Genomic DNA, 43,271 nt, shown 5'->3' on the forward strand with positions numbered 1-43,271 from the left:
ATTTTAAGCCGCATGGGGATCACCCATTTAAACCAGCAGATCTCTACCTTATCCGGAGGACAGAAAAAGCGTCTGGCGCTCGCTAAATTACTTATAGAGGATCCTGAAATCTATGTATTGGACGAGCCCACCAACCACCTGGATATTGACACTATTGAATGGTTGGAGAAACTCCTGACATCAGGCAATAAAACTTTATTGTTGGTTACACACGACAGGTATTTCCTGGATAATGTTTGCAACAACATCGTAGAGCTTGACCGAGGCAAAATTTACAATTATAATGGCAACTACGCCTACTTCCTTGAGAAGAAATCCGAAAGGGAAGCTGCTGATGAAAGCACTTTCCAGAAGAATAAAAACTTACTGAAAAAGGAATTGGAATGGATGCGCAGGATGCCAGCAGCTCGTACAACCAAATCTCAGTCTAGAATTGATGCTTTTTACGATTTAGACGCCAAAACAAAACAAAGATCTGATAATCAGAAGGTTACATTAAATGTAAAAATGTCCAGGCAAGGTAACAAGATTTTGCAACTGGAAAATATTGGACAATCTTTTGATGGGAAAAACATTATAGAAGATTTCAGTTATACTTTTAAACGCGCGGATCGCATAGGCCTCGCCGGAAAAAACGGAACTGGAAAATCTACTTTGTTAAATATCATCACCGGTTATTTAAATCCGGAAAAAGGAAAAGTAAGCACGGGTGAGACTACAGTTTATGGATATTACAAACAAGGTGGTTTAGCTTTCAACGAAAAAGAACGTGTAATTGATATTGTTAAATCTGATGCGGAGTACATCAAGATGGCAGATGGACAGACCATTTCTGCTTCTCAACTGTTGACCTTATTTTTATTCCCGCCGAAAAAACAACATGGCATGGTTGAAAAATTAAGCGGTGGTGAAAAGAAACGTTTGCACCTGATGAAAGTTTTGATGCAAAATCCAAATTTCCTGATTTTGGATGAGCCCACAAACGATCTGGATATTGACACACTAAATGTGCTGGAAGAATTTCTGGAAAACTTTCCTGGTATCTTAATTTTGGTTTCCCACGATCGTTACCTCCTTGATAAAATGAGTGAACAATTATTCATTTTAGAAGGCAACGGTAAAGTTAATATTTACAACGGCAATTATTCTGAATATCGTTTAAGTCTGGAAAATCCAAAAGAAAAATCAGAGCCTAAAATTAAAGCTAGCGAACCCAGCCCTACTCCGGTTGTATCTGCTAAAAAATTAAGTTATAAAGAACAGCGTGAACTGGAAACACTTGAATCCAGAATATCGGAGGTTGAAACATCAATTGCTAAATTGACGAATGAACTGACGGCACTTGACAGTTCGGATTATCTGGCGCTTCAAAATACCACAAAAAGTATTGAAACGTTAAATATCGAATTGGAGGAGATTACCGAACGCTGGCTGTTACTTTCTGAAAAATAAATGCAAATCGGACGGATTAGGCTAGTTAGAAATAGTCATTTTAAGATTAAAATTATTATAACATATCCTTCCAAAAATAAGACTTCAAACGAAGCCTTTTAAGACAACAATAAGAAAAAAGAGTCAACGTTCCACGTGAAACAGAACGGTTGTCTTAAAATAAAGCTAAATGCGTTTCACGTGAAACATAGATTTTAATATAGAGAAATGTTTAAAGAATATGATGTAATTGTAGTCGGCGCAGGTCACGCAGGATGTGAAGCCGCTGCTGCTGCCGCTAACCTTGGATCCTCGGTGCTACTGATCACCATGAACATGGAAACCATTGCGCAAATGAGTTGCAATCCAGCAATGGGCGGTGTAGCTAAGGGCCAGATTGTTCGTGAGATTGATGCGATGGGTGGTTATTCCGGCATCATTAGCGATAAAACGACTCTCCAATTCCGAATGCTTAACCTATCTAAGGGCCCTGCAATGTGGAGCCCGAGAGCTCAAAATGATAGAAAACGTTTTGCAGAAGAATGGCGATTGGCTCTGGAACGTACGCCAAATGTAGACTTCTGGCAAGACATGGTGAGCAGCTTAATCATCAAAGATAACACTGTGACCGGTGTCAAAACTTCTATAGGGGTTGAGATCAAAGGGAAGTCTGTAGTATTGACGAATGGGACCTTCTTAAACGGTCTGATTCATATCGGGGAGAAAAAATTTGGTGGCGGTAGAACCGGAGAAAAAGCGGCAACAGGCTTAACCGAACAGTTGACAACACTTGGCTTTGAAGCCGGACGTATGAAGACAGGTACCCCACCCCGCGTAGACGGCAGGTCGCTGAACTATTCCTTGATGGAAGAACAATGGGGTGATGAAAATCCTGGACGCTTCTCATTCACAAATGTGGCAAGGCCTACGGAACAAAGATGTTGTTGGATTACATATACCAATACTAATGTTCACGAGACATTAAAAGAAGGTTTTGAAAAATCTCCTATGTTTACAGGAAGAATCAAAGGCCTTGGTCCGAGGTACTGTCCGTCAATCGAAGATAAAATAAATCGTTTCGCAGAACGCGAAAGACACCAGATTTTTGTAGAACCAGAAGGTTGGAACACCTGTGAAATTTACGTAAATGGCTTTTCAACTTCACTACCAGAAGATGTACAATTTCGGGCACTTACCCAGATTCCAGGATTTGAAAATGCCAAGATGTTCAGGCCTGGATATGCCATTGAATACGACTATTTTCCACCTACCCAGCTCACCCTAACATTAGAAACCAAATTGATTAGCAATTTGTTCTTTGCAGGTCAAATTAATGGCACAACTGGATACGAAGAGGCTGCTAGTCAGGGTTTTATAGCTGGAATTAACGCAAGTCAAAAGGTAGCTGATAAACATGAATTGATCATGAAAAGATCCGAATCTTATATCGGTGTTTTGATAGACGATCTGGTAACGAAAGGTACAGAAGAACCTTATAGAATGTTTACATCAAGAGCAGAACACCGTTTGTTGTTGCGTCAGGATAATGCCGATATTCGCCTCTCTCCTATTGGACATGAACTTGGATTGATCAACGACGAACGTCTGGAAATCGTCAAACAAAAGGTGGCAAACTCAGATGCTATTGTTGCATTTTCTAAAAAACAAGGTATAGAAATGTCTGCTGCTAATGCCATGCTTGAAGAAATGGGTACCAGCCCATTGAACCAAAATGTAAAAATTGTTAGTCTGCTCGGTAGACCTCAAATAGAAATTAACGATGTCCGTAAGGTAAGTCCTGTATTTGATGAATATCTAAATCAATTTGATCAGGAAACTGTAGAACAAGCAGAAATCAAAATTAAGTACGAAAGCTATTTTGAGAAAGAGCAGGAGATTGTAAATAAAATGCAAAAAATGGAAGACAAAGATATTAATCCAAATTTTGATTATTCCCAATTGGTATCTTTATCAAAAGAAGCAAGAGAAAAACTTTTACGGATAAAACCGAGAACTTTAGGTCAGGCATCCAGAATATCGGGCGTTTCACCGTCAGATATCTCTGTTTTAATGGTGCATATTAGTAAATAATGTATAAGATGCTGAAAAACAGTATTTTAAATAAAAAATAAACGAAATAAAAAATGACCTCATTACAAGCGATATGAGGCATTTTTATTTTTTTTTAATCATATTATATAAAACTGCGTACAAATTCAATATAAAGCATATAAATGGCTAAAAATCGAAGCATAGCGAGTTTAATAAACTTTTTGGCAATATTTTCAATCAGTGTACTGTTTTATGCCTGTGCAAGCATACAACAACCTCAAGGTGGACCTAAGGATACGGACCCCCCTAAGATTCTGAAGATGAGTCCAAAAAATTTAATGACAAATTTTACGGCAAAAAAAGTAACCATAGAATTTGATGAGTTTTTTAAAATTCAAAATGAATTTAAAGAGTTCTCCGTATCACCAGATGTAGAGCGTCCCCTAACGTTAAAACCAAAGGGGAAAAAACTGGAAATTACCTTTCCGGACAGTCTGGAAAAAAATACGACCTACACTTTGAATTTTGGTAAAGCAATTGTAGACGTAAACGAAGGAAACGTTTTAAAAAACTTCACCTATGTGTTTTCAACTGGTCCGCGCCTGGACTCTTTGAGTATTAAAGGAAAAGTTACCAATTCCATTACGGGTCTACCTGAATTGGATGCTGTGGTCTTCGTTCTTCCGCTCAACAGAGATACCATATTTGGGAAGAAAAAACCCTCAATATTTACCACGACTGATAGCAGTGGCAATTATGCGCTGAATAATTTAAGAGAAGATACCTATAAAATCTACGCATTAAAAGAGAAAAACGGGGATAAAATCTATCAGCAGGCGAGTGATGAAATCGGTTTTTTAAAGGATTCCATTGTACTGAGAAAGCCGATAGAAAATATAGATCTGAAGATATTTAAAGAGAATGCTACAGTTTTCAGAATACTGGAAAAGAAGTTAAATACAGATGGAAGCATTAATATGGTTTTTAATCAAAAGTTAAAAAAACCAGAAATTCAGGTAACCGATCCCCCTGGGTTGGACGCCGCAAAACTGTTCAAATTCAATAAAACCAACGATACATTGAAGGTTTGGTTGAAAGATTTAAGCTTCGATTCTACAAAAATAGCTGTAAAAAATGAGGGTAAACTGCTCCAGACCGTCAACTTCACCAGGGGTAAAAAAGAAACTTACACAAGGGTAATTAGCGCAACAGACAACATAGAAGGTAAACTTTTAAACCCAAATAAGAGCCTTAAATTGAGTTTTAATTTCCCGATAGACAGCCTCAATTTAAAGAAAATCAGTCTGCTGGAAGACTCTGTTGAACGCAGTGGATTTACCATTTCAAAAGATTCCATAGACCTCCTATCCTATTATGTAAAGTATCCATGGAAGCCCAAAAAGAACTACGAACTGAAGTTTGAAGCAGGTGCTGTAACCGGCATATTCAACACTAAAAACAAGGAATTTATCAAGACATTTGATCTGGCTAACAAGGACGATTATGGAACATTAATTGTAAAAATTGTAACTCCTGAGCCTAATAAAAGTTACATATTAGAAGTAGTTGATGCCAACAAATACGTAGCAAATACTTTAGTGGTAACGCGGGACACGACCGTTACTTTCGCCAATTATAAAGCTGGAAAATACTGGTTGAGGATTACTTATGATACAAACAAAAATGGAGTCTGGGACAGTGGGAATGTAAGTAGTAAACTGCAACCGGAAAGAATATGGAATGAACCCAAAGAACTCTCTATCAGAGCCCTTTGGGAAAGAAACGAGACGGTAACCATCCCAAAAGAATAGTTATTTAAACCAATCGGCGTACATGATGTAATTATCTGGAAGCCTATTTAATAAAGCCCTTTGCTCTTCAGTAATGGGCTTTATTTTTTTAGCAGGAGTTCCGGCATACAAAAATCCACTCTCGCAGCGGGTATTTTCCAATACCACTGAACCGGCAGCAATGATGCAATACTCCTCAATCAACGCATGATCCATCACAATAGCTCCCATTCCGATCAGATTATGATCTTTGACAATGCAGCCGTGAACGATGGCATTGTGCCCGATTGAGACCCGACTGCCGATGATTGTGGCCGCTTTCATATAAGTAGCATGGATAACCGCACCATCCTGTATATTGGTATCATTGCCGATTGTAATCTGATTTACATCCCCCCTGATTACGGCATTGAACCAAACAGAACAGTTTTTTCCCATCACCACATCACCAACAATGGTAGCATTTGGTGCAATAAAACAATCGTCGCCCCACTTGGGCATCTTATCTAAAACAGGTAATATTACAGGCATAATTCTAGTAAATGGTATCTTTTAAAACTTCCGAATGGTTTGGATAATCTGTTGTATAATGCAAACCGCGACTTTCTTTGCGGGCCATTGCCGATTTAATAATGATAAAAGCCACCTGAATTACATTGCGTAATTCGCAAAGTTTTACTGAAACTTTATTGGCTTTATAGAATTCTTCTGTCTCTTCATGGAGCAAAAAAAGGCGTCGCATGGCACGGTCTAAACGAAAATCCGACCGTACAATTCCAACATAATCACTCATTAATTTCTGTGTTTCGCGAAGGTTATGCGTCACTAAAATATCTTCATTTGATTGGGTTACACCATGTGCATTCCAATCGGGAATGTGCTCTGGAATGACAATATTTTTGAATATTTTGATGGCATCCTCATAAATTCTGTGCGCAAAGACAGGAGCTTCGAGCAAGGAATTTGAGGCCAATCTATTTGCTCCATGCAGCCCTGTAGAAGAACACTCGCCACATGCATAAAGATTTTTGATAGAAGATCTGCCATGTTCATCTACTAAAATTCCCCCGCACATGTAGTGTGCAGCTGGGGTAACAGGAATCAAGTCCTTGGTCATATCTATGCCAATAGACAAACATTTCGCATAAATATTTGGAAAATGACTTAGAATATCCGACTTTTTTCGGTTCCTGATATCCAGGTAAACAAAGTCCTCACCAGATTTTTTCATCTCCGCATCTATTGCTCTGGCCACGATATCACGAGGTGCTAAAGACCCTCTTTTATCGTATTCGTACATAAACTCATCACCATTTTTACGCCTTAAAACTCCGCCGAAACCACGAACTGCTTCGGAAATCAGGAAGGCAGGATACTCTCCAGGGTTATATAACGCTGTTGGATGGAACTGGATAAACTCCATATTTCTAACTTTTCCTTTTGCCCTGTAAACCATCGCCATACCGTCACCTGTAGCAATCACAGGATTTGTAGTGCTCGAATACACGTGGCCGGCACCACCAGAGGCAAGGATAGTCACATTAGCTAAGATCTTTTCCACATCGTTACGCTCTGTGTTAAAAGCATATATACCGTAGCAGTGGATATCTTCAGAACTCTTATCCACATGAATACCTAAATGGTGCTGTGTAATCAATTCCAAACAGAAGTAATGTGTTAATATCTCTATGTTCTCATTTTGATGAATTTGCTTCAATAAGACACTTTCAATTTCATATCCGGTGACATCTTTATAATGTAAAACCCTATGCTCGGAATGTCCTCCCTCCTTGGCCAGGTCGTAAACTCCCGAACGGTCTTTGTCGAAATTAATCCCATAATCGATAATTTCCTGAATCCGTTGAGGTCCCTCCTTCACTACAATTTCGACTATCTCTTTGTCGCACAAGCCATCACCAGCAATTAAAGTATCCTCAATGTGCTTTTCAAAAGAATCTCCTTTATCAATAACCACCGCAACCCCACCTTGTGCATATTTGGTATTGGATTCATCCTCGTTTGATTTGGTGACAATTAAAACCTTTCCATGTCTGGCGGCTTTCAAAGCCAGGCTTAAACCGGCAATTCCGGACCCAATAACTAAAAAATCTACTTTCCTCATTAGTATTTTATTGTTTTTCAATTTGTTATGAAGCCTAATAGGCATTCATGTAGTTTTTCGCCAAAAAAATGCACTCAGATCTCGCTGAATCAGTGCAAATTAACATAATTGTTAACAACGTTGAAATTAGTGTTAATTACATGTCTAAATAAATAGAACAAATTTTGTTGAATGTTTAAAGCTAAGGTAAAAAGGGAATTTGCCACAATATTTTGAGTTATTTTTAAGCAGGTTCCAGGAGTTTATCCACTTTTTACACATCAACTAACAATAAACATATTTCTATTGATAAAATTTTGTCCAAAAAAATATCTCATTGTAAATCAGTAGATATTTTAAATAAAAATGTAATCTAAATGTTAGTAAATTATTAATAACTCATATAATCGAAGAAAAAAAACATATTTACAAACGTTATCCACAGACTAATAAACAATAGAAATACATTTATATTAAATTAATTATAATTTATTGAACTGTTGAAACTACGTACCTTTACAAAAGTTAGAAAAAATCAAACGTCAGATTTTTCACAAAACGATAGAAAAAATAAATACTCATGAAGATGGATACCTTAGAAGAGGAATTAAGCAGAAAAGGATTTATAGAAGAAAGTATTGATCCAAGTCTTGATCTTTTTGAAGAAATTGAAAAGCTAAAAAAAGAAAAGAATGCAATTGTATTGGCGCACTACTATCAGGAACCTGATATTCAAGATATTGCAGATTACATTGGAGATAGTTTGGGTTTATCACAGGAAGCTGCTAAAACAGAAGCGGATGTGATTGTATTTGCTGGTGTCCATTTTATGGCCGAAACAGCCAAAATACTTTCGCCTGAGAAAACCGTTTTACTGCCGGATTTGAAAGCGGGATGTTCCCTCGCCGATAGCTGTCCGCCCCATTTGTTTAAAAAATTTAAGGAAAAATATCCGGATCATCTGGTGATTACCTATGTGAATTGTACCGCAGAATTGAAGGCTATGAGCGATATTGTTTGTACCTCCACTAATGCTGTACAAATTGTACAAAGCCTTCCGAAAGAACAAAAGATCATTTTTGGTCCCGACAAAAATTTAGGAGCATGGGTAGCCAAAAAAACGGGTAGGCATCTGGTTTTATGGAATGGAGCATGTATGGTACATGAGATTTTTTCTAGAGAGAAAATTACGAAGCTAAAAGAGCGTCATCCGGATGCAAAATTTATTGCTCATCCAGAATGTGAAGAATCAGTTCTGCAAATGGCCGATTACATTGGATCTACAACAGGCTTGTTAAATTACAGCATCAAAAATGAGGCAAAAACCTTCATTGTAGCTACTGAGAGTGGTATTATTCATCAAATGCAAAAAGCAAATCCGGGAAAAACTTTCATTCCGGCACCGCCAAATAACAATTGCGCATGCAATGATTGCCCTTACATGAAGCGGAATACGCTGGAGAAATTGTATTTATGCCTCAAAAACGGCCTCCCAGAAGTGACTGTAGCAAAAAATATTATTGCTGACGCCCGTAAACCTATTGAGCGCATGCTTGAAATTTCAGCCAGTTTAGGGCTTTAATCGACTTTTATGGCTTGTGGATAACCTGTTAATTTGCTTTTTTACAAGGGATTATCTGGCTTAAATATGGGAGTTTTACCTTCGGTTATTGAAAAAAGAGATGAAATCACTGAAATTGTGGTTATTTGGGAATAAAATGATGTGAATAACTATGTTAATTCACTAAAATAAAAGGTATTATGTTTGAAAATAGTGAACGTACGGATATAGCAGAATTGGGTGAATTTGGGTTGATTAAACACCTCACAGACAATTTTAAAATTAAACACGAGAGCAGCATTAAAGGTGTTGGCGATGACGCAGCAGTATTGAATTTTGAAAATAAGGAAGTTTTAATTTCTACAGACCTGCTACTGGAAGGCATCCATTTCGATCTGGCTTACGTACCGCTGATGCATTTGGGCTATAAAGCCATACAAGTGAATCTAAGCGATATTTACGCCATGAATGGTATTGCAACTCAAGTCACCTTTTCGATCGGCTTATCGAGTAAATTTCCGCTTGAAGCCGTAGAAGAGATTTACAAAGGTGTGCAGTTGGCTTGCGATAAGTTCAACATTGATTTGATCGGTGGTGATACCTCGGCGAGTAAGCAAGGATTGGTGATCAGTGTAACCAGTATTGGTTATGCGGAGAAAAAAGATGTCGTGTACAGAAATGGTGCTCAGGAAGGTGATCTTTTGTGTGTATCTGGAGATTTGGGTGGAGCTTATGTTGGCCTGCAAATTCTGGAAAGGGAAAAGCAGATTTTTTTGGAAAACCCAAATATTCAACCTGACCTGGAGGGTAAAGACTACATTATCGAGAGACAATTGAAACCAGAAGGACGCAGGGATATTGTTGACCTGCTTGGACAGATGAAAATCGTGCCGACTTCAATGATTGATGTTTCTGATGGACTGGCTTCTGAAATATTGCACATTTGCCAGCAATCGGAAAAAGGTTGTACCCTTTATGAAGAGAAACTGCCGATTGATCCAATGACCTACGAGACTGCCAGGGAACTTGGTCTGGATCCTACGGTCTGTGCCCTGAATGGCGGTGAAGATTATGAATTGCTTTTTACGATTAAACAGGCAGATTATGAAAAATTAAAACATGATGTGGACATCAGTATCATCGGCCACATCACGGATAAAAATTCAGGTTGCAAAATGGTTTCGAAGTCTAATGTTGTTCATGAATTGAAAGCACAAGGCTGGAACGCATTTAAACTATAAATCGATTTCATCCGGTAAAACCGGGTCTAAAAATTTGGTGTCAATTTGCTTGGTCGCTTTGGCACCTAATTTTTTGATCTTTTCAGAAGTGTTGGATAGGTTCCCCGCTCCTGTTGAGAGTTTGTTCAAAGCTTTTTCATAGGCATCCTGGCTCAGCTTGATGTTCCGTCCGATGGCTTCCATGTCGGCCAGGAAACCAACAAATTTATCATACATGCTGCCACTTAACCGGGCAATTTCCAAAACGTTTCTATTTTGCCTTTCCTGTTTCCATATACTGGCAATGGTGCGCAAAGTTGCCAGTAAGGTGGATGGACTGACGATGACCACTTTTCTATCCCAGGCATAATTGAACAATTCAGCATCTTGTTGCACTGCGATGCCGAAAGAGGATTCAATAGGAATGAACAGCAGTACAAAGTCTGGCGAGTTGATCTGGTGCAATTCCTGGTAATTTTTTCCAGAAAGACCCTGGATGTGGTTTTTAATGGAAATTAAATGTTGCTTTAACTGAATTTCCCGTTCTTCATCTGTATCTGCAGTAACCAATCGCTCGTAAGCCACCAAAGAGACCTTAGAATCGACGATAATATGTTTATCATCTGGAAGGTCAATTATGACATCCGGCTGCATTCTGGAGCCTTCAAATGAGTTCAGGCTCGTTTGAATCCGGTACTCTCTGTCCTTGATCAGGCCAGAACGTTCCAGAACCCTTTCCAGAATCACTTCACCCCAATTGCCTTGTTTTTTACTGTCCCCTTTGAGTGCCCTTGTCAGGTTGTTTGCATCTTCCTGAATTTGCTTGCTTTGATCCATGAGCTGGGAGATGACTCCTTTGAGAATATTGCGTTCATCAGATTCGGCTTTATACACCTTGTCAACCTTTACCTCAAAAGCTTTGATGTTTTCTTTCAACGGATTTAGAATGGCATCCATGTTGTCTTTGTTGTGTAGTGTAAACTTTTCCGTTTTGGCATCGAGGATTTTGTTTGCGATATTTTCAAATTCCATTTTAAACCGTTCCTGAAGTTCAGCGATATATTTTTCCTGTTCGGCCTGTTTTTCCCGTTGCGACAACAGCGCTTCTTCTGCTTTAATCAGCTTACTGCGTTCATTCATATAATTTAAACGTAAGTCATTCAGTTCATCTTCTGTTTTTAATTTTTCTTCTTTGAGCCAGTTCAGTGCTTTTTCATGTTCGCGTTCTTTCAGTTCCAGCAGAACCAAATGACTATCGTCAGTTGCTGGTTTTCTAAAGAAAAGCAATATGAGTACTACTAAAATTATGATCAAAAGAGAAGCTAAAATATATTCCATACTAAAAATTTTATCAAAAATGAGAAAAATGATGGACTATAACAAGAGCCCGGTTCAGATATGCGCTGTTTTACCTACAAGGTGATTTGGTAGATTTAAGTTAATGTGAATTTCTATCGGCCTGTAAAAAGTAATCAAGCCTCTTTTTACGGTAAATTGAAAAAACAGATTTTTTCAGGTCAATTTGGGAACGCTTTTTGATTGTCAATCCTTGAAAAACATACTTTAGGAAAATGGGAACTTATTTTTTTTTAATAATTCCAGTTCTGATTATCAGCATGTTTGTGCAGTGGAGATTTAGAAACAGATTTTCAAAATATGCCGAGATGCAGTTGAATTCAGGATTGTCCGGAAAGGAAGTGGCGGAAAAAATGTTGTACGACAATGGAATTTTTGATGTGAAAGTTGTAAGCACAGATAAAGCATTATCTGATCATTACAATCCCGAAGATAAAACCGTTAATTTGAGTACAGATGTGTATTATGGACGAAGCGTTGCAGCAGCAGCAGTAGCTGCTCATGAATGTGGCCATGCTGTACAACAGGCTGTGTCCTATCATTGGTTGGATTTGAGAACGAATATGGTTCCGGTAGTCAGCATCACTTCCAATTTGTTGCAGTGGGTATTGATTATTGGTGTGTTTCTGATCTTTTTTACCTTTAATCCGATTGTATTGGGGATTGGTGTAGTTGGGTTGACCTTAATTACCATTTTTAGCCTGGTCACTTTACCAGTGGAATTTGATGCCAGTAGAAGAGCGCTTGCCTGGCTTAAGAATAACAAAAGTGTACTTTATACTACTGAAGAGCATAATCAAGCCAAAGACGCCTTATGGTGGGCAGCCATGACCTATGTGGTAGCGGCGTTGGGATCCCTGGCCAATCTTTTTTATTATGCTTCAGTCCTTTTTGGAAGGAATAAGTAGTAATTAATTTAACCGATAAGGAACAATCAGTTCAAATTCTGGAATATCTACAGTAAAATCTGTTTGATCTGCTAAGCGGGTCATGAGGTAATTGCCTTTCATACTGCCCATGTCTGTAGTCAGATGGCAGGCAGACACATAGGTATGTGCGTCACCCGGTTCGATCACAGGTTGCTCTCCTACCACACCTTCGCCTTCTACTTCCCTTTGTAATCCGCTGGAATCAAATATAAACCATTGTCTCCTTTTCAGCTGAATGGTATAATCCGATAAATTTTCAATAACGATGCGATAAGCAAACATAAAATGTTCAGCTTCAGGATTTGAATCCTGATCCTGATACATGGTTTGTACCGAAATTTTAATACCGTTTGTGATCGCTGTAACCATTGTTTTAACCTATTTTATATTAGTCTGTGATTCAAAAATTAAGCCATTTCACCTTGGGAGTGGATATGCTGATATTTATCTGCCACTTCGTCTAAGATTTGATGGATTGTGTCGATATTTTCTTCTTTAACCAACTGCATTCTGTAGGGCTTAAAATCAGGTAAGCCTTTGAAATAATTGGCATAATGCCGTCTCATTTCAAATATGCCTACCCTTGGACCTTTCCAGGCAATTGATTTTTCAAAATGGGTACGGCAGACCGATACGCGTTCAGCAACGGTTGGTCCGGCTAAGCGTTCTCCAGTTTTGAAAAAATGTCTGATTTCCCTGAATATCCATGGATATCCGATGGCAGCGCGGCCAATCATGATACCATCTACTTCATATTCCAAGCGCCAGTTGGCTGCTTTTTCAATACTGTCTACATCACCGTTACCAAATATTGGAATTTTAATTCTCGGATTGCGTTTGATTTCCCGGATCAGTGTCCAGTCAGCCTCTCCTTTGTACATTTGAGCTCTCGTTCTGCCGTGAATGGTTAAAGCCTGTATCCCAATATCCTGCAGTCTTTCTGCAACTTCTTCTACATTTTTTGTGTTATCGTCCCAACCGAGTCTTGTTTTTACAGTAACAGGCAAGTGGGTAGATTTCACTACTGCTTCTGTCATTTTCACCATTTTGTCAATATCCTGGAGCAAAGCAGAGCCGGCTCCTTTACAAGCTACCTGTTTAACCGGGCAGCCGTAATTGATGTCCATCAGATCTGGTCCGGCAAGGGTAGCAATTTCTGTAGCCTCGCGCATGTGGTCTATTTCACTGCCAAATATCTGGATGCCAATAGGCCTTTCATACTCAAAAATATCAAGCTTTGCCCTACTTTTAGCGGCATCCCTGATCAGTCCTTCGGATGAAATGAACTCCGTATACATCATGTCTACGCCACTTTGTTTACAAACGTAACGGAAGGGAGGATCACTTACATCTTCCATTGGTGCAAGCAATAATGGGAACTCTCCCAAATCTATATTTCCTATCTTTACGGACATTTCTCTATCTTCAAACCAAAAATTAAAGTACAAAGGTACAAATAATACAAATAATGAATTTAAGAACCGAAGATCATCAGGAACATAGTCCTTATTTACAACTGCTAACGCTGGGTTTTTATGCTGTGTTGGGCTTATTTGTGGCCATGATCATTGGATTTTTCCTGGTTTTTTTACAATACGGAGAGAAAGCAGTCATAGACTTGAGCTGGATGGCGGGAACAGATCCGGTTTATTTAAATGCACAAAGGATTATGATATCTGCCCAGCAAATTGGATTATTTTTAGTTCCGGCAGGTTTATTGGCCATTACTCAGGGTAGGCAAGCCCGTTTTTTTTATGGTTTTAAAAAGCCTCAGGGGAATTTGGTTTTGCTGGTATTGCTGTTGATGGTCTGTTCAATGCCATTATTGGAATGGGTTGGACGCTTAAATCAGGAGATGAACTTACCGCCATTTTTAAAACAAATGGAATTGTGGATGAAAGATGCCGAAGATCGCGCTGCAGAAACCACAGAAGCTTTGTTAAAAATGAACAATGCCGGTACTTTTATAATCAATCTATTGATGATCGGGATGCTGCCTGCTGTTGCTGAAGAAATGATGTTCAGAGGGGCTCTACAGCGTACATTTTCCCGAATTTTTAGAAATCCGCATGTAGCCATCTGGTTTTCTGCCTTCATTTTTAGTGCCATACACCTTCAGTTCTATGGATTTTTACCCCGCTTATTTCTGGGGGCTGCCTTTGGATATTTGTATTTCTGGAGCGGGAGCATCTGGTATGCAATGTTTGCACATTTTATTAATAACGGATATGCTGTGTGTGCAGCATGGTATATGCAAAAAAACAACATACCTTTGTCGCAAGCCGATCAAACCATAAACATCGCCTGGTATGGTTATATGATTAGTTTAGTGTTAACCCTATTGTTGTTTGGTTATTTTAAAAGACAAGCGGCAATTACCCATAAAGAACAAACAGGTGAAGAGACAATTAGATAACAAATGAAGACAAGGGCAATAACGGCTTTCTTTTTTACCATTGTGATGTTGGGATCCATCTTTTTAGGTGGTTATACCTTTACTTTTTTTTACTTGCTTTTGAGTTTACTTGCCTTGTTTGAGTTTTTTAAACTGGTACAGACCTCGGGTCTCAAACCGCATAAAAGTATCGCATTAATGGCGGGTACATTGATTTTTTTATTGGTGGCCAGTAAGCAATACGCGCTGTTTAATACAGCGTTACTACTGCTGCTGATCCCTTTAATTACGGCGGTTTTTATAGCTGAACTTTACAGTAAGGAAAAAAATCCCTTCCTCAACATTGCAGTTACTTTTACAGGTTTGATATTCGTTACCATGCCTTTTTGTTTTTTTTACGCACTTGGTTTTTTAAACGCAGCAGGTATTGCTGATCCTTATAATTTTCACTTGCCCTTAAGCTTTTTGTTGTTGCTTTGGGCTAGCGATACGGGGCAATACCTGTTTGGTGTTAAACTTGGTAAAACGCCTTTATTTGAACGTCATTCCCCTAAAAAATCCTGGGAAGGTTTTTTTGGCGGGGTCTTTACCAGCGTGCTGGTCTCTTATTTATTATCGCTCTGGTTTGTGGAACTAAATCCACTGGTGTTGGCCGGAATGGCCGTTATTATTGTTGGTTTTGGAACACTTGGCGACTTGGTAGAATCGATGCTTAAACGAAGTTTAAATGTGAAAGATTCTGGGAACATCTTACCCGGTCACGGTGGTTTTTTAGATCGTTTTGATGGCTTATTGATTGCTGCTCCGCTTGTATATGCTTATTTATATCTGATTCTTTATAGTTTTTAAGCTGTCTATTTCCCTTTCTTCAGAGGAGCCAGGAGGTATTCCAGTCCGTTTAATTTGATTTCGTAAAGTGTTGCAATCATTTGACCCAATTTTCCTGGCGGATATCCTTCCTGATGAAACCAAACCAGGTACGATTCAGGTAAATCGCAAATGATTCGCCCTTTGTATTTCCCAAAGGGCATTTGCATGGTAACCAGGTCATTTAACAGTTGTGGATTCATTTTTTATGGGATTATTTAACTACCATCTCTAACATTTCTACCGCTTCATCAACAGTATTTAAGTTATCAAAAGCAATGCGTAAAGAGTCTTTAACCTCTTTTAAGTTGCAGAGACGCGGATGTATTTGGGCAAAATGCAATATTTTATTGAACATTGTCGAATCAAAAAATGAAGATTGTTTGTCGGCGATGAAGTAACCGCGTAAAGTACCTTTTTTGAAGCTGAGTTTTTCAAAAGCGAGTTTTTTAGCTACCCACTGTAACCTCAATACGTTCAGCATTGTTTTAACAGGTTTTGGAACTGGTCCGAAACGATCTTTGAGAGATAACTCAAAAGCTCTGAGCTGGTTTTCATCTTCAATTTTGGAGAGTTCTGTATAGAGGTTATATCTTTCCGTAATGTTCGTGACATAATCGTCCGGGATGTACAATTCCAAATCGGTATCTACTTGCGTAAAGGAAACAAATGGACGTGTGGGCTCATCCTTAAACAGGTCTTTAAATTCATCTGTTTTAAGTTCCTGGATGGCTTCATCTAATATTTTGTGGTACATTTCAAAGCCTATTTCGGCAATGAAGCCACTTTGCTCGGCACCTAAGAGGTTTCCGCTACCCCGGATGTCTAAATCCCTCATTGCGATGTTAAAACCGCTACCAAGGTCTGAAAACTCTTCAATTGCGCTGAGGCGTTTTCGGGCTTCGGAAGTTAAAGTAGATAATGGCGGACTCAACAGATAGCAAAAAGCTTTTTTATTGGAGCGGCCTACCCTTCCACGCATCTGGTGCAAATCGCTTAAGCCAAACATGTGGGCATGGTTGATGATGATGGTATTGGCATTTGGAATGTCCAGGCCGGCCTCAATAATGGTTGTAGCTACGAGTACATCTTTTTCGCCGTTGATAAAATCAAGCATCACATCTTCCAGCTGGTCACCATCCAGTTGCCCATGTGCAATACCTATTCTTGCTTTGGGTACCAATGTTTTGATTAAACCACCTAATTGTGGCAGGTCATTTACCCGATTGTGAATGAAAAAGACCTGTCCGCCTCTATCCAGTTCAAATTGAACGGCTTCCTGAATCAATTTGTCATTAAAGACATGTAATTCTGTATTTACTGCCTGTCTGTTTGGTGGTGGTGTGCTCATGATCGACAAATCGCGTGCACCCATTAAAGAGAAATGTAGGGTTCTTGGAATTGGTGTAGCAGTTAATGTCAGCGTATCTACATTGACACGTAAAGCCCTCAATTTTTCTTTGGAGGTTACCCCAAATTTCTGTTCCTCATCAATGATCATGATGCCAAGGTCTTTGAATTTGACATCTTTACTGAGCAAACGATGTGTTCCTATCACAATGTCAACTTTTCCTTCAGCAAGTTTAGCCAGTGTTTCTTTAATCTGTTTATTGGTTTTAAATCGATTAATGTAATCTACAGTACAAGGAAATTCCTTTAATCGGCTGGAGAAAGTTTTAAAGTGTTGTAGTGCTAAAATGGTTGTTGGTACCAGTACGGCAGCTTGTTTACCATTCGCAACCGCTTTAAAAGCAGCGCGGATAGCAATTTCTGTTTTGCCAAAGCCAACATCACCACATACCAGGCGATCCATCGGATGTGGGGCTTCCATATCCTTTTTGACATCTGCTGTTGCTTTTTCCTGATCAGGAGTATCTTCATAGATGAAAGAGGCCTCAAGTTCAGTTTCCATATAGCCATCCGGACTAAAAGCGGTGCCTACCTGTGATTTTCTTAAGGCATATAGCTTGATCAGGTCCCGGGCTATGTCTTTAACTTTTTTTTTAGTGGTCTTTTTTAGCTTGTCCCAAGCCTCGGTACCGAGCTTATTCATTTTTGGTGCCGTACCGTCTTTGCCGCTATACTTGGCAATGCGGTTTAAGGAGTTGATGTTGACATAGAGCAGATCGTTGTCTGCATAAACCAAGCGGATCATTTCCTGTGTTTTGCCATTCACGTCTACTTTCTCCAGTCCGGCGTATTTTCCAATACCATGGTCGATATGGGTTACAAAATCACCGGGTTTAAGATCTCTGAGCTCTTTGAGTGTAATGGCCTGGCTGCGTTGATAGCCTCTTTTAAGTTTATACTTGTAAAAACGGTCAAATATCTGATGATCGGTATAAAAAGCCATTTTCTGTTGTCCGTCTACAAAGCCTTCTCTAAGTGGGATGTGGACCGGTGTAAATTTTGCGCTTTTGTCTATATCATCCAGGATGGCGTACAAACGTTCAGTTTGTTTGGTTGACGAACTAAAAATGAAATTATGGATAACTTGTTTTTCATTTTCTTTCAGGTTATGAATCAGGAGGCTAAAGTCTTTATTGAAAGATGGCTGAGGCTTCGTTTCAAATTGGAATACATGTTCAGTTTGATAAAAGAACTGTTTTCCAAACTCTACCAGTGCAAAATCCTGGAACATGTCCCCCATCATTTTTTCATCAGTAAACGCAAATTTGGGATCAATCCAATCGGGGTTCTCTTGTTTTTCCTTTGCGGGAAGCGCTTTCCAAAGCTCAACCGCTTTTTTATAACCGCTTTTGACTACATCCAGCGTAAACGCTACGTCTTTAAACCAGAGTTGAGTGTCTTTTTCAATATAATCTAAAATGCTGATGTTGTTTTCTGTCAGGTATTTAGATTGTACATTGGGAATGATGGTGAGTGTTTTAACATCTTCCACGGAAAGCTGACTCTCAATTTCGAAAGTACGGATGCTTTCAACAATATCGCCGAAAAATTCGATACGGTACGGTAAATCGTGAGAAAAGGAGAAGATGTCTACGATGCCGCCACGAATGGAGAACTGACCGGGTTCGTAAACGAAATCGGTACGGTTAAAATCGTAATCAATTAAAAATTCATTGATGAAATCTATACCCAATTTGGCATTGATACTAATTTCGAGAGTGTTTTTTTCCAGTACAGCGCGGTCGATTACCTTCTCTGCAAGTGCCTCCGGATAGGAAACGACAATTTTACCATATTCAGAATTGTGGTTCAATTCGTTCAAGACTTCGGCTCTTGCCAGGACATTTGCGGTATCTACCTGCGTAAAATCGAAGGCTTTCCGAAAGGAAGAAGGAAAAAACAGCACTTCTTTATCCAGGATACTTTCGAGATCGGAAAGAAAATAGGATGCTTCTTCCCTATCCGGGAAAATAAATAATTGAGGCTTGTGTAACAGGAAATAAGTAGCTATTGCAATTGTTGCATCGGCGGAACCAACCAACCCTTTTAGTTGAAGTTTGTTACCTTTACCCTTGTTAAGAGCTTTTGCCAATGCTACAATACGCTCATCTGTTTTGTATTTATTGATCAGGTCGCGAATGTTCACCTGACAAATATATGAATTTATGAGGGGCTTTGGATGTAACAAAATATCGTTTAAATGATCTATACTAAAAATGGGTACGTATAAAACCAACGAGGAAGTGAATGATGCGTAAACTGCTGAGATATCTACCGCTTGAGCTGCTTTTTTGGCTTACGGCATTGATCTTGCTGGCTTTTGCAGATCCACATGTAAAGGGGGATCATCAGCATTTTACCCTTTGCCCGCTGGCAAATCTGGGTTTTAGTGGGTGTCCGGGTTGTGGTATAGGAAGGTCCATTACCCAATTGATGCACGGTAACCTGGCCGAAAGTTTTAAACAGCACTGGTTTGGTTTACCGGCTCTGCTGATTATCAGCTGGAGGATCATCGTTTTGATCCGTTTGAATTTTTTTAAAAATAAAGTAGTAAACTTAAGTATAGGGAGGAATAATCATGTTTAATTCACCATTTATGTCGTTACCTGGCATTACACCCCAGGAGTTTTCTTATTTACAGGCGGCAACCACAGGCTTTAATGAGCAGCAGTTACATGGGTTTTTAATGATTTATGGCGGAAGGAGAAGAAATCCGGATGACATGCTGTTGTATTGTATTCTCGGTTTTTTTGTGCCCGGATTACCCCGCTTTTTATTGAATCAGGTGGGTATGGGCGTATTGTATTTTTTTACGTACGGACTTTGCGGAATTGGAACTATTATTGACCTGGTAAACCACAAAAGTCTGGCGGCAGAGTATAACCAGCGTATGGTTTTTGAAAGCCTGCAAATGGTAAAAATGGGAAGCATTCAACAGTAAAAACTGAAAATCTGTTGTATATTTACTGCATATGAGGTTATCTGTTTTATTGAAACATCTGGAAGCGTTTGCACCTTTAAATTATCAAGAGGATTATGACAACTCTGGTTTGATTGTGGGCCAGCCTGATCAGGAAATAACTGGGGCACTGGTTGCTTTGGATTGTTTGGAAAGCGTTGTTGACGAAGCGATTGCACTGAACTACAATCTGGTCATTACCCATCATCCGATAGTATTTAAAGGCTTAAAAAAGATTACCGGAAAGAATTATGTAGAACGAGTGGTGCTCAAAGCCATTCGGCACAATATCGCTTTGTATGCGATACACACAAATCTTGATCATGTACAGCATGGTGTAAACGGTGTGATTGCTAGTCGACTGGGGTTACAGCACACCAAAATATTAAGTCCTAAGGCTGGAGTTTTAAAAAAACTGGTTACTTTTTGTCCGACTTTACAGGCTGATCGTGTGCGTAATGCGCTGTTTGAGGCTGGAGCCGGTGATATTGCCAACTATAGCGACTGCAGTTTCAATGCAAACGGTTTTGGAACGTTTAAAGCTGGGGCGGGGGCTGATCCTTTTGTCGGTGAGCATGGCATTCAACACCAGGAGCCGGAACTGCGGATTGAGACTGTTTTTAAAATTCAGGATCAGCGGAAGGTTTTACTGGCGCTGTTTGAGACGCATCCTTATGAAGAAGTTGCGTATGATATTTATCCGTTAGAAAATAAACTGGACAATGTAGGTGCAGGAATGATTGGATGGTTACCAGAAGAAATGGACGGCGGGGATTTTTTAAACCTGGTGAAGGACCGGATGGATGCAGTAGTGATCAGGCATACCAAGTTGCTGCCGAGGCGAATTAAAAAAGTAGCAGTTTGTGGAGGTTCTGGCAGCTTTTTGTTGAAAGATGCCATAGTAGCTGGAGCAGATGCTTTTGTGACAGCAGATTTCAAATATCATGAGTTTTTCGATGCTGATGAAAAAATAGTAATCGCCGATATCGGACACTTTGAGAGTGAACAATTTACCTCAAATTTGTTGATAGATATTATTCAAGAAAAATTTCCTAACTTTGCAATCCGTTTAACGGAGCATAACACAAACCCCATAAATTATTTCATTTAATGGAACAAACTGTAGAGCAAAAGCTAAAAGCTTTATACGAATTACAAACCCTGCATACTAAGATCGATAAAATACGTCAAATTCGTGGTGAATTGCCAATGGAAGTTGCCGATTTAGAAGATGAGGTTGCTGGCCTGGAAACACGTATACAAAAATTCAAAGGCGAATTGGATGATACTGAGGATGCCATTGTAACGCGTAGGAATATGATTAAGGAAGCTCAGAACTTGATCAAAAAATACGAGACTCAATTAAAAGATGTTAAAAATAATCGTGAATACGATGCTTTAACTAAAGAAGTAGAAATACAAACACTTGAGATTCAGGTTTGTGAGAAAAAAATCAGAGAGTTTGGTTTCGATATTACTCAGAAAACTGAGATCTATGACAGAGCACTTGCAGATTTGGAATCGAGAAGAAAAGATCTTGATGTAAAAAGAAGCGAGTTGGAAACCATTACTGCTGAAACCGAAAAAGACGAACTTTTATTGTCTAAGAAAGCGGAGAAAGCCGAAACTCAAATTGAAGAACGTCTTTTAACAGCTTATAACAGGTTAAGAAAAAATGCAAATAATGGTTTAGCAGTGGTAACAATTGATCGTGATTCGTGCTCTGGTTGTTTCAATCAGATCCCGCCTCAGCGCCAGTTGGATATCCGTCAGCGTAAAAAAATCATTGTTTGTGAGCATTGCGGAAGAATTTTAGTTGATGAAGCACTTACTCAGGAAGAAGTTTCTGCATAAACTCATCATTTAAGCGATAAAGAAAGGTCAGAACTATAAATCTGGCCTTTTTTTATGATTAAAATTATTGGTTATTAAAACATAGGATGCTTGCAGACGTTATTTAGCTGAGCATCTTTTGACGATCTTAATTTATGAAATTACAACCTACTTTAAAGTGTAGATATACTTTAATTATCCTATTGTTTTGCCTGCCTGTTTCTGTATTCGCAAAGTTTGATTTCAACACCAATTGCCTGAAAGCATATGGGCTGATTTTTGAACTTAAATTGACCTCGGCCAGGCATATGGTTGCCAGCGAGAAGAAAGTTAATCCTACGAACGCTATTGTGCCATTATTGGAAAACTACATTGATTTCTTTCAGTTGCTCACTACAGATAACAAGGATTTGTTTAATCAGCTTAAAGGTTACAAAGCAGCTCGTCTGGACATGATTGCTGCCGATGACCAAAACTCACCTTATTATTTATATGCCCAGGCTGAGATCAATATGCAATGGGCACTTATCAGAAGCCGGTTTGGGGAGCAGTTTAATGCAGCAATGGAGATAAAAAAAGCAAATTCTTATTTGCAGGATAATGCTAAGAAATTTCCGGGATTTCAAATGAATGCTAAAGGTTTAGGTGTAATTAACGCGGTCTTAGGTATTTTGCCGAACGGACTAATGAAAAGCACATTGGCAACATTTGGTATAAAGGGGGACTTGCAAAAGGGGATAGGGATGATGCAAAAACTGGTGACTGCACTGCCTTCATCTGCTTTGGCGCACTTTTATGAAGAAGCGGTCTTTTATTATTCTTTTGTACTAACGGATCTGGCGCATAGTCCGATCGCGTATACCGAGTCTAAGAAATATCTGGCCAGGATACCAGACTCCAGTTTGCTTAAATCTTATTTGAAGGCTTATGTCTGTGCAAAAACCGGGCATAATGAAGAGGCGATCGAAGTGTTGTCTGCCCGTCCTACAGGCAATCTGTACACGTCTTTCCCTTATCTGGAGTATTTAACAGGTATGGTGAGGTTGAATAAAATGGATTTAAATTCAGGGCTTTATTTCAATAGATTTTTGGAACAAAATAAAGGTGTAAGTTATGTCAAGGACAGTTATTTACATTTGGGTTGGATTGCACTTTTGAGAGGGGAGGTTAAAGACTATGCTACCTATGTAGAAAAAGTGAAGACACTTGGTTATTCTTTTAATGAGCGGGATAAACAGGCCTTCAATGAAGTTTCTCTGGGCACACCCAATGTAAGCTTACTCAAGGCCAGATTACTTTCAGATGGCGGTTATTACAGCCGTTCTCAGGAAGTATTGGGGGGGCTTGAGGAAAATGAGCTGAAGCTTGTAAAAGACCGGACAGAGTACCACTATAGAATCGCAAGAAATCAGGAGGAATTGGGCAAACTGGACTCTGCTTTGGAGAACTACCAACGGGCCGTTGATTATGGGCGGAATTTGAAAGCGCATTTTGCGGCCAATTCGGCTTTGCTGATGGGTAAGATCTATATGAAGAGAAAGAATTTTACAGCGGCTAAGGCCAGTTTTAATACGGCCATAGGAATGAAAGGACACTTGTATGAGAACAGTATCGAGTCTGCAGCAAAGGATAGCTTAAAACGGCTGAATTAAAACCGATATACAAAGGCGTTGATGTGCATGCCAGCCCCAACGGAGGCGAATAGCGTATAATCTCCCGAATTTACTTCGTAGCCTTTAACCTGATTTTTAAGTACCAGATCTAAAAGGGTAGGTATGGTAGCCACGGAGCTATTTCCGAGCCATGAAATGGTCATTGGCACCAGATTTTCAGGTACGGTATCCAGCTCGTAAAGTTTAAATACCCTTTTCATGATGGCATGATCCATTTTGCCATTTGCCTGATGAATGAAGACGGTTTTAATATCGGTAATATTTATTCCTGCTTTATCTATGGCTTTTTTGATGACCTGTGGTACATTCGTCACCGCGAATTCATACAGTTTTCGCCCGTTCATTTTTAGATAGGCATTTTCGTGACAGGCATCTGGATTGTTACTTCTACCCATAACAAGTAATGAGCCGTAGTTTAAAGCATAGGTTTGGGTTTTATGAGCAATAATTCCCAGCGGTTCTGTAGATTCCCGAGCTTCGAAGATCACAGCGCCGGCACCATCAGAAAAAATCATACTGTCCCTGTCATGTGGATCTGTAATTCTGGATAGTGTTTCGGCTCCGATTACCATAACCCTTTTGGCATCGCCACTTTGGATTAGATAATTGGCCTGAATGGAACCTTGTACCCAGCCAGGACAACCAAAAATAAGGTCATAGGCGACGCAATCCGGATTTTCAATGGCTAAAGCCTGTTTTACTTTGGCTGCAAGCGCCGGAAGGATGTCCATTCGGTTACTGCCCGCTTTAACATCTCCAAAATTATGACAGAATATGATGTGATCCAGGCTTTCTTTGTCAATTCCGGCGGTATCAATTGCCTTTTGAGCAGCAATGATCGCAATATCGCTGTTCACCTGATCCTCATCTACATAGCGACGTTCAATAATTTCGGTGATTTCGGAAAATTTACGAATGATTTCCGAAATGTCTTTGTCCAATTTAAGACCATTGTCGTAAAATGAAGAATCTAAAAAGGCGTCTCCTGAGACTACATTTGTAGGAATGTAGCTGCCTGTACCTATAATAACCGAGTTTATATTTGTTTGAATGCCCATTTTGAACCGTAGACTGTTTTGGTGTACAGTATAAAACTAGGATTTATTTATTAGATTAAGAAAAATCATCGACCAAAAATACGAATAATTCTTTCGGACCATGCGCACCTAGCACCAAAGTTTTTTCAATATCTGCCGTTCTGCTTGGCCCGGTTATCGTACTGATCATAGACGGAATTTGTGTGCCGTACTTTTGTTTAATGAGTTTAAAAGCGTCTTTTAAATCCATAACGAGCTGACCTGTTCTGGCAATGACAATGTGGTGGTGCGGGTAGATACTCAACCTCCTGCCTGCAGCATTTTGATTAGAAACCATTACAGATCCGTTGCGGGCAATTAAGGCTTCGCACATGGTAATGCCTACCTCGGCCATTTCAAAGTCTTTATCGGTCTGGTAAAAGGGAAATTCGTAGGTAGAAAGGAGTTCTTGTAATTCTGGTTCCCAGCAATATATTTTTCTCCATTTAAATTGCTCTGCCAATTGCAGAATATTTTCAATGAAGTCAATTCCATTTTCGCAATAAATGAAGTTTCCTGAAACTGCAGTGAGCTGTTCGGCAAACATGATTTCTGCGAGCTCATCATCTGCTTTGTATAGTGGGGTATCTTCTAAATTGGGATGCGGGTTATCTCTTCTTTCCAGAAGGGCTTTCCTGATCTTTTTTAGCATGAGCTCTTTTGACGAGATATTTTCCTGCATAAAACAATGGATTTGCCGTCATTTCCTATTGGAAATGACGGCTCCATAAAATATTGGATTAAGATTCTGTTTCTTTTGGATCGAATGCAGTTGCAGGCTCTGTTGGTGGTGTAACACCATCATGTAATAAGCCTTCTGCAGCTGGTTTTTGATCACCAGTACCATTTACAAACTCGTCATAAGTAGTGCGGTTGTCAAAAGGACGTTTTCCTAAGATTTCTTCCAGATCGGCCTGGAATAAAATTTCTTTTTCTATTAATTTTTGAGCTAATTTTTCCAAACCGGCTCTTTTTTCGGTAAGCAATTGCTTGGTTCTGTCGTATACTCCTGAAATTAATAGACGAACTTCATGGTCAATCATTTCTGATGTTTTCTCAGAATAAGGTTTGTTGAAGTTGTACTCATTTTGCGGGTCATGGAAGGACACATTGCCAATGGTACTATTCATACCATAAATGGTAACCATGGCATAAGAAAGTTTGGTGATGCGCTCCAAATCATTCTGCGCACCTGTAGATATCTTTCCAAAAACAATGTCTTCTGCAACACGTCCACCCATAGTCATGCACATGCCATCTGTTAATTGTTCTGTAGTATATAAGAACTGTTCTTTCGGCAAGTACTGCGCGTAGCCTAAAGCGGCAACACCACGAGGCACGATAGACACTTTTACCAGTGGATCAGCATGTTCCAGGAACCAACCAGCAATGGCGTGTCCGGCTTCATGGTAAGCAACTATTCTTTTCTCTTCAGGAGAAATGATTTTGTTTTTCTTTTCAAGCCCACCAATTACGCGGTCAATCGCATCCTGAAAATCCTGCATGTCAACCGACTCTTTGTTGCGACGTGCAGCGATGAGTGCCGCTTCGTTACATACGTTTGCAATCTCGGCACCAGCAAAACCCGGGGTTTGTGCGGATAGCTTTTTAGCGTCTACCACGACATCTGTTTTAATTGGTTTTAAATGCACTTTGAAGATTTGTTCACGGCCAACCAAATCTGGCTTGTCAATAGAAATCTGTCTGTCAAAACGTCCAGGTCTCAATAAAGCAGAATCCAGTACATCAGGTCTGTTGGTTGCTGCAAGAATAATAATACCGGAATCCGTTCCAAAACCGTCCATTTCAACTAACAGCTGGTTGAGGGTATTTTCACGCTCATCGTTACCACCCATCATGCTGTTTTTACCACGGGCACGACCGATTGCATCTACCTCATCAATAAAAATGATACAAGGTGCTTTATCCTTTGCTTGCTTAAACAAATCACGGACACGTGAAGCACCCACACCTACAAACATCTCCACAAAATCAGAACCTGATAATGAGAAGAAAGGCACTTGTGCTTCACCGGCTACAGCTTTAGCCAATAAGGTTTTACCTGTACCTGGAGAACCCACCAGGAGGGCTCCTTTTGGGATTTTACCACCCAAATTGGTGTATTTTTTAGGGTTTTTAAGGAAATCTACAATCTCCATAACCTCTTGTTTGGCTTCTTCCAGTCCGGCAACATCGTTAAAAGTAACGTTTACCTGGCTTTCTTTATCGAACAGTGTGGCTTTTGACTTACCAATATTGAAGATTTGTCCGCCAGCACCACCAGCACCACCGCCCATGCGGCGCATGATAAAGATCCAGAATCCAAGTAACAAAAGAATTGGGATGATCGCAGTGAAAAACCAGTTGTTAAACGAGCTTTGTCTGGTATCTGGCGTAGCCAGTATTTGCTGCTCAGACGGAATATTTTTTTGTGAATCTTTCAGTTGCTGCGCAAGGAGGTCCATTGATCCGGCGGTAAAGACTACAACAGGGCCGTTATTACTGCTACCAATGTTACTTTTGCTGATATAATCTTTGTATTTAGCTTCCTTTAGACGGTCTTTTTTAATGTAAACTTCAACTTTTACCAGGTCTTCGTGTTTATAGGCTACTAATTTCTCCACATCTCCAGGGAGTAACATCTGGGTTTCAAAAGTACGATAGGGTATGGTTTTAGTCGTGTCTGCGCTAAATAAAACCTGTAATAAGATTAAGCCTAAAATGATGGCTGCATACACCCAAAAGATGTTGAATTTTGAACCTTTCTGAGGTTTTTTTGGAATGTTTGGTATTCTCTTAATTAATTTAGGCTTTGTACTCGGGTTCTCTTTCATCATTGAATCGAAAAATGGGGTGAATGATTAGGCACTTTTAAAGGATGTAGACTGGGCGTCTCCCCATAGGTCTTCTATTCCGTAAAATTCGCGTTTTTCAGTTTTAAATATATGAACTACTATGTCAAAATAATCGAGGATAATCCAATCGGCATTGTCTGATCCTTCTTTTTGCCACGGATTGGTTTGTGTTTTTTTATAGATCTCATCTTCTACGCTATCTGCAATTGCTTTTACCTGGGTCGTGGAGTCTGCATTGCAGATGATAAAATAATCAGAAACGGAGCTTTTAAGTTCTCTTAAATCCAAACGCACAATATCGTGTCCTTTTTTTTCTTGTATCCCTAGTACAGCTATCTCTGAGAGGTATGTAGAAAGATTTCCAATTTTCTTTTTTATCATTAAAATGTTTTAATTTTGATAAACAAATATACAATCAACACTTGCAAAATAACACTTTTTCAACATTATTTGTTGGTCAAAATTTGATTAGATTATCTGAGGTTGATTCTACTAATAACTTTTTAAAGACAAAAGCGTCAAATTCCGAGCCATTACCGGAGGGTACTGTTATTATGGCAGACAATCAATTTGCCGGACGGGGTCAACAGGGTAACATCTGGCATACGGAACCTGGATTAAATCTAACATTCAGTTTATACTTATGCCCATCATTTTTGCCGATAACCCGTCAGTTCATGTTAAATATGGCTATAAGCATTGGAGTAAGAAATGCTTTGCTGGGTTTGACGGGTTCGGGTCTGAAGGTAAAATGGCCCAATGATTTGTATTACGGGAACCAGAAACTTGGGGGGATGCTGATTGAAAATATCCTGGCAGGGTCAAGTTATAAGGCCAGTATTATCGGAATAGGAATCAATGTCAACCAGGTTTTGTTTAGCCCGGAGGTATTGGGCCGCGCCACATCTTTACATGAAATTTTACAGCAGGATGTTAATCTGATTTGGCTGCTAGCCGAAATATGCCGCCATATTGAGCAACAGTATTTAAAACTGAAACAAGGCAAATACGAAAGTTTGACTGAAGACTACGTGGGTGGTCTTTACCGTTTCGAAGAATTTGCACCTTACAGACAGAATGGCGAGGTTTTCGAGGGGCGAATCGTCAAAGTGACTGATTCCGGGATGTTGGTGATCGTTACCGGAGGACAAGAGGTGGAATTCAATTTTAAAGAAGTAGAATTTTTAACCTGATTTTTGAAGATAATACACTAATTTCACCGGATTGTTAAGCATTTGATTAATCCATGAGTAAAATAAAAAATATAGGAGTATTAACTTCCGGAGGCGATGCGCCCGGGATGAACGCTGCGATTAGGGCAGTAGTTAGGGCTGCAATTTATTATGATTTGCAGGTTACGGGTATTTTAAGAGGGTACGAAGGACTTATCCATGCTGATTTCATCAGTATGGAAAGGAAATCGGTTGCCAATATTATTCAAAGGGGAGGAACAATCCTAAAAACGGCCAGAAGTGATTATTTTAGAACAACGGAAGGCCGGGCTAAGGCATATGATCAATTGACGCAGCACGGAATTGACGGATTAATTGTGATTGGTGGAGATGGTACATTTACCGGGGCAAATCTTTTTTCGAGTGAATATAATTTTCCCATTGTAGGCTTACCGGGTACAATTGATAATGATTTGCAGGGAACTGATTTTACTATCGGATATGATACTGCAATCAATACAGTTGTCAATGCCGTAGATAAGATTAGGGATACTGCTGAATCTCACGACCGGTTGTTTATTGTTGAAGTTATGGGGCGTGATTCCGGGCTGATAGCTTTAAGAAGCGGTATTGGTGTAGGTGCAGAGGCTATTTTAATTCCGGAGGCCAATATGGGCGTTGAAGGTCTGGTGAACAGGCTGGAAATTGGAAGAAAGGATAAGGCTTCTAAAATTATCATTGTTGCTGAAGGTGATGAAGTTGGTGGTGCCTTTAATGTAGGTGAGGTTTTGAAAGAAAGGTTCCCGCATTATGACATCAGGGTGTCTGTGCTTGGCCACATTCAGCGAGGTGGTAAGCCAAGTTGTATGGACCGCGTTTTAGCCAGCCGTTTTGGGGTGGCCGCTGTTGAAGGGCTCATCAATGGCCAATCTGGAGTAATGGTTGGACAGGTTAACCGTGAGTTGGTCTTTACACCTTTTGCTCAGGCGATTAAGCACATAGATGCCCAGGAGGTAAGTCCTGCCTGGTTGCGTTTGGTTGAAATCTTATCATTGTAATGGTATTGTTAAAATAAAAAAACACTGCATCTTGCTAATCAGTAGTATTTTACTTACTTTTGCAGCCCCGCAAGCATACAGCTCCGGGAACTATGTTGAATACATAAATTATAAAAAGAAATGGCAACTAAAATCAGATTGCAAAGATTCGGTAAAAAAGGTAAGCCTTTTTTCCACGTAGTGGTAGCGGATTCCCGTTCACCAAGAGATGGTAAATTTATTGAGCGTTTAGGGTCTTATAACCCGAATACCAATCCTGCTACCATTGAAATTAATTTCGATAAAACTTTAGACTGGGTAAATAAAGGTGCTGAGCCGACTGATACTTGTCGCGCTATCCTTTCTTACAAAGGTGTTTTGTACAAAAAACACTTAGAAGGTGGTGTTAAAAAAGGTGCTTTAACCGCAGAACAGGCTGATGCTAAATTTGCAGAATGGTTAAGTGCAAAAGATAGTAAAATCGAAGGTAAAAAAGATAACCTGACTAAATCGAAAGACGAAGTTAGAAAAGCTGCCTTAGCTGCTGAAGCTAAGAAAAATGCTGACCGTGCTGCTGCATTGGCCATTAAAAATGCGCCAGTTGTAGAAGAGGTAGTTGCAGAAGAAGAAGTTGTTGCTGACGAGGCTGCTCCTGCAGTTGAAGATGCTCCTGCTGCTGAAAGCAACGAAGAACAAGCATAAGACTTTTGTTATTTTAAAGGATAGCGAAGAATTCATTCATGAGTTCTTCGCTATTTTTATTTTGGATATATTTATTTTTAAAAGATCATGACACTGGAAGAAGGTTTTTATATTGGTTACATCACTAAAACCAAGGGGTTAAAAGGGGAGTTGCAATTGTTTTTTGAATACGATGCGCCTGAATTGCTGGATCTTGACGTAGTATTTGCAGAGATTAATGGTAAAATGGTCCCTTTTTTTGTCTCTTCTTATAAACTTCAAAACAACAGTACTGGTAATTTCTTTTTTGACGATGTGGATCATATTGATCTGGCCCAAGCCCTGGTTCGTAAAAAAATCTATCTGCCACTGACTAAGCTGCCTGATCGTGATGACGAAGAATTTCATTACAATGATTTGAAAGGATTTATGGTTTCGGATGAGACACATGGAGACCTTGGTGAAATCCTGGAAGTAAATGAGTATCCCCAGCAATTTGTGGCTACAGTATTATATAAAGAGACAGAAATTATGTTTCCATTGAATGAGGACATGATTGTAGAAATTGATGAGGAGGAAAGGACTTTAACTGTTGATTTACCAGAGGGGCTACTTGATATTTATTTATCTAATTAATTTAATTTTTTCGTGATGCGTTTCGATATCATATCTGTTTTACCGGGCTTGCTGGAAAGCCCTTTTGCCCATTCTATTTTACAGCGTGCCCAAAAAAAGGGCATTGCTGAAATTGTGGTTCATAATTTAAGGGATTATGCTTCCAATAAGCAGAAAAGTGTGGATGACTATCCCTATGGGGGTGGTAGCGGCATGGTCATGTCTATTGAACCCTTTGCGAAGTGTATCGAGGCACTTAAGGCTGAGCGGGATTATGATGAAGTTATTTTTATGAGTCCTGATGGCGTAACCTTAAATCAAACTATTGCAAATGAGCTATCGAGTAAGGGCAATGTTATTATTCTTTGCGGGCATTATAAAGGAATTGATCAGCGGATCCGCGATTTATTTGTGACGCGCGAATTGTCTATTGGCGATTATGTTTTGTCGGGCGGAGAACTTCCTGCTGCTGTATTGGTTGATGCCATTGTGAGGTTGATCCCAGGCGTTTTGAATGATGAGACCTCAGCGCTTTCGGATAGTTTTCAAGGAGAGTTGTTAGATGCGCCAATCTATACCAGACCGGCCGATTGGAAGGGTCATAAAGTTCCTGAGGTATTGTTGAGTGGCCATGAGGCAAAGATTAATGAATGGCGTCATGAACAAGCTTTGATCAGAACGCGTAGCCGTAGACCTGATCTGTTGGAGGATTAAGGAAATAATTTGTTCTGTATAATTGTTTTCGATAAGTTGTCTTGTTATTTTTGTATTGAACTTAAAAAAGTGATAATTTTTTATATTATTTTACATAAAAAAAATTAGTTTTTTTCTTGCTTGTTTGATTTGGAATAGTTTTATTTGTAATTATAAATAGACTTTATCTGATTGTTAGTCAGGTGGAGTAATAATTCAAACCAAAAATAAACCAAATGGAAAAAAATTTTAAAATGAAGTACAAGATTGGGGCGTATTTATTAAGCCTTACGGTTGCTGAGTACAAACTGGCCCTACACATTATTCCAAAAATTTTAGGTATTTCTCTAAATACGCTTCACAATTATCGTAATATAGCTTGGGATGCTAAGCAAGATATTCCTTATACCATCGTTGTCCAGTTTGAGTTGCTCTTTGAGATGGATCCTGGAACTCTTTTTAATGGAGAGATCAAGCAACTTCCGCTGAAGAGTTTACTGAAAAGAGAAGGTTTACCAAAAATGAATAAAAACCTTAGGAACAAATCTAAGTAGATGAATAAATACAGATTTTACAAATATAATATAGAGTTCTGCTTACAGCAGCTGAATGTTATAGCTTATGCTGCTGCAATACGTGCTATTCCAAAAGAGTTGGGTATCTCGGCCAATACCTTCCACAATTACCGTAAGCTACTGCTCACTTCAAAATCAGATATCCCTTACATTACCATTCGAAGGCTGGAAAATATTTTTAAACTGGAAAGAGGGGGCTTAGAAAATTTTGTGCTGGAATTTAAGGATTTAACGGCTTTATTGAAGGAAAGTCAAGCATAACCTGAAGAAACGGACTGCATCATTTTTGTGGAAATATAAAAGAATGTGGAAAAAAATAAAAATCCCTTTTATTTATAAAAAAAAATCCCTAATATTGCAGTCCGATTTTAAACAACAAAAAGTCGGCTTAATAGCTTAAAATCATGGATTTAGTAAAATTTGTTGAAGAGCAGGTAATCGCAAAAAATGAGTTTCCTGCATTCAAATCAGGAGATACAGTGAGTGTTCACTATAAAATTCGCGAAGGTAATAAAGAACGTATTCAAATTTACCAAGGCGTAGTATTACAACGTAATAGCGTAGGTGCTAATGAAACGTTTACTGTTCGTAAAATGTCTAATGGCGTTGGTGTAGAAAGGATATTCCCTATCAACTCTCCAAACATCGCTAAAATCGAGGTTAATAGCCACGGTAAGGTACGTAGATCTAAATTATTCTACTTACGCGAATTGACTGGTAAAGCTGCTCGTATCAAATCTAAAAGAGTTTAATTTCTCTTAAAAGTATAATAACCTCGCTGATCACATCAGTGGGGTTTTTTTGTTGTGATTTTTTTAGACATTATTTGTCAGGCATTTCGAGTATAATAAAAATTATTTATTTCTGATTGATAAGCTTTGGAATCTGTCAAAAATAAAAAGGCCCGAAACTCCGGGCCTTTTTATTTTTGATGAATGATTTTTTTATGCGAGTTCTGCGAGTATGGTGATTCCGCCTTTGACAACCTGATCTAATTGCAGATTCACTTTTGTACCCAAAGGTAAGAAGATATCAACTCTGGAGCCGAATTTGATAAATCCGAACTCTTTGGTTTGCTCAACCTGATCACCTTCTTTAACATACCATACAATTCTTCGCGCCAGGGCGCCTGCAATCTGTCTGAATAATACCGGAGTGCCATTCTTATGCTCTACCACGACTGTGGTGCGTTCGTTCTCTGTAGAGGATTTAGGATTCCATGCTGCCAGGTACTTACCTGGATGGTATTTGAAAAACTTAACGACCCCGGAAATTGGATTTCTGTTGATGTGTACATTCACCGGTGACATGAATATGGATACCTGCAGCCTTTTGTCTTTAAAATACTCCCCCTCTTCGGTCTCTTCAATTACAACAACCTTTCCGTCAGCCGGGCAAATTACCAGGTTTTCTCCGGAAGTAAAGGTGCGGCCCGGATTCCTGAAAAATTGTAATACAATTATAAAAAGAGCAAAAGAAAATAGATAAACCAACCATCTTAACCAGGTTATGTCTGCATATTTATAGTCAATAAAAGCATTCAGAATAAAGATGAACAGTACTGAGAGCGCTATGGTGGTGTAACCTTCTTTGTGGATCGTCATTGATATTGGGATATATGTTTTCGCAAAATTGATAAAAAAATATTACATTTCGGCTAAAGCAGGCAGAACAGTTTTGACACTGTAGATATCAGTGAGGTTTCTGCCAAGTCCATCGTAATCCAGTCCATAGCCTACAACGAATTCGTTAGCAATTTCAAAGCCCACATATTCAAGCGCTTCAATAGGTGTTTTTAAGGCTTCTGGTTTTAACAGTAGAGAACAGACCTTAACAGAGGCCGGCTTTTGTTCCTGGATCGCTTGTAAAAGATAGCTGAGCGTGAATCCGGTATCTACAATGTCTTCCACAACAATAATATCGCGGTTATGCAGATTTTCCGGTAGGCCCAGGGTTTCCTTAATTTTACCGCTGCTATTGGTGCCCTGGTAAGACGACACCTTTACAAAGGCGACTTCACATGGAATGGTTACTTCTTTTAGCAGATCGGCCATAAAAAGAAAACAGCCATTTAGTACGCCAATAAAAATTGGGCAACGCTTTTCATAATCGAGGTTCAGCTGGATTCCGATCAGGCGGGTTCTTTTGGCGATGTTCTCTTTTTGAATCAGAATTTCAAACGTCTGATCGTGTATTTGTATGGTCGTTGTCATGATGATTAAGGCTTATTTTTGGCCTCTTCTTTTTCCTTTCTTCTTTGTTCCCTACGCTCTTGTCTGAGTTCTTTTTTTGTTTTTTGGAGGGTATCAGGTTTATTTTGTAAAGTACCTGTAGTATCCTTTTTACCACGACCGAATAAGCGGTCGAACAGATTTTTGGAGGCATCCTGTGTTTCAATTACAGGAAGAGGATCGTCATTATCAACAGAATTCGTGTCGATTTTGGCAGAGTCAGGCAATAGGTATTGTCTTAATCCATCTCTTAACCGTACATTATAGAAGCCATATCCACTGGTGTCATTTTGTGTTAGACCACGTCTGGCCATGATGTTGCCAATGTATTTAAAATATGGATATAAATAGTCTTTCAGTCCACCCGAACCATTGAATTTGTATAAGGCGATTTTAGGTCTTGGAACAATATTCGCCAGGAAAATCCCTTCTCCTATATTCAGTTCTGCAGGTCTTTTACCAAAGTAATAGCGGGTTGCTTCTCCGATACCATAGATGTTCTGTCCCATTTCTATGATGTTGAAGTAAACCTCGAGCATACGGTTTTTAGTAACCAGGTGGTTGTTTTCAATCAACCAGACGATCAGAATCTCTTCTACCTTTCTCGATAATGTTTTTTGGCGGCTTAGAAATACGTTTTTTACCAGTTGCATGGAAATTGTACTTCCGCCTCTGACAAACCTTTTTTCCTTGAAATTAACGGCGATTGATTTCCGGATAGACTCCTGTACAAAGCCTTTGTGGCTAAAGAATGAGGGGTCTTCGGAGGTCAGAATTGCATTTTTAAAATTGCTGGATACTTGTGAAAGCGGCGTAAAATTGGGATTAGAAGGTCCGATCAGAATATCTCTCATGGGTTTCCCCCGTTCATAAGGTGTATATATAAAATCTGAATTTATTTTTTGCAAATTGGTTTTTCCCCAGCGTAATATTTTAAAATTGATTGGTGTTAAAGAAGAATTAAATTGTACACTATCAGGTAATGCACTGTCCAGGTAGAAGTTTAAGGCGTATCTGATCTTTCCGGAAACCTTCATTCCTTCAAGCGATTCGAATAAACCTTGAGGAAAGGCACTAAGAACTTCTTGAGCATCCTGATCTGGTGCGTTTAGTTTAAGCTCATAGACTTTATTAGGAGAAAGGGTGTATTTAAGGTATGGATGAATCTGTGCCTTTTTCAGGTGGATGGTAGAAGAACTATCAAGTGCAACAAAGTTTTTGCCCACCAGCATATCTGCTTCTATCCTTGCATCAGGGACAACAATATCCTGCGCCGAAATTTTAGGGTGATTAATGCGTAGATTTTTAACTGACCAGGATCCTGATATTTTGAAGTTACTGCCACTGTAGTCGGCATTTTTCATCTCAGTTCTAACCGTATCGAAGCTTAATTTTGCATGTAATTTCCGTTCAAGATAAGGGAGTTCAATTTTTTTGTTGTCGGCAAACAACATGATGTCAAACTGTTTTTTGCCAGGTTTAACCGTACCGTTAAAGTGCCAGGTCGCTTCATTTTTATTGACCAGGATTGTTGATTTCAGCTCTCCGTCATCAATAGTTGCTGTGGTGGTCAGGAAAGTAAGTTTGGCGGTATCATTGTCATTGATTTTCAGCACCAGGTTTTTAACCGACATCTGATCCGGAATTTTATATAAGATTTGATTTAAAAGATTATTTGCCAGCTCAGAAAGGTCAACTTTGTCTTTTTTATCATCGTTCTGTTTTTTCTTTCTTTTGAGAATAAAATCAAGATTGCTTAAAGAGTCTTTAAAAACAACGTTTAAGTTGCCGGTATTGAGTTTGATTTCTGCCAGTTTAACATCTCCAAAAATCAATGGCCATAGTTTTACACCAATGGTGAGATCTGAAATTGTTGTTAGGGTATCACGGTTTTTTGGTACCACGCTGATGTCTTTCATATGGACATTGCTGAACCCACTGAACCCATATTCGCCGATTTTGACGTCTAATCCAAAGTCCTGATCAGCTTTTGCGATAGCCTTGGCCATCATTTTGTTCAATAACGCTTCTCTTTTACTGTATGCGATGGAACCGGCAATGATCAATATGATCATGATCACCCCTATAACCCAAGCGCCAATCTTAATGTATTTTTTAGGGATGTTAATTTTAGGAAGCTGCATGTTATAAAGTAGATTTTATTGCTAACGTTAAACTCAAATGTTTATTTCGTGTTAAAATTACAATAAAAAGGAGCATTTAAAATTAATTGTGGAGGCCTTTTGTTAAATTTGACCAATATGATTAGTCCAGAACAAGTTCTCGCTGCTTTGAGAAATGTGGAAGATCCAGATCTTAAAAAAGATCTGGTTACTTTAAACATGATCAAAGACTTAAAAATACAGGATAAGCAAGTTAATTTCACCTTAGAGCTGACCACACCGGCCTGTCCAATGAAGGATATGTTGAAAAATGCCTGTGTCAATGCCATTAAACATTTTGTAGCGGCAGATGCGGAAATTAATATCAACATTACTTCGAGGGTAACGAAGCCGATGGATACAACACAATTGAAGGCGATCCGCAACATCATCTTGGTTTCATCTGGAAAAGGTGGAGTTGGAAAGTCGACGGTTGCCAGTAACCTGGCTATCGCTTTGGGAGCAGATGGCGCAAAAGTAGGACTTATTGATGCAGATATTTATGGACCTTCGGTACCAACCATGTTTGATCTGGTAGGTGCAAAGCCAAGTGCGAGAGAAACCGAAGACGGAAAAACATTGATATTACCAATAGAAAAATATGGGATAAAATTGCTGTCCCTTGGCTTTTTTGCAGACCCAGATCAACCAGTACCCTGGCGTGGACCAATGGCTTCCAATGCGATCAAACAATTGTTTAATGATGCTGATTGGGGTGAACTGGACTACCTTATTGTAGATCTTCCTCCGGGAACAGGTGACATTCACATCACGATTACTCAGAGTTTTCCAATTGCTGGTGCAGTTATTGTAACCACACCACAGCAGGTTGCACTTGCCGATACCCGTAAAGGGCTTGCTATGTTCAGAATGCCTGGAATTAATATACCGGTATTGGGTGTGATTGAGAATATGGCTTATTTTACACCTGAGGAATTACCGGAGAACAAATATTATATTTTTGGAAAAGATGGGGGTAAAGCATTAGCCGCTTCATTTGATGTGCCTTTCTTAGGTGAAATCCCAATCGTTCAAGGCATTACTGAAGGAGGGGACAGCGGAAGACCTATAGCCCTGGATCTTGACCATAAGATCGCGGTTTCATTTGGGGAAATCGCAGGGCGCGTTGCTCAGCAGATTGCCATAAACAATGCGCAGACTGCTAATTAAGAAAAAAATTACTATTTTTATATTTTAATAATATTACCGATATGAATTTAACAGAACAAGTAGAGCAGGCATTGGAGACTATTCGCCCTTATTTAGTGGCTGATGGTGGCGATGTTGCGATAGAAGAGATTACACCGGAGCATGTAGTTAGATTGAGATTATTAGGTAACTGTGGGTCTTGTAAAATGAGTTTTATGACGATGAAAGCAGGTATTGAACAAGCGATTATGAAAGCTGTTCCCGAAATTACAGCTGTTGAAGCGGTGAATCTGGTAGAGCCAGTTTAATGATTTAACACTATTTAACTAGCTGTTATTCAAATAACAACTATTTTTGAGCCATGAAGTATACGTTAACCTTTTTATTGTTTCTTTTAGTTTCTTCGGGATTTGCGCAGCAGAATACCGGAGTAAAACCATTGATCCAATTTACCGGAATCATTTCCGACGTGGATAGCAATACCCTGGTTCCTTATGTTACCGTCACCAATTTAAGCAATAAAAGCCAGCGGTATGCGGCCAACTACAAGGGGTATTTTTCTTTTATAGCACATCCGGGAGATACGATTTTATATTCTGCCGTTGGATACCGGGATCTATTGATGGCTATCCCTACCGATGTTAAGGATAATAAATACACGGCAATGGTAAGGATGAAAGCGGAGATCGTAAATTTGCCTACAGTTCGTGTATATCCATGGGCTACGGTAGAGGATTTTACGCGGGACTTCATGTCGATGAAGATTGCTGACGATGACTACCTCATTGCACTTAGAAATTTATCTCAGGAGAGTTTATCTGGTCTGATGCGCACTTTACCACGTGATCCGGGGGAGATTCAGGGAATAAATTACCGTTTAAACCATGACCGTGCTTTGAATAAGAATATGGTGCAGACCAATCCACTCCTTAACCCATTTGCATGGGGTAAGTTGATGCAATCAATTTTTAAAGGAGATAAAAGCAGAAGCGAAAGTAACTAATTACCTTCGTCTGCTTTGTTGTGGAAATTTCATTTTATAATCGGCCCTTACATTTCCTTTAGAAATATCATCTAATCGGCCTTTCAATAGTCTTTTGCGCAATTGGCCTAAAGTGTCTGTAAACAATTTACCCTCAATATGATCATATTCATGTTGGATTACACGGGCAGGCATCCCTGTGAAAGCTTCTTCGTGCAGTTCCCAGTTTTCATCATAATAGCGGATCAGGATGTTCGGTTTTCTGAATACATCTTCCCGGATGTCAGGAATGCTCAAACAACCTTCGTTAAACGCCCATGGCTCGCCTGTTTCTTCCAGTATTTCTGCATTGATAAACACACGTTTGAACTTACTTTTGTCATCTTCATCTGCGCCGGTATCTACAATAAACAAGCGAATTGGAAGACCGATCTGTGGAGCAGCCAGGCCTACGCCATGTGCATTGTACATGGTGTCGAACATGTTGCTGATCAGTTGCTTGAGTTCCGGGTAATCTTGCTCAATAGGGCTGCATACCTTTCTCAAAACTGGGTCGCCGTAAGCTACAATTGGTAATTTCATCAGAATAAATTATTGTTTTCACATAAACCCGTATTGAGTTTATGATGCAAAAATACGAATATTAAGCTAAAGGATAAAAAGTTAGGGAACTAAGATTGCTTTCATCTAATATTTCATTCGATATATCGGCCATTTCGCGTGTAGTTACGGCTTGTATCCGGCTGAAAACAGTTTGAAGGTCATCAATCCGATCATAATCCAACAAGCTTTTTGCCATGGAAATAATTAGCCCTATCCTGTTCTCTTCGCCCAGGGCAATTTGGCCTATGAACCTATTCTTTGCTTTTTGCAATTGTACTTCAGTTAAAGGCTGATCTTTTATTTTCTTAAACTCTTTTGAAATGAGGGACCAGGCCTTACTGACTTTTTCTCTATCGGTTCCGAAGTAAACGGTGAAAATCCCCGTATCACTTAGTGGGCTATAACCCGATTCAATTGTATAGGCGATACCATACTTTTCACGGATTTGCAAGTTCAGGATGGAGCTCATTCCGGTGCCGCCGAGCAGGTTATTTAGTAACAATAAGCCGGTTTTGTAGGGGTGATGCAAGGAGTAGGCTTGTCCGCCTAACATGACGTGGGCCTGCTGAATCGGCTTTTGAAAACTTTGTATAACGGCCTGTGTTTTTACTGGGGCTATCCGGCTGGGTTGGTGTAAATTGGCGGGTATATCTCCATAATGCCTGGATCCAATTTTTACCACTTTGTTTAATGTATAATTACCCAGTACTGCAATGATGATTTTATCTGTATGGTAGTTGTCCTGAATAAACTGTAGGATATCTTTTTTACTGATTCCATTGACACTATCTGTATTGCCCAATATGTTTCGACCCAAAGGATTTCCCGTAAAAACGAGGTCTTCAAAATCATCATATATGGCTTCTTCTGGTTGATCCAGATAAGATGCGATTTCATCCAATACGACGCTTTTTTCTTTTTCCATTTCTTCTTCGGGAAATGTAGAATGGAATACGATGTCGTTAAACAGTTCTAAAGTACGATCCAGATATGGATTGAGAAAAGAAGCGTGAATGCAGGTATATTCTTTTGTTGTATAGGCATTCAGGTCAGCGCCAACACTTTCCAACCGGTTTAAGATCTGGTTGGTATTGCGTTTCTCTGTGCGTTTAAAAATCAGGTGCTCTATGAAATGTGCAAGGCCGGATTTATCTGGCTTCTCATCCCTAGAGCCACTGTTGACAATGATGCAGGCATGAGAAATCGCGGAGGCAGAAGGTACATGAAGTAAGCGAATGCCATTAGGCAAGGTGTGCACATTATATTCCATTGGGGGTCAAAGGTACGGAGAAATATATCACGGCATTATAATTTTTCCGTATCCGGATAGCTCAAATTTAACGCAGCTATAATACCGTCCCTGGTTGGCCTGTTTACAATGAGCATCGCTATTGCAATAGCCGGAATAAATAAGAATGCTCCGTTCCCAGATATTAGAAAACCGACTATATTCATTAAAGAAGCGCCTTCAATAAAAGCACAACGCATGATAAACGCGGTTTGGTATCCTGCAATTTTTTCATCTGCAGTAACTTCTTTTGGGACTGCTGACAATTGCCTTTTGAATAGGAATGTACCGATGCCTATGAACACCAGTCCCAGGATTGGAAAAAGCGGAAAAAGTCCACCGTCTTCTGCTGAAACCGAAAAACTGAGAAATGTGCGTTCCTGGTTTAACATCAGTGTGACCAGTGCAAAACTAATTTGTGAGAAACAAAATGCAGCAAGTATGATCTGCATGGTTTTTAATCTAGGAGTATTCATGAAAGCAAAATTTTAAGACAAGGTAGTGTTTGTTGGCAATATTTCTATTGTCACCCGCAGTTTTTCCCAAAATCCGAACTGTCAATTTGACAACAAAAAGTGATTTGGAATGGGCATTGATAGTATAGCTATGTACTTAAAAATGAGTTAAAACATGAGCATAGAAGAAAAAGGAAGTATATCCATTCACACGGAAAACATCTTTCCAATTATTAAGAAATTCCTGTATTCAGATAATGAGATCTTTTTAAGAGAGCTTGTATCTAATGCCGTTGATGCGGTACAAAAGATTAAACGTTTGGCCGCATTGGGTCAATATAATGGCGAGTTGGGCAATCCATTGGTGGAAGTTGCTGTTGATGAAGCAGAGAAAACCATTACGATTAGTGACAATGGGTTGGGCATGACTGCTGAAGAGATTAAAAAATACATTAATCAGGTTGCTTTTTCTGGAGCTAGTGAGTTTGTAGAGAAGTTTAAAGACGCTAAAGATGCCAACGAAATTATTGGTAAATTTGGTTTAGGCTTTTATTCTGCCTTTATGGTTGCTGATTTGGTTGAAATTCAGACATTATCCTATCAGGAAGGCGCCGAGCCAGCGAAATGGGTTTGTGATGGAAGTACCGAGTTTGAAATATCAGCTGGAAACAGAACCAGTCGTGGAACGACAATCATTTTACACGTGAATGCGGAATCAGAAGAGTTCCTGAGCAAACATAAGCTGGAAGAGATTCTGGATAAATATGGTAAGTTTTTGCCGGTTCCAATCAAGTTTGGTACTAAAACTGTTCAGGAGCCTGACGGTGAAGATGAAGAAGGAAAGGCTAAAACAAAGTCGGTAGAAGTAGACAATATCATCAATACAACCAATCCAATCTGGACTAAAGCACCTGCAGATTTGTCAGATCAGGATTATTTAGATTTCTATAAGCAATTGTATCCTTTCTCTGAGGATCCGTTGTTCTGGATTCACCTGAATGTGGATTATCCATTTAACCTGACTGGAGTATTGTATTTCCCGAAAGTGAAGAATGATTTTGACATGCAACGTAATAAGATCAAATTGTTCTCACGACAAGTCTTTATTACAGATGAGGTTAAAGACATTGTACCTGAATTTTTGATGTTGCTACACGGTGTGATCGATTCCCCGGATATTCCATTGAATGTTTCCAGAAGCTTTTTACAAGCGGATAGCAATGTGAAAAAAATCAACAGCTATATCACTAAAAAAGTTGCGGATAAGTTGTCAGAATTGTTCAATAAAGACCGTAAAGCTTATGAAGAGAAATGGTCTGATATTGGTCTTTTCGTAAAATACGGAATGGTTAGTGAAGATAAATTTAATGATAAAGCTAAAGACTTCGCCTTATTGACCAATACTAAAAACGAGCATTTTACTTTAGAAGAGTACAAAGAAAAAGTAAAAGACGTTCAAACCGATAAAAACGGGCAGGTTATTTACATCTACAGTAACGATCCTGCTAAGCAGGACAGTTTTATACAATCGGCCAACAAACTGGATTATGATGTCTTGTTGATGAACTCAGCGATTGATAATCATTTTGTACAACACCTGGAGCAGAAGTTAGAGAAGACAGCTTTAAAGCGCGTGGATTCAAGCGTAGCGAGTAAATTGATTGATAAAGATGAAAATGTGGAGTCTGTGTTGACTGAAGACCAGTCGAAACAGGTTGCTGCAATCTTCGATAAAGCCATCAACAAACCAGGCTATACCGTTGAAATTGTGGGTTTAAATCCAGAAGAGCTACCGGTTACCGTAACCATGGATGAATTTATGCGCCGCATGAAAGATATGGCACAAATGGGTGGTGGAATGGGTTTTTATGGCAGTATGCCGGATAGCTATAAAGTGGCAATCAACGGAAATCATAAACTGATCGGTAAAATTTTGAAAGCTGAAAACACTGAGGAGCAAGGTCTGCTTGCGAAACAAGCTGTTGATTTGGCTTTGTTGGCACAAGGAATGCTGACCGGTGCAGAATTAACTGCCTTTGTAAGCAGAAGTGTGGAATTAATCTAATTCCTATAGGGTGTTATGGATTGAATGAAAAAGGCCCGGTATACATACCGGGCCT

Annotated in this window: 42 protein-coding genes (1 of these 42 running past the window's edge); 25 read left to right on the forward strand and 17 right to left on the reverse strand. The window is 39.3% G+C overall.

From position 1 onward, the window contains the following. The 3 genes from IM797_RS15245 to IM797_RS15255 all read left to right on the forward strand — a co-directional run. On the forward strand, window positions 1–1,452 hold the 3' portion of the coding sequence (locus IM797_RS15245) for an ABC-F family ATP-binding cassette domain-containing protein (protein ID WP_194127998.1). It extends 411 nt beyond the left edge of the window; the window shows 1,452 of its 1,863 coding nt (coding positions 412–1,863); the start codon falls outside the window, past its left edge; it ends in the stop codon at window positions 1,450–1,452. A 207-nt stretch (window positions 1,453–1,659) separates the two neighbouring features. After that, window positions 1,660–3,522, forward strand: a complete 1,863-nt coding sequence (gene mnmG / locus IM797_RS15250; RefSeq protein ID WP_194127999.1) for a tRNA uridine-5-carboxymethylaminomethyl(34) synthesis enzyme MnmG — start codon at window positions 1,660–1,662, stop codon at window positions 3,520–3,522. 143 nt (window positions 3,523–3,665) lie between these two features. Continuing rightward, window positions 3,666–5,294 carry an Ig-like domain-containing protein gene (locus IM797_RS15255; protein WP_194128000.1) on the forward strand — a complete coding sequence of 543 codons (1,629 nt, stop codon included), beginning with the start codon at window positions 3,666–3,668 and terminating at the stop codon, window positions 5,292–5,294. Here IM797_RS15255 and IM797_RS15260 read toward each other — a convergent pair whose 3' ends face one another. Next, on the reverse strand, window positions 5,295–5,804 hold the full coding sequence (locus IM797_RS15260; protein WP_194128001.1) for a gamma carbonic anhydrase family protein: 510 nt from the start codon (window positions 5,802–5,804) through the stop codon (window positions 5,295–5,297). A 4-nt stretch (window positions 5,805–5,808) separates the two neighbouring features. Then, complete coding sequence (nadB, locus tag IM797_RS15265) at window positions 5,809–7,395, reverse strand: L-aspartate oxidase (protein ID WP_194128002.1); 1,587 nt, start codon at window positions 7,393–7,395, stop codon at window positions 5,809–5,811. 559 nt (window positions 7,396–7,954) lie between these two features. Between nadB and nadA the strand changes: the two genes are divergently transcribed. Further along, complete coding sequence (gene nadA / locus IM797_RS15270) at window positions 7,955–8,956, forward strand: quinolinate synthase NadA (RefSeq protein ID WP_370583086.1); 1,002 nt, start codon at window positions 7,955–7,957, stop codon at window positions 8,954–8,956. A gap of 179 nt (window positions 8,957–9,135) precedes the next feature. After that, the gene (thiL, locus tag IM797_RS15275) at window positions 9,136–10,176 is read left to right on the forward strand and encodes a thiamine-phosphate kinase (RefSeq protein WP_194128003.1); all 1,041 of its coding nucleotides are present in this window, start codon (window positions 9,136–9,138) and stop codon (window positions 10,174–10,176) included. Here the strand turns inward: thiL and IM797_RS15280 are convergent. Further along, the gene (locus IM797_RS15280) at window positions 10,171–11,493 is read right to left on the reverse strand and encodes a DNA recombination protein RmuC (protein WP_194128004.1); all 1,323 of its coding nucleotides are present in this window, start codon (window positions 11,491–11,493) and stop codon (window positions 10,171–10,173) included. The genes thiL and IM797_RS15280 overlap by 6 nt on opposite strands. Window positions 11,494–11,726: 233 nt before the next feature. Between IM797_RS15280 and IM797_RS15285 the strand changes: the two genes are divergently transcribed. Beyond that, window positions 11,727–12,419, forward strand: coding sequence for a zinc metallopeptidase (locus IM797_RS15285; protein WP_194128005.1), 693 nt, complete (start codon window positions 11,727–11,729; stop codon window positions 12,417–12,419). Between the two features lie 3 nt (window positions 12,420–12,422). Here the strand turns inward: IM797_RS15285 and apaG are convergent, their stop codons facing one another. Both apaG and dusB read right to left on the reverse strand, forming a co-directional pair. Next, window positions 12,423–12,809, reverse strand: coding sequence for a Co2+/Mg2+ efflux protein ApaG (apaG, locus tag IM797_RS15290; RefSeq protein WP_194128006.1), 387 nt, complete (start codon window positions 12,807–12,809; stop codon window positions 12,423–12,425). 38 nt (window positions 12,810–12,847) lie between these two features. Continuing rightward, the gene (gene dusB / locus IM797_RS15295) at window positions 12,848–13,855 is read right to left on the reverse strand and encodes a tRNA dihydrouridine synthase DusB (RefSeq protein WP_194128007.1); all 1,008 of its coding nucleotides are present in this window, start codon (window positions 13,853–13,855) and stop codon (window positions 12,848–12,850) included. Between the two features lie 53 nt (window positions 13,856–13,908). Between dusB and IM797_RS15300 the strand changes: the two genes are divergently transcribed. Together IM797_RS15300 and IM797_RS15305 are read left to right on the forward strand one after the other, a co-directional pair. Further along, window positions 13,909–14,856, forward strand: coding sequence for a CPBP family intramembrane glutamic endopeptidase (locus IM797_RS15300; protein WP_194128008.1), 948 nt, complete (start codon window positions 13,909–13,911; stop codon window positions 14,854–14,856). A gap of 3 nt (window positions 14,857–14,859) precedes the next feature. Next, window positions 14,860–15,684: a phosphatidate cytidylyltransferase gene (locus IM797_RS15305; RefSeq protein WP_194128009.1), complete on the forward strand. Its 825-nt coding sequence runs from the start codon at window positions 14,860–14,862 to the stop codon at window positions 15,682–15,684. A gap of 5 nt (window positions 15,685–15,689) precedes the next feature. On the opposite strand, the gene IM797_RS15310 is transcribed toward IM797_RS15305, so the two are convergent. Next, window positions 15,690–15,905, reverse strand: coding sequence for a DUF3820 family protein (locus IM797_RS15310; RefSeq protein ID WP_194128010.1), 216 nt, complete (start codon window positions 15,903–15,905; stop codon window positions 15,690–15,692). 11 nt (window positions 15,906–15,916) lie between these two features. Further along, the gene (gene mfd / locus IM797_RS15315) at window positions 15,917–19,258 is read right to left on the reverse strand and encodes a transcription-repair coupling factor (RefSeq protein WP_194128011.1); all 3,342 of its coding nucleotides are present in this window, start codon (window positions 19,256–19,258) and stop codon (window positions 15,917–15,919) included. A 101-nt stretch (window positions 19,259–19,359) separates the two neighbouring features. Between mfd and IM797_RS15320 the strand changes: the two genes are divergently transcribed. The 5 genes from IM797_RS15320 to IM797_RS15340 all read left to right on the forward strand — a co-directional run bounded on the left by IM797_RS15320 (window position 19,360) and on the right by IM797_RS15340 (window position 23,556). Next, window positions 19,360–19,698 (forward strand): DUF2752 domain-containing protein, encoded by a 339-nt coding sequence (locus IM797_RS15320; protein ID WP_228098877.1) that lies wholly within the window; start codon window positions 19,360–19,362, stop codon window positions 19,696–19,698. Beyond that, entirely contained in the window at window positions 19,691–20,053 is a 363-nt protein-coding gene (locus IM797_RS15325) for a TM2 domain-containing protein (RefSeq protein ID WP_194128012.1), read from the forward strand. The genes IM797_RS15320 and IM797_RS15325 overlap by 8 nt, the downstream gene beginning before the upstream one ends. Before the next feature lie 31 nt (window positions 20,054–20,084). Then, the gene (locus tag IM797_RS15330) at window positions 20,085–21,182 is read left to right on the forward strand and encodes a Nif3-like dinuclear metal center hexameric protein (protein ID WP_194128013.1); all 1,098 of its coding nucleotides are present in this window, start codon (window positions 20,085–20,087) and stop codon (window positions 21,180–21,182) included. Next, window positions 21,182–21,925, forward strand: a complete 744-nt coding sequence (locus tag IM797_RS15335) for a zinc ribbon domain-containing protein (protein ID WP_194128014.1) — start codon at window positions 21,182–21,184, stop codon at window positions 21,923–21,925. The genes IM797_RS15330 and IM797_RS15335 overlap by 1 nt, the downstream gene beginning before the upstream one ends. A gap of 134 nt (window positions 21,926–22,059) precedes the next feature. Continuing rightward, on the forward strand, window positions 22,060–23,556 hold the full coding sequence (locus tag IM797_RS15340) for a tetratricopeptide repeat protein (protein WP_194128015.1): 1,497 nt from the start codon (window positions 22,060–22,062) through the stop codon (window positions 23,554–23,556). On the opposite strand, the gene IM797_RS15345 is transcribed toward IM797_RS15340, so the two are convergent. From IM797_RS15345 to rsfS, 4 genes are read right to left on the reverse strand one after another with little or no spacing between them, the layout of a single operon-like run. Beyond that, window positions 23,553–24,635, reverse strand: a complete 1,083-nt coding sequence (locus IM797_RS15345; protein ID WP_194128016.1) for a 3-oxoacyl-ACP synthase III family protein — start codon at window positions 24,633–24,635, stop codon at window positions 23,553–23,555. The two genes, IM797_RS15340 and IM797_RS15345, sit on opposite strands and share 4 nt — an antisense overlap. A 55-nt stretch (window positions 24,636–24,690) precedes the next feature. Continuing rightward, window positions 24,691–25,335: an LUD domain-containing protein gene (locus IM797_RS15350; RefSeq protein ID WP_194128017.1), complete on the reverse strand. Its 645-nt coding sequence runs from the start codon at window positions 25,333–25,335 to the stop codon at window positions 24,691–24,693. A gap of 58 nt (window positions 25,336–25,393) precedes the next feature. Next, window positions 25,394–27,487, reverse strand: coding sequence for an ATP-dependent zinc metalloprotease FtsH (gene ftsH, locus IM797_RS15355; protein WP_194128055.1), 2,094 nt, complete (start codon window positions 27,485–27,487; stop codon window positions 25,394–25,396). A 27-nt stretch (window positions 27,488–27,514) separates the two neighbouring features. Continuing rightward, window positions 27,515–27,889, reverse strand: coding sequence for a ribosome silencing factor (gene rsfS / locus IM797_RS15360; RefSeq protein WP_194128018.1), 375 nt, complete (start codon window positions 27,887–27,889; stop codon window positions 27,515–27,517). An 83-nt stretch (window positions 27,890–27,972) separates the two neighbouring features. Between rsfS and IM797_RS15365 the strand changes: the two genes are divergently transcribed. From IM797_RS15365 to rplS, 8 genes are all read left to right on the forward strand, one after another. Further along, entirely contained in the window at window positions 27,973–28,701 is a 729-nt protein-coding gene (locus IM797_RS15365; RefSeq protein WP_228098878.1) for a biotin--[acetyl-CoA-carboxylase] ligase, read from the forward strand. 53 nt (window positions 28,702–28,754) lie between these two features. Continuing rightward, a complete protein-coding gene (gene pfkA, locus IM797_RS15370) occupies window positions 28,755–29,738 on the forward strand; it encodes a 6-phosphofructokinase (RefSeq protein ID WP_194128020.1) in 984 nt (327 codons plus the stop codon). A gap of 120 nt (window positions 29,739–29,858) precedes the next feature. Continuing rightward, the gene (locus IM797_RS15375; RefSeq protein WP_194128021.1) at window positions 29,859–30,419 is read left to right on the forward strand and encodes a 30S ribosomal protein S16; all 561 of its coding nucleotides are present in this window, start codon (window positions 29,859–29,861) and stop codon (window positions 30,417–30,419) included. Window positions 30,420–30,506: 87 nt separating this feature from the next. Next, complete coding sequence (gene rimM / locus IM797_RS15380) at window positions 30,507–31,034, forward strand: ribosome maturation factor RimM (protein WP_194128022.1); 528 nt, start codon at window positions 30,507–30,509, stop codon at window positions 31,032–31,034. A gap of 15 nt (window positions 31,035–31,049) precedes the next feature. Then, entirely contained in the window at window positions 31,050–31,727 is a 678-nt protein-coding gene (gene trmD / locus IM797_RS15385; RefSeq protein ID WP_194128023.1) for a tRNA (guanosine(37)-N1)-methyltransferase TrmD, read from the forward strand. A gap of 215 nt (window positions 31,728–31,942) precedes the next feature. Beyond that, window positions 31,943–32,260: a hypothetical protein gene (locus IM797_RS15390; protein WP_228098879.1), complete on the forward strand. Its 318-nt coding sequence runs from the start codon at window positions 31,943–31,945 to the stop codon at window positions 32,258–32,260. Further along, window positions 32,261–32,542 carry a hypothetical protein gene (locus IM797_RS15395; protein ID WP_228098880.1) on the forward strand — a complete coding sequence of 94 codons (282 nt, stop codon included), beginning with the start codon at window positions 32,261–32,263 and terminating at the stop codon, window positions 32,540–32,542. 143 nt (window positions 32,543–32,685) lie between these two features. Next, window positions 32,686–33,033: a 50S ribosomal protein L19 gene (rplS, locus tag IM797_RS15400; RefSeq protein ID WP_131593363.1), complete on the forward strand. Its 348-nt coding sequence runs from the start codon at window positions 32,686–32,688 to the stop codon at window positions 33,031–33,033. A 192-nt stretch (window positions 33,034–33,225) separates the two neighbouring features. Here rplS and IM797_RS15405 read toward each other — a convergent pair whose 3' ends face one another. The 3 genes from IM797_RS15405 to IM797_RS15415 are packed head-to-tail and all read right to left on the reverse strand — an operon-like array spanning window position 33,226 to window position 36,656. Then, window positions 33,226–33,885 (reverse strand): phosphatidylserine decarboxylase family protein, encoded by a 660-nt coding sequence (locus IM797_RS15405; protein WP_194128024.1) that lies wholly within the window; start codon window positions 33,883–33,885, stop codon window positions 33,226–33,228. Window positions 33,886–33,927: 42 nt separating this feature from the next. Then, window positions 33,928–34,494 carry a hypoxanthine phosphoribosyltransferase gene (gene hpt, locus IM797_RS15410; RefSeq protein WP_194128025.1) on the reverse strand — a complete coding sequence of 189 codons (567 nt, stop codon included), beginning with the start codon at window positions 34,492–34,494 and terminating at the stop codon, window positions 33,928–33,930. A gap of 5 nt (window positions 34,495–34,499) precedes the next feature. After that, a complete protein-coding gene (locus tag IM797_RS15415) occupies window positions 34,500–36,656 on the reverse strand; it encodes a biosynthetic peptidoglycan transglycosylase (protein ID WP_194128026.1) in 2,157 nt (718 codons plus the stop codon). Between the two features lie 117 nt (window positions 36,657–36,773). On the opposite strand from IM797_RS15415, the gene IM797_RS15420 reads away from it, so the two are divergent. From IM797_RS15420 to IM797_RS15430, 3 genes are read left to right on the forward strand one after another with little or no spacing between them, the layout of a single operon-like run. Further along, on the forward strand, window positions 36,774–37,844 hold the full coding sequence (locus IM797_RS15420; protein ID WP_194128027.1) for an Mrp/NBP35 family ATP-binding protein: 1,071 nt from the start codon (window positions 36,774–36,776) through the stop codon (window positions 37,842–37,844). A 41-nt stretch (window positions 37,845–37,885) separates the two neighbouring features. Further along, on the forward strand, window positions 37,886–38,131 hold the full coding sequence (locus tag IM797_RS15425; protein ID WP_194128028.1) for a NifU family protein: 246 nt from the start codon (window positions 37,886–37,888) through the stop codon (window positions 38,129–38,131). A gap of 53 nt (window positions 38,132–38,184) precedes the next feature. After that, a complete protein-coding gene (locus IM797_RS15430) occupies window positions 38,185–38,826 on the forward strand; it encodes a hypothetical protein (RefSeq protein ID WP_194128029.1) in 642 nt (213 codons plus the stop codon). On the opposite strand, the gene def is transcribed toward IM797_RS15430, so the two are convergent. From def to IM797_RS15445, 3 genes are all read right to left on the reverse strand, one after another. Next, a complete protein-coding gene (def, locus tag IM797_RS15435; protein ID WP_194128030.1) occupies window positions 38,827–39,387 on the reverse strand; it encodes a peptide deformylase in 561 nt (186 codons plus the stop codon). A 61-nt stretch (window positions 39,388–39,448) separates the two neighbouring features. After that, window positions 39,449–40,678, reverse strand: coding sequence for a pitrilysin family protein (locus tag IM797_RS15440; protein WP_194128031.1), 1,230 nt, complete (start codon window positions 40,676–40,678; stop codon window positions 39,449–39,451). Between the two features lie 35 nt (window positions 40,679–40,713). Then, entirely contained in the window at window positions 40,714–41,172 is a 459-nt protein-coding gene (locus IM797_RS15445) for a hypothetical protein (protein WP_194128032.1), read from the reverse strand. Window positions 41,173–41,326: 154 nt separating this feature from the next. Here IM797_RS15445 and htpG point away from each other — a divergent pair, with 154 nt between their 5' ends. Continuing rightward, the gene (gene htpG, locus IM797_RS15450) at window positions 41,327–43,216 is read left to right on the forward strand and encodes a molecular chaperone HtpG (RefSeq protein ID WP_228098881.1); all 1,890 of its coding nucleotides are present in this window, start codon (window positions 41,327–41,329) and stop codon (window positions 43,214–43,216) included. The last annotated feature ends 55 nt before the right edge of the window (window positions 43,217–43,271 follow it).

The organism is Pedobacter sp. MC2016-24 (genome assembly GCF_015223055.1).
Lineage (GTDB): Bacteria > Bacteroidota > Bacteroidia > Sphingobacteriales > Sphingobacteriaceae > Pedobacter.

Bases quoted from the DNA above. Each gene is read 5' to 3' on its own strand.
- IM797_RS15420 (WP_194128027.1), top strand. From the start codon at position 36,774: ATGATTAGTCCAGAACAAGTTCTCGCTGCTTTGAGAAATGTGGAAGAT.
- IM797_RS15445 (WP_194128032.1), bottom strand. From the start codon at position 41,172: ATGAATACTCCTAGATTAAAAACCATGCAGATCATACTTGCTGCATTT.
- IM797_RS15305 (WP_194128009.1), top strand. From the start codon at position 14,860: ATGAAGACAAGGGCAATAACGGCTTTCTTTTTTACCATTGTGATGTTG.
- IM797_RS15325 (WP_194128012.1), top strand. From the start codon at position 19,691: ATGTTTAATTCACCATTTATGTCGTTACCTGGCATTACACCCCAGGAG.
- mnmG (WP_194127999.1), top strand. From the start codon at position 1,660: ATGTTTAAAGAATATGATGTAATTGTAGTCGGCGCAGGTCACGCAGGA.
- IM797_RS15395 (WP_228098880.1), top strand. From the start codon at position 32,261: ATGAATAAATACAGATTTTACAAATATAATATAGAGTTCTGCTTACAG.
- thiL (WP_194128003.1), top strand. From the start codon at position 9,136: ATGTTTGAAAATAGTGAACGTACGGATATAGCAGAATTGGGTGAATTT.
- pfkA (WP_194128020.1), top strand. From the start codon at position 28,755: ATGAGTAAAATAAAAAATATAGGAGTATTAACTTCCGGAGGCGATGCG.
- htpG (WP_228098881.1), top strand. From the start codon at position 41,327: ATGAGCATAGAAGAAAAAGGAAGTATATCCATTCACACGGAAAACATC.
- rimM (WP_194128022.1), top strand. From the start codon at position 30,507: ATGACACTGGAAGAAGGTTTTTATATTGGTTACATCACTAAAACCAAG.
- dusB (WP_194128007.1), bottom strand. From the start codon at position 13,855: ATGTCCGTAAAGATAGGAAATATAGATTTGGGAGAGTTCCCATTATTG.
- apaG (WP_194128006.1), bottom strand. From the start codon at position 12,809: ATGGTTACAGCGATCACAAACGGTATTAAAATTTCGGTACAAACCATG.
- ftsH (WP_194128055.1), bottom strand. From the start codon at position 27,487: ATGAAAGAGAACCCGAGTACAAAGCCTAAATTAATTAAGAGAATACCA.
- IM797_RS15425 (WP_194128028.1), top strand. From the start codon at position 37,886: ATGAATTTAACAGAACAAGTAGAGCAGGCATTGGAGACTATTCGCCCT.
- IM797_RS15340 (WP_194128015.1), top strand. From the start codon at position 22,060: ATGAAATTACAACCTACTTTAAAGTGTAGATATACTTTAATTATCCTA.
- IM797_RS15330 (WP_194128013.1), top strand. From the start codon at position 20,085: ATGAGGTTATCTGTTTTATTGAAACATCTGGAAGCGTTTGCACCTTTA.
- IM797_RS15255 (WP_194128000.1), top strand. From the start codon at position 3,666: ATGGCTAAAAATCGAAGCATAGCGAGTTTAATAAACTTTTTGGCAATA.
- IM797_RS15440 (WP_194128031.1), bottom strand. From the start codon at position 40,678: ATGGAATATAATGTGCACACCTTGCCTAATGGCATTCGCTTACTTCAT.
- trmD (WP_194128023.1), top strand. From the start codon at position 31,050: ATGCGTTTCGATATCATATCTGTTTTACCGGGCTTGCTGGAAAGCCCT.
- nadB (WP_194128002.1), bottom strand. From the start codon at position 7,395: ATGAGGAAAGTAGATTTTTTAGTTATTGGGTCCGGAATTGCCGGTTTA.
- IM797_RS15345 (WP_194128016.1), bottom strand. From the start codon at position 24,635: ATGGGCATTCAAACAAATATAAACTCGGTTATTATAGGTACAGGCAGC.
- IM797_RS15430 (WP_194128029.1), top strand. From the start codon at position 38,185: ATGAAGTATACGTTAACCTTTTTATTGTTTCTTTTAGTTTCTTCGGGA.
- IM797_RS15320 (WP_228098877.1), top strand. From the start codon at position 19,360: ATGATGCGTAAACTGCTGAGATATCTACCGCTTGAGCTGCTTTTTTGG.
- IM797_RS15335 (WP_194128014.1), top strand. From the start codon at position 21,182: ATGGAACAAACTGTAGAGCAAAAGCTAAAAGCTTTATACGAATTACAA.
- IM797_RS15415 (WP_194128026.1), bottom strand. From the start codon at position 36,656: ATGCAGCTTCCTAAAATTAACATCCCTAAAAAATACATTAAGATTGGC.
- IM797_RS15350 (WP_194128017.1), bottom strand. From the start codon at position 25,335: ATGCAGGAAAATATCTCGTCAAAAGAGCTCATGCTAAAAAAGATCAGG.
- IM797_RS15390 (WP_228098879.1), top strand. From the start codon at position 31,943: ATGGAAAAAAATTTTAAAATGAAGTACAAGATTGGGGCGTATTTATTA.
- hpt (WP_194128025.1), bottom strand. From the start codon at position 34,494: ATGACAACGACCATACAAATACACGATCAGACGTTTGAAATTCTGATT.
- IM797_RS15405 (WP_194128024.1), bottom strand. From the start codon at position 33,885: ATGACGATCCACAAAGAAGGTTACACCACCATAGCGCTCTCAGTACTG.
- rplS (WP_131593363.1), top strand. From the start codon at position 32,686: ATGGATTTAGTAAAATTTGTTGAAGAGCAGGTAATCGCAAAAAATGAG.
- IM797_RS15280 (WP_194128004.1), bottom strand. From the start codon at position 11,493: ATGGAATATATTTTAGCTTCTCTTTTGATCATAATTTTAGTAGTACTC.
- IM797_RS15260 (WP_194128001.1), bottom strand. From the start codon at position 5,804: ATGCCTGTAATATTACCTGTTTTAGATAAGATGCCCAAGTGGGGCGAC.
- IM797_RS15285 (WP_194128005.1), top strand. From the start codon at position 11,727: ATGGGAACTTATTTTTTTTTAATAATTCCAGTTCTGATTATCAGCATG.
- nadA (WP_370583086.1), top strand. From the start codon at position 7,955: ATGAAGATGGATACCTTAGAAGAGGAATTAAGCAGAAAAGGATTTATA.
- rsfS (WP_194128018.1), bottom strand. From the start codon at position 27,889: ATGATAAAAAAGAAAATTGGAAATCTTTCTACATACCTCTCAGAGATA.
- IM797_RS15310 (WP_194128010.1), bottom strand. From the start codon at position 15,905: ATGAATCCACAACTGTTAAATGACCTGGTTACCATGCAAATGCCCTTT.
- IM797_RS15300 (WP_194128008.1), top strand. From the start codon at position 13,909: ATGAATTTAAGAACCGAAGATCATCAGGAACATAGTCCTTATTTACAA.
- def (WP_194128030.1), bottom strand. From the start codon at position 39,387: ATGAAATTACCAATTGTAGCTTACGGCGACCCAGTTTTGAGAAAGGTA.
- IM797_RS15375 (WP_194128021.1), top strand. From the start codon at position 29,859: ATGGCAACTAAAATCAGATTGCAAAGATTCGGTAAAAAAGGTAAGCCT.